This is a genomic window from Brevibacillus laterosporus, assembly GCF_030489605.1.
Classification (GTDB): domain Bacteria; phylum Bacillota; class Bacilli; order Brevibacillales; family Brevibacillaceae; genus Brevibacillus_B; species Brevibacillus_B laterosporus_E.
Window position 1 is genome coordinate 1 of sequence record NZ_JAUKFY010000023.1, and the last position, 57,671, is coordinate 57,671.

The following is a 57,671-nucleotide window of genomic DNA, read 5'->3' on the forward strand; positions in this document are numbered from 1 at the left end:
TTCTTATTCAGAGCATGGCAAGTATGTTTGGCTCGGTAGCTCAGTCGGTAGAGCAGAGGACTGAAAATCCTCGTGTCGGCGGTTCGATTCCGTCCCGAGCCACCTTTATTATGTAGGGGCATAGTTTAATGGTAGAACAAAAGTCTCCAAAACTTTTGGCGTGGGTTCGATTCCTACTGCCCCTGCCACTATAATGTTAGTATGGCGGTCGTGGCGAAGTGGTTAACGCATCGGATTGTGGCTCCGACACTCGTGGGTTCGATTCCCATCGATCGCCCCATTTTTTATGCGGACGTAGCTCAATTGGTAGAGCGTCGCCTTGCCAAGGCGAAGGTCGCGGGTTCGAGACCCGTCGTCCGCTCCATATGTGGAGGTATAGCCAAGTGGTAAGGCACGGGTCTGCAAAACCCTCATCCCCGGTTCAAATCCGGGTACCTCCTCCATTTCAAACAATTTGATATTTTTCTACAACCATTAATAATATGTTGATTTTTATAGAAAAATATGATAGATTCATAGAGTAATGATTTGAAATGGTTATTTGAAATTAAACATGCCGGTATGGCGGAATTGGCAGACGCGCGCGACTCAAAATCGTGAGGGAAACCGTGGGGGTTCAAGTCCCTCTACCGGCACCATACGTAAAGCAAATGCTTTCTTCAATAAAGAAGAAAGCATTTTTGTTTTTATTACTAAATTACTACTTACAGCACAGGTTATTTTGATTCAAAAATAAATTCAGAGTCATTTGATAGGAAGATGGTAAGGGGGAAGACGGTGTGAAGTACGGCTTAAATAGTACACCACCTTGGAAGGTAACAATACCGGCAGCTGTGCAGTGGTTTATTGTAACTCTTTCGTGTAGCATTGCAGTACCTATTGTCATTGGTGAAGCTTATGGTTTAAGCGAAGCCCAAACAGCTTTATTTATTCAACAGACTTTGTTTTATATTGGATTAGCCTCTCTTATTCAAGCTTGGATTGGTCATAGATATCCTATGATGGAGGCACCTGCAGGTTTATGGTGGAGTATTTTTCTTATGTTAGGCCAAATAGGGGTTACGATGGGATTAGCCCCAATGGAAATAGGACAATCCTTTCAGGTAGGGATGGTCATCTCGGGTTTGATCTTTTTCATTTTAGGCTTCACCAATTCTATAAGTAAATTGCAGAAGCTTTTTACCCCTGCTGTAACTGGAACATATATGATTTTACTTGCAATATCACTAGCTAGTAATTTTATTAAAGGGATGCTAGGAGTAGGCTATCATGGTTCAACTACCGTACTTCCCAGCATTTCCTTAGCCTCTATTGTTATTATTATGATTGTGTTACTATGTCAAAAAATAAAAGCTGTTGCTAGCTTTGCAGTATTAATCGGAATGTTGGCAGGTTGGGGAACCTATGCTTTAATGGGATGGACAGACCCTATTAGAGAATCATCGACTCTGGTAACTTTACCTCGTTTGTTTTTCTGGGGACCGTTTCATTGGGATCTAGGGATTGTAATAACATGTGTACTTACAACGCTAATTCTTTTAACTAATTTAATAACTAGCATTGCAGTAATTGGTGAAACAACGGAAGAAAAGGCGGAAAAGAGACATTTTGATAAAGGCGGAGTATTTACAGGTGTGTCCCATCTAATATCTGGCTTGACAGGAGTTGTGGGAATGATACCACTCACACTTGCTGCAGCGTTTATACAGACGACAAGGATTGCATCTAGGTTACCTTTTATTTTAGCTATGTCTTTGATGATGATTATTGGGCTTCTGCCTTCTATTTCTAATATACTAGCAACCTTGCCAACACCAGTTGCCTATGCAGCTATGTTCGTTGCGTATGCCCAAATCCTGGGATTTGGTTTACGAGATTTTAAAAGAGTTCCTTTTAATGAACGAACGATTATTGTGGTAGGATGTTCTTTATTGCTGGGATTAGGTATCATGTTTGTTGCTCCTGATGCGTGGAGAACTCTGCATCCTATGCTAAGTTTCTTATGTAGTAACGGACTCCTAGTGGGTGTGCTATTAGTTTTGTTATTAGAACATGTTATTTACCCTAATCGTGCGGTACAAACTGTAGATACAAAAAAAGACGAATCTGCTTCCTAGGCAATTCGTCTTTTTTGATTTACTTTGTTGAAATAATTGCGGATTGAACAATGTCACCGCCATTGATCTCGATCATCATTCTAGCTGAGGAACCAATAATTTTTTCCTGTTCGTTTGGCGAAACATTTGGTGGAATAAAGATGATCTGAACGAGCTCTGTACTGTCAGTTGTAACACTGGTTCGGAGAGAATCCACAATAGGGCTACCAAATGCTCCATTCTGATCAGCTAAAATTATTTTTCCGTTCATAGTAACGTCACGTCCATTTAGAGCTGAATAAACATCGTTTTCTGTACCTAATTGACAACGTATTGGAAGTTGTAGCTTGTGAACATCATATAAACCAAAAGGAAGAAAATGTGTAATTGATAAAAAGTTATTTACATCTACTGCGGAATTTACCCAATGAAAGGGATTTCCTTGCAGAATTCGGCGTAGTAACGCCTCAGAAGAAGGGCGGTATCGGCTAGGATCGATACCTAATGCTTTAAACCCTGCACGCCAGTAGCTTAGATTAGGGATATTCTTCATGCTTTCAAGAGAATGCTCTATACGCAGAGATTCAATAAAATAATTCATGCGACCCATCAGCATTTTGGGAGAGCTAGAGAGGGACATTCCCGAATAATGAATCATCCCCAAAGAAAAATCAGGAAGCTTCTCTAACAGATTGGAATCAATGGTTATGTACATGAAAAATGCTCCTTTCAAATACAAAATTATAAAATAGTATATCACTCTTTAGAAACATATAAAATTCCGTCAGCACTATAAGCTTTTTAGTACATGTTTAATTGACTACAACATATTTGATCGGTCATGGAAAAGCCAATAACAAACATGGGAATAAAGGGGAAATCATTTGTTTTTACGTAACAGATCACGTAACATGAGGAAAGAGATTTCAATGAAATATTTTTGTAGAGGGCTCTGTCCTTTTATACAATAGAAATAGAAACCAAGGAGGGAACGTAGGAACGATGAAGGAAGTAACAATTTATACAGACGGAGCATGCTCGGGGAATCCTGGTCCAGGTGGCTGGGGGGCGCTTCTGTTTTATGGTGAACATAAAAAAGAGATGTCAGGATCAGCTGAGCAAACGACAAATAATCGAATGGAATTACAGGCTGTTATCGAAGCTTTAAAGGTTCTTAAGGAGCCCTGCAAGGTTACGATATATAGCGATAGTGCCTATGTTGTAAACTGTTTTCAACAGCGTTGGCATGTGGGCTGGGTGCAGCGAGGATGGAAAAATAGCAAAAACCAACCTGTGGAGAATCAGGAGCTATGGAAAGAGCTTCTGTCACTCATGGAAATTCATCAGGTTAGCTATGTAAAAGTAAAGGGCCATGCTGACAATGAATGGAATAATCGTTGCGACGAATTGGCCACAGGAGCGATTAAACACCGGTGAAGCCATCTAAAGACACAGCATATTGGCAACAAATAAAAGAAACCATTCAATGCTATGCAGCAGAAATAGGCATTGATAAAATAGGATTTACCTCAGCAGATCCTTTTTTAGAATTAAAAGACAGACTGATCGAGCATCGTGAAAAAGGATATGAATCAGGTTTTGAAGAGAAGGACATTGATAAGCGTGTGTATCCTGAGCTTACTCTTGAGGGAGCACGTTCTATCATCGCTATTGCTATTGCCTATCCCTCCAAGATGACCAATTTTCCGAAATCAGAGCCTGAGGCGTATAGAGGGATTTTAGCCCGCTCTGCATGGGGATTAGATTATCATCACATTCTGCGTGATAAATTGAACCAACTTGCCGATTTTATTCAAACACTGGAACCAGAAGCACGTTTAGAATCTATGGTAGATACAGGTGTTCTGTCTGATCGAGCTGTAGCTGAAAGAGCGGGAATAGGATGGGTAGGAAAAAATTGCTCCATTATTACCCCAGAATTCGGTTCTTACGTCTATCTGGGCGAGATGATCACGAACCTGCCGTTACCATCCGATCAGCCAATAGAAGATCAGTGTGGAGACTGTACACTTTGTTTGGATACTTGCCCTACCCAGGCCTTAGTTCAAGGAGGGCAACTAAATTCACAGAGATGTGTAGCGTTTCTTACTCAAGTGAAGGACGAAATACCAGAGGAATTCCGGGAAAAAATGGGAAATAGATTATATGGCTGTGATACCTGTCAGACGGTATGCCCTAAAAATAAAGGGATGAACTTTACACATCACCCAGAAACTTTACCAGATCCAGAGCTTGTTAAACCTTTGCTAAGGCCCCTACTCACAATTGGAAATAAAGAATTTAAAGCGAGATTTGGAAAATCGGCAGCAGCTTGGCGCGGTAAAAAGCCTATACAAAGAAATGCCATTTTGGGTTTAGCACATTTTAGAGATAAGTCAGCAGTTCCAGATCTAATCGAGCTTTTGAATAAAGATTTACGCCCCGTTATTCGAGGAACCTCTGCATGGGCATTAGGACGGATTGGTGGAGAGTTAGCAGTGGAAGCATTGGAACTAGCCAATCTTAAGGAACAAGATGGGTCTGTTTTACAAGAAATACAAAAAGCATTAAAAAAGCTAGAAGGAAAAAACGTGACAGCGAACAATAATACCTAGAGGGTTGCTTCCGGAATATCTAGCACATAACAATGCTAAATATAAAGGAGAGAGTAAGGATGAATGTATTGCATTACTCTTATATGGATGCACCTATTGGGGGATTGATTTTAGTTACGAATCAAATTGGTGTTTGTTATATCCAATTTGGACAAGATGAGGAAAGCATGCATGCCGTCCAAAGCTGGGCAAAAAAATGGCAATATACATTAGCAGATCGTCCTACACCAGAAAAACATCATGAGCTCCACCGACAATTGCAGGATTATTTCCAAGGAAAACGTAAAACATTTACTTTCCCTATAGACTTGCATGGAACAGTGTTTCAGAAAAAGGTTTGGAATGCATTACTTACTATTCCTTATGGTGAGACACGCTCTTATAAAGAAATTGCTTGTATTATTGGTTCAGATAAGGCGGTAAGAGCGGTAGGAGGGGCTAATAACAAAAATCCAGTCTCGGTACTTGTTCCATGCCATCGAGTAATTGGAGCGAATGGATCATTGGTCGGCTATGGTGGAGGGTTATCCATTAAGGAACAATTACTTTCTTTAGAAGGAATATTACCACAGAAATAATGAAATAGGTTTACTAGCTGAATAGCTGTGTGGATTGCATGCTCATGGGTCAAGGCTCTTAGCCATATAATTAGCAATAGATACTAGTTGCCCGATCAAGAGTGCTATACGTTGAAAATTGATCGGAAGCGTACATCCCGAAATGGAAGGGAGCATACGTAATATGGTGGGAGAAGCTTGGAGAACTGAGGTAAACCAATACCTCGAAGAAATAGACAAGGCACTTTTAAGCCTGAATTTTTCTATTTCGCCCCAACAAATGAGACTTACGGAAGAAACAAGGAAAGCGATTAGGTATTGGCAGGAAGCTTGGCTTCAATGGAGGAATGTACAATACGATCCCGAAAACTGGTCATTGCATGCGGTTCATACAAAGCTAACACCTATTTATGAGGCCGTGTGCTCTTCAAATGTTATAGTATCAGGACTTCTTCATAGGAGAATTTATTACAGACCGACTCCATCTGCCCCTCTTGAGTTTTATGAAGTACAGACTAACGAACAGATAAAATTAATCTCTGATGACGAAAGCCTGTGGAAATTCGAACAGGTGTGGGGGATGCCAATGCCGTTATTTCATGGCAATGATTCTGATTTGGCAAATTCCAAAAACAATAACCAAGAGAAGGAGAGTTCCTCACATAATAATTTGCCTAATACTGTAGTGAACTCAAAAATCCATCCTGTTGTTCTATCCTATCGTTATAACCGGGAAGCTGCTGTTGCTTATGCAAATACGTATTGGGAAACTCCTAACCCGGCATATCCTTATTTTCAAGATGATTGTACCAACTTTATTTCTCAATGCTTGCATGCAGGTGGAATTCCTATGATATTTACTAATAGCAGGGCCAAAGGATGGTGGTATCGTCATCGAAAAGAGGGATGGAGTTTTAGTTGGTCCATTGCAAATAGTCTAGAATTATTGTTGGCAAAAGGAGGGGCTCCCTTTTATGCTCAACGAAGGGAAACTCCGCAGGAATTGGAACTCGGTGATATCATTTGTTATGATTTTACTGGGGATGGGAGATGGGATCATAATACAATTGTCGTAGCAAAAGATGAGCAGGGATTTCCGTTGGTGAATGCGCACACGTTTAATGCGCAGTATCGCTATTGGGAGTACTTAGATTCTACCGCTTATACACCTGCTATCAAGTATCGCTTCTTTCATGTGATGGCAATCGATAATTAAAACATTACTTTGTATGTTGTTACAGCAAAGGTTCAGATAAGAAAAACCTAAAAAAGTGCTTTTTTATCAAATGATTTGGTACTTGCAAAATCACTAGGGAATGGTCAAGAACCCTAAAGAGTAGTTTGCTTCTTTTGAATTGGGGGGAAGCTGTTCTTTAGGGTTTTCTTTCTAAAGCTTTTTTCAAGCATATCGGAATTAACTTTTTTACGATAAGATGATAATGAGTTTGTTAGAGGAGAGGTAACGTCTATGTCTTTACACATCGTACTACATGAACCATTAATTCCAGCCAATACAGGGAATATTGCTAGAACTTGCGCAGCTACTGGTGTTCATTTGCATCTCATACGTCCGCTTGGCTTTTCAACTGATGACAAAGCCCTTAAACGAGCAGGATTGGATTATTGGCATGCAGTAAATATCAGCTACTACGATAATTTTGATCATTTTGCCCAAGTTCATGAGCATAAAACAGACCGTTTTTTCTTTGTAGAGACAAATGGGACAAGATCTTATAGCGATATCGCTTTTCAACCTGGCGATTTTATTATCTTGGGTAAAGAAACTAGTGGCATTCCACAAGAAATTATGGACAGATACGATCCTAGTCAAATTGTTCGTATCCCTATGGGGGGCGCAACCAGATCAATGAATTTATCTAATTGTGCAGCCATTGTTACTTTTGAAGGGCTACGGCAGATCGGCTTTCCAGGACTGGATTAAACTAGCTTGTTGTTTTTCTGTAGATAAATATAAGGTAGGGTATTCAAAGGGAGGAACTTATGTCACAGGCAACCACAGTTTTTTTTGACCTAGATGGAACATTATTGGAAATGCATACAGATCAATTCGTGGAGAACTATTTAAAAGAGTTAGCTAAGTTCGTAGGAGATACCTTTGAATCAAAGCAATTGATTAGCTGGCTATGGGATTCAACAAAAGCAATGATTATTAATAAGGAAGCAGATAAAACCAACGAACAGATATTCATTGAGAGTTTCGTTACAAAGAGTGGCACGAAGAAAGAAGATGTATGGCCTATCTTTGAAAAATTTTATGTCGAGCTATTTCCAAATTTATCACACTACACGAATCCATCACCTTGGGGGAAAAAATTAGTGGAAGCAGCGAAAGAGGCAGGTTATCGTGTTGCTGTTACTACAAACCCTGTTTTTCCGAAAGAGGCTATATACGGGAGATTGGCGTGGCTTGAATTAACACCTGAAGATTTTGAATTGGTAACGGTATATGAGACATCTCATTTCACGAAACCAAATCTGGAGTATTACCGTGAAGTCTGTGAGCGCCTACAAGTAACACCGGAAGAGTGCATCATGGTAGGAAATCATATGCAGGAAGACATGGTAGCAAGTCAATTGGGTGTAAAAACATTTTTGGTGACCAATTACATGGAGGATCGTGGAGAGCCTACCTATCAGGTAGACCAACGAGGGACGATTGAGGAATTATATCAAGCAATTATAAATCGTCAGGGTGTTTTTGCTAAAGCTTAGCAATTATTGATAGAAGTTACGATTAAGAATGGGAATGAATAAGACAAAGAACCAAAAAAGGTAAAGCAGCAAAAAAATAAAGAACAGAGATTAACCGAAAAAAAAGCTGCCCAAAAAAGGCAGCTTTTTTATGAAAAGTTCTTTTAAAGCGGTAGAACCTCATTTGATCAATTTCTGTAATAATGACAACTCTTTCTTAGCGTAATAGGATGGATGTTACTTCTTGACAGAAACTGATTATAAATTTGACCGTCAGCATTTTTATGGCTTCCACAGGAAGGGCTGTTTTCTTGGAGAACGATATGAGCTGCCTAGCATTGTTTAGCAAGCTAGAGAGTTCCATAAGCTCCTCTAAATAGTTACTTACATCACATCAAGATTCTCCCCGACTTTTACTATGCCTCATCCGAAATCGTCCTCATTTCCCCGATAATTTTAGTTGATCCTCTTAGTGTAACAAAACCACCGAGTATCTTGGGGCAAACCATAAATGCTTGTTTGGATCGACTAATTCCTTTATTTTTTCCTTTAGCTGTAGTCACCGTTATAACAAAAATAAGTCCAAGTTAGAATGGAACTGACGAGGGGCATGTTCGATTCAGCTTTTCCTTTAGCTTACCTATTAAAAATAACCAGCTCAAGTTCACAAAGAACATGTGACTCGTCTGGTTATCAAAGCGTTAAAATATCTTGAAAAGTATAAGTGTTTAAAATCGTATTAATTCCTAAAAACAAATATAGCCACAGAATTGTACGAACTTCTACTTTACATATTCCAGGTCTTATCTTCGTTATATCCAGCCGTCAAGATGAAGAATAGAAAGACGACGAATACTCCACCAACAATAAACGTACCCATAGAGTAGAGCTCCTTTCTTTACTGTAGTACATCCATTATAACGTAGACAGACTTTTTTGCCTATTGTATGACTTGACAGAATTGTTTCATTTTTTATAAAAACTTCTAACTACTTTGAGTGAAACATGATGGGCACATCTGCATACTCATAGGAGAGAACCTTATTTTCACCTGATATTTGGAGGTCTCTCAAGAATGCTAAAAAATATCGGGACATATATTTGTAAAAATAATCTACAGTTGCGAGTTGAGAATTGGCTGGTTTAGGGAGGAGTGACTTGCATGGATATTTTACAAAGAATTGCAGAGCACCGGGCCCGTGAAGAAAAGTTAACGTGGAAAGGCACGTTTGCTGAATATCTTGAGCTTGTCCGCAAACATCCACAGATTGCTCAGACTGCTCATTCACGTGTCTACAACATGATTAAAAGCCATGGGATTGAAGAAAATGAAGATGGTAGCAGGAGTTACAAATTTTTCGGACGTGAAATCTATGGTTTAGATCGCAGTGTTGAGCGACTGGTGGAGGAATACTTCCATTCTGCAGCAAGAAGATTGGACGTAAGAAAAAGAATCCTGTTGCTAATGGGCCCAGTCAGCGGGGGGAAATCAACAATCGTAACGATGCTGAAGCGTGGTTTGGAGGAGTATTCCCGCACAGATGAAGGTGCAATTTATGCGCTAGAAGGATGCCCTATGCAAGAAGAGCCCCTCCACCTGGTTCCAAATGAACTGCGTCCTGAATTTGAGCAAGAATTTGGTGTAAAGATTGAAGGAGAACTAACTCCTTTCAACAGAATGCGATTGGAAACAGAGTATGGCGGCCGAATAGAAGATTTTCCCGTAACAAGGATTTTCTTTTCGGAGTCAAAAAGAGTGGGGATTGGTACCTTTAGCCCGTCTGATCCAAAATCACAGGATATTGCCGATTTAACGGGGACTATCGATTTTTCTACGATTACGAAGTATGGCTCTGAGTCTGATCCTCGTGCCTATCGGTTTGATGGTGAATTAAACAAAGCGAACCGTGGTATCATGGAATTCCAAGAGATGCTGAAATGCGATGAAAAATTCCTGTGGCATTTATTGTCGCTAACTCAAGAAGGAAATTTCAAAGCGGGTAGGTTTGCTCTGATTTCAGCAGATGAGCTGATAATTGCTCACACAAACGAAACGGAATACAAAAACTTTATCGGAAATAAAAAGAATGAAGCATTACAATCTCGAATGATTGTTATGCCAGTACCGTATAATCTTCGCGTGAAAGAAGAAGAGAAAATTTATGATAAATTAATTAAGCAATCTGATTTGGGTCATGTTCATATTGCTCCACATGCGTTATATACAGCGGCTATTTTTTCCATTTTAACTCGTTTAAAAGAATCCAAAAAACAAGGTGCCGATCTTTTAAAAAAATTGCGTTTGTATAATGGAGAATCCGTTGAAGGGTTCAAAGGTTCAGATATTGAGGAATTAAGGAATGAGTATGCGGATGAAGGGATGTTTGGGGTTGATCCTCGTTATGTCATTAATAGGATCTCCAGTGCACTCATACGCCGTGATACGGAATCTATAAACGCCTTGGATATTTTGCGGGCGTTAAAAGAAGGACTCGATCAGCATGCTTCTATAAGTAAAGAACAACGAGAGCGTTATTTAAATTTCATCTCAATTGCCCGTAAAGAGTATGATGAAATTGCAAAGAAAGAAGTCCAGAAGGCATTTGTATACAGCTATGAGGAATCAGCGAAAACGATGATGGATAATTACTTGGATAATGTTGAGGCGTATTGCAATTCTAACCGCTTGCGTGATCCAGTAACAGGTGAGGAATTGGAACCAGATGAGCGCCTAATGAGATCTATTGAAGAGCAAATCGGTATTTCTGAAAATGCTAAGCGTGCATTCCGTGAAGAGATTCTGATTCGGATATCGGCTTATGCGCGTAAAGGAAAGCGGTTTGACTACAACACGCATGATCGCCTACGTGAAGCGATTGAGAAAAAATTATTTGCAGATTTAAAAGATGTGGTCAAAATAACAACCTCTACAAAAACGCCAGATGAACACCAATTGAAAAAAATCAATGAGGTAACACGTCGCTTAGTAGAAGAACACGGATATACGCCAATTTCAGCAAATGAACTGCTGCGTTACGTAGGTAGTTTGCTGAATCGATAGGGGGGAGTTTGATGAACGATTCCTCGTTTATCGTCTCCAAAGAAGACTGGTCTCTGCATAGAAAAGGTCACCAGGACCAGAGCAGACATCAGGAAAAGGTAAAGGAGGCGATCAAGAGAAACCTGTCTGATTTAGTAAGCGAAGAAAATATCATAATGTCGAATGGTCGAGACATTATTAAAATACCAATCAGATCGCTGGATGAGTATCGCTTTCGTTACAATTTTAATAAAGGACAGCATACAGGCCAAGGTAAAGGTGACTCCAAGATAGGCGATGTTATAGCTAAAGACGGTGACACGGCTGATGCTAGTGCTGGTCAGGGGCCTGGTAATGATTATTATGAAGCTGAGATTACAGTTGAAGAATTGCAGGAGATGCTGTTTTCAGAGTTAGAGTTACCCAACCTTCAAACAAAAGACGAACAGAAAATTACCATAGAAGATATTCAATTTAATGATGTTCGGAAAAAAGGTTTGATGGGAAATATTGATAAAAAACGTACCTTACTGTCTGCCATTCGTCGGAATGCATTAGCTGGGTATACTGATCTGGAACTAGGAATCTCGATGGAAGATTTACGCTTTAAAACCTGGGAAGAGATTGTGAAGCCTCATTCCAATGCTGTAATTATAGCGATGATGGATACGAGTGGTAGTATGGGAGTTTTCGAAAAATATGTAGCTCGTAGCTTTTTCTTTTGGATGCTTCGCTTTTTGCGAACGAAGTATGAAAAGGTGGAGATTGCTTTTATTGCACATCATACGGAAGCGAAAGAAGTGACAGAGGATGCGTTCTTTTCTAAAGGAGAAAGCGGTGGAACTATCTGCTCGTCGGCCTATCGGAAAGCCTTGGAAATTATTGACGAACGATATCCTGTAAGCCAATATAATATCTATCCGTTTCACTTTTCAGATGGGGATAACCTCACGTCAGATAATGAACGTTGCGTGAAATTGGTAAAGGAATTAATGGAAAGATCGAATATGTTTGGGTATGGTGAGGTAAATCAGTATAACCGTCACAGTACTCTCATGTCCGCATATCGTCATATTAAAGATCCGAAATTCATGTACTCGATTATTCGGGAAAAAGGTGAGGTTTACAAGGCTCTGAAACAGTTTTTTGGTAAAAAAGAAATAGAGACTTACTAGAAAGAATAAAATTTTTAATAACATCCCCTGTGGTTAATTATGCTGTATATTCCTTATTGTAAAGGGAACAGAGATAATCCACCAGAAGGGGATTTTTTGTGATATATAATCACTGTTTACATTGCTTGAATGTAAACCTTTGGTCCATTTTAAAAAATTGACGGTTACTCTAACATAGTGGTAGTTGTTGCGGAGATCAAATAAGCATTCCTTTTGCTAGAGTTTATCACTATCATTTGGGACAAAAAAAGAGACTGTTCCGTCATAGAAGGAAGGTCTCTTTTTTCTTTACCTATTCTATGGAAAAGTTAGTTGTGGCTTCTATGAAAATACCATTGTGTGTACTACGATTGAGCATCTCTAAAGTATATTTTTTTCCCTTTTTTACATCCCATGTAGTTGAGGCAGTTCCATTTTTTTTCACATTGAATACCTTACCAACCTGATTTCCAGTATCATCCCAGAGGGTATATTTAATATGAGTTATAGAACCCTCGGATGACTGATCTATGGTAAGAGTCAAGGTATTACTGGTAGCTCTAAAAGTAGATGTCTCATATTTCTCCTCTGGTTCTAAAGTTCGGCTTTTACTAATAATAGAAGCTACTGCTACAGCGGTATTTTCAGATTGAATTTCCTTTGCGATTGCGGGGGTAGCCGATACTAGTAAAGCTAGTACTGAAGCAATGCCAACTAATTTTTTTATTACCAGTTCACTCCTTGATATGTATTTTTTTACAATTGTATATTATAAAAATATTCTGAAATTGTCTACAATATTTTGGTTTTTTGGTAACTTTAGTGTCAGAGCATAATTACCCTAGCGCTATAAATAAACAATTGAACTGTTTTGCTGCTATAGTATTCCATTGTAAAATGATCTAAGTCTTGCAAGGATAATGTTGGTGGAGCGATAGACTAACAAAATATCCCCTAATAATGCCAGCCATATGAAACCTCCATAAATCTTTGTTCTAGTAATATTTTTACTGTTGATTCTTTTGGATCTTCCAGTGTGTTCGCTCTCTCTTTTAGAAAATAAAGAAGGGATCCTCCGTCAATTCTTTCGTTTCCTCTCTAAAACAAACCTAAGACTGGGTACTGTAAATCATGTTCATATCGGATCATCATAAACCACTATATACTAGGTATTCACCCCATTGTATTTGGACAATCAACTAAAATTTCTATAGTTAAATATAATATCAGGAAAAATGATGGACAACAGGAGGGATACACTTTGTATAATTCATTATCTGACAGTCCCGATGCGATAATCCATCTTCATTTTTCTATTCTTTTAAGAAGCTGGGGGCAGGGTGAATTGTCAATATGGACAACAAACTTCCCTTACTCTCCGCGTATGACATACCAGCCTGACAATAACAAGGAAGGAGTGATCGGCGATGGGGCTTCATTTCCGTAACAGGACTAACGTAGGCTTGCAGATTGTTTATGCCTACTCAAATCCCAACTGTGAAGGGAGCAACAAGTGGTCAAAGAAGGGCTGGTATCAGGTGGCTCCGGGGAACACAGTGCAGGTTTGGAGCGGGTGGGCCAACGGTAAAAAATTCTTTTACTACGCTGAGGATACAAGTGGTCTCGGACGTACGTGGTCGGGCGAATTTTTTACCCAAATCCCTTCTAGAGCTTTCGATTGGTGCTGGGACACAGGCAGTACCGACAGCAGAAACCTGGGGCTTAAGAAATTACAGGTCCCCAATCAATTTCCGCCCATTCTAGACTATACAATCAACCTGCAGTAAAAAGAGAAGGACTAAGCGCTATTTCTCGAATGAATGAGAAATAGCGTTTTTAACTTTTTAATAGATATAATGTCTTGTTATTAATAAATAAAGTGGGCATCTCTATAAATCACCATATTATTCCAGTTGTTATCCAGCTTGACAGTAGCAGACTTTGAACCTCGTGGGTAGCCAAACATTTGTATTAACAACTAGTATGGTAGGCTAACTTCCCTACTAATATTTTAGTACTAAATCAACTTTACTATCTTCGCGGTATTTTATATTGTGAATGTTTTTTCAAGGTGAAATGGGATGAACTGTATCTCCTTTGAGATATCTGGATATTTGTGAAACAAAGCGGTCTGAAGTAGGTATTCGTTGTGGGGCTGAAAAAATGATGATTATAATATGGCAATAAGACAGAGAGTTAGTTATATTTGTAATCTCATATGGTAATTCAGATAGAGCTTTTATCTAGTAAGTCATATTTTATCTTCTATATAATAAGTAGGATATTTTAAAACGGTTTTAGATGTGTACTATTATATGTACGTTTATTATAGTTTTACAGATGTCTATCTTCTCTTCCTAAAAGCATATTTTAGTGACCCTCCAAAGGATTGTCTCATAGAATGTAGCAGATTGGGGGGAAATAGTATGAATGATATGAATCGAGATGAGCAGCTTGATTTAGTCCGCGATTTAATATGTAGATTATTAGGATGCTGTTGTAAGACTGGCCCAACTGGAGCCACAGGAGCCACAGGAGCGATCGGAGCTACAGGAGAAACCGGAGCTACAGGAGAAACCGGAGCCACAGGAGAAACAGGTGCCACCGGCCCAACCGGCCCAACCGGAGCAAGTCTGCCTAGAATTTTTGCCAACGCAGTAAGAATTGCTCCTCAGTCAATTCCACCAGATGGAACAGTTATTTTTAACATTGCTGAGATTCAAGGAATTGATTATAATGATTTCGACACATTTACTATTTTAACGGATGGATTATATAATATTCAGTGGAATGTAGTTCCATCAGATACAAATTCAGTACCTATTACATTTACTTTAGAAGATAGTTCTTTCTCAATAGATTCTTCATCTAATATAGCAGGTGCCCCAATTTTTGGATCAACTTATAATCTTGGCGTGATTAACAATCCATCCCTGCCTTTCTCTCCGACCGTAGCACACCTCTCCATTACACGTATCACAGATTAATAAGGGAAATGTCGATGACCTAATAAAAATCAGTAGACCAAGTAAGGAAATCAATACAGCTCTCTTCTGGACACATCCAGAGAGAGCTTTTTTGCGTGCAACAGTTGTATGTAAGCGAAGAATCGCTCTGAATCTAAGTACCTACTCTTAGGTATTTTTATATGCTACACTTCCTGGATAGGGATATTATGTTTCCGTATCCCAAATGTTTTACTATCAAAGCAACACCATTAACTGAGGTGATGTAAATTGTTAGAGCGTTCAAAGGAAAATATCAGGGGATTAGAAGCAAGAAAGGGAGTGATTGAAAGGAGAGCGTAAGTTTTAATAGCTCTTCTTAACAAAAAAGGGAGACTATTCAGATGAACCAAATTAAAAGTATCAGCAGTGATGGATTTACATTAAATTATTGTATAAAAGGGTTTGGAAAGCCAGTGCTGGTGGTAGGGAGCAGCATATATTATCCACGTTTATTCTCAGAAAATTTATTTGAAACATTTCAATTTATTTTTTTGGACCATAGAGGATTTGTTAAGCCACCTCGTGCTTTAGAACCAGAAGATTATAAATTGGATAAAATTTTAGATGATATAGAGAGGGCAAGACAGGAACTCGAACTGCAGGATTTTATTATACTGGGACATTCAGGACATGCCTTTATGGCCTTAGCATATGCTCAGAAATATCCAGAATCTGTTCAGAAAGTTGTCCTACTTAATTCAGCACCTACAAATAGTAAAGAAAGACAGCAGCAAAGCATTGCATTTTTTTATAAAACTGCCAGCTTAAAGAGAAAGCGACAGTTTGAAGCAGATATTGCATTTTTAGAAAATGACATCCAAAAAGATCCTGAAAAACAATTTGTCCATATGTGCATTCGCATGGGAGCTCAGAGTTTTTACGATTATACATTTGATGCAGCTTATCTGTGGGAAAATGTATATACCAATATGCCAATTATGGACCATCTGTGGGGAGAAGAGTTTGGAAAACATAATTTAATACAATCGTTGGCTGATTTCAAAAAGCCAGTATTCATTGGTTTAGGAAGATATGATTATCTGGTTTCTCCCGTTTCACTATGGGACTCACTTGATGACACATATGAGAACGTGAAGAAAGTGATTTTTGAGCATAGTGGGCATAATCCTATGTTTGAAGAACCGCAGCTATTTGATAAAACCTTAATGGAATGGATGAATGAGGACAAGTAGGATCCTTGGTTCTTTTTTCACAAGGCCGTTTCTTTGCTTTCACGGAAACGGCCTTTTTTGATAACCTTACCTCAATCAATACAATCAAACTTATGTTTATTTCATACATTATAAAAATTACTTATTTTTTGAAAATATGCCGTGCATAGTTATATAGGAGGGCAGCTGCTTCTTGGCGAAGTAGAGGTTCCTTAGCCTTATAGTCAATCAAGCTTTTGGAGGAAATAACCTCTGGTCCGTATAGACCATGAAATACCACATATTGAACGGCCTGATTGGCCCAAGGATCGGTAGCGCCTTTAAGGTTAACATTAACAGGCTGAGCATTCAGTAATGATTTGGACACCTCAAATACAATAACGGCCGCTTCTTGCCTTGTAATAGGACGATTGGGTTCAAATTTATCGGTAGAGGTTCCTTTTAAGGCATCTGCTTCTACAAGAGCTTGAATTTCTTTTACGTATGGACTCTTTTTAGAGTCTGTAAATGTCACGGGATTAGTAGAGGCACGAACCCCAATAAGCCGCACTAAATCACCTGCAAATTCGGCTCTTGTAATAGGTGCTAAAGGATGGAAGGCATGATTCGAATCTCCTCGCAGCACGCCAAAGTCTTGAACGCCATTGATATATGCAGCATATGGGTGTGACTGAGGAACATCGGCAAAATGCTTAGAGGGAGAAATTTTTTGAGCCATACTGACCATATTACGATATTGCAAATAGCCTATGCTGCCATCAGCGGATTCTTTAAAGGCTAAAAAGATGCCTTTTTCGTCCTTGAACAGCAATGGATCAATCTGGCGAAGAATATTTTTCCCCATCGGATCTTCTGCTACTAGCTGTCCCTGTGAGGTTGCTGTAATTTTAGTGATCCAAGGGTTTATCCGCAAATCCCGGTAGGTACCCTCAAAGCGTTTCAATTGTTGGGGAGAGGATGTCATATAAGTCTGTTCTTTCTTAGGTATAGGGTAATAGCGATTCATGAAAGCTTTAAATAACTCCTCGCGAAACTCCTTATCTTTATTGAAAATAATAAACCCACCAACCTTATGCTCTGGCAACAGCCACATCCAAGAATGGAACCCGGGTATATCTCCACCTTTGCCTATCACAAATTGATTATTGTGACTGGAATGGTAGTATGTTTCAAACCCGTATGCCATATTTGGAACCTTAGGATGAACGGAATAGTGAATAGTATGCATATTTTGAGCTGTATCCTGTTTCAGGATTGTTCTACCCTCAAACGAACCTTTATTGAGATGAGCCATCATAAAATGGGCCATGTCATGTCCAGTTGAAACCATTCCTCCTTCAGGCTGTTCAATTGGATTGGACAGAAAAACAGGAAATGGTTGATTGCTAGAATTGTATCCAGTTGCTAAATTAGCTTTTAATTGAGGTGTAAGTAAGAAGCTGCTATTTTCCATTTTTAAAGGTTTAAAAATATTTTCGGTCATGTAACGGTTGAAGGATTTACCGGACAACTTCTCCAGAATGTATCCTTGAAGATTAAAGCCAAAGTTATCGTAGCGGAATGCTTCTCCTGGTTTACGGACAATGCTAGGCATATTCTCTTTCACGTATTTATCCAGCGAGATCGGCGGGATGCTACGGTGATGGATAGATTCCAGCTTATCTGTAAAATCAAAGCCTGCTGTGTTGGTTAATAGGTGCTTCATTGTTAGTTTGCCATTGGTTTTATTGTTTAGCGTTATGTCCCTAAGATAGGTCTGAATATCCTCATCTAAATCGAGCGTTCCTTGTTCTGCTAACTGCATAATTCCTGTAGATGTAAAAACTTTAGAAATAGAAGCTATCGGGAAAACGGTCTGGTTTGGATTGACAGCTATTTTTTTTTCTACATCAGAATAACCGTACCCTTTATTCAGCAATATCCTGCCATCTCGGACGATAACAAAAACAGCTCCCGCCAACTGATTTTTAATATGTGATTGATTAAAGAACTGATCTGCAAATTCTTCTACTTCTTTAGGGTCTGTTGGGCCCAGAGGAGGCTCTTTTACAGGTGAACCATAGGTATAAGGCGTAGGAAAAAGAATGGATACGGTCAAGATTACTATAAACATGAATATACTCCATTTCCTGCTGTGCTGCTTAACCATCATGCATCTCTCCGTTCGATCAATTTTGTTATATACATAGGAATTCAACCCGCCTAAAAGTGCGATCACTCTCAAGTATCGAATCATAATGGAAGTCTTGCCTGATTGGATCGTCCTTTTATATAAAAAACAGGGAATAATTAAAAATACGAACATTATTTACCAATAATATGTAAAAGAACTTTTTCGGTAGGAAGAGAAAAAGTCCTTTCACATAAATAATTATCGTTTTTTAAAAAATATTAGCTTGTTTCTAACACGGGCATAAATGGCTCGTCAAACATGGATAGCAACAATTCCCGAGTAGCTGTATGGCGTAATCCACACAGAATAATGCGAATTTCTTTAAGCATATTTTCTACAGACATAATTTCACCTGTGTGGTTTTTCGATAATTTATCCTTTGGGGAATACGTATTCAAATAATGAGCATTTCGTTTCGCAACGATCAGTAATCGACGTTGAATGTCTGGTATCGCATCTGTGAGGGGGGCTTCCATTTCGATATACCCGCGAATTTCAGCCAAACGAGCATATGCTTCTCGCCATCGCCATAGTTGTTTTTTCTGTTCTCGCTGGTGTGAATCTGGCTCTGGTAAAGATTCTTTGGATATCTGTGAGGCGCTATATGTGCTAGGATGCAGAGCTTTTTGTACTTTTGCAAAATCATTCAAATCTGGTGCCATTAATTCAATGACTTCTCGATAGGCTGAAATATGATTATATGCCCCATTTCGAATTGTCCATCGACAGTGCTGCTTGATATTTTCAATATGCGGCTGGCAAGGGGGTGCGAGAGAAAACGTTTTTTCTTCTGCAACCGGTTGACTAGCAACTATTAGTTGGTTAGCAGAGCTTGAGTTATTTGGTGTGTAACTATTTTCTGTTCCTACTTGCATGTAAGCCTTGGTGAACCATTTTAGAGAGCTGGCGGATATCGAGGAAATATCTCCATGTATTACACTAGGGCTATATTCTCTGAATTCGGGGGAACTGGAACCATTAAATCCATCATGAATCACATGTAGGTTATCTCTGACAGCAACCAATTCGGAAAGAACCATTTTTTCAAGAGTAACAATCCCCTCTTCCACGTAGGAAAGATAGTTATTTTTTTCATTTTCGTCAGCTAGGACGTGCGCGTACAGGTTATAACAAAACAGAATGTGAGCCATTTCATGAAAATAGCTTTGATAAGGAAAATTGACGTAGTTCGTTCGGATAAAATATTGATGATTCTGATAAATCAATCCATTCTCAGGCCGGAAAAGAGAGAGATGGGAGTTGGCTTTGTCTGCAATGTACAGAGTAAGTCCTTCGTTGTAACTTGTAATCCACATTGCCTGATAAGTAGGGCTTAGCAGCAATGCAATCGAATGATTGGTAATACGACCAGAAAGATTAAAAAAATCACTCTGATAATGAGGATAGAAAGACAGCCAGGTCATCCCCAAAGCGAGTGCTTTGTATAATTCAAATTCACTTTCTTTAGCGCAATCAACAGTGAATTGGTGTAGGGAAGTTAAACATCGAATAAAAGAATGTGAATCGTATGTATAATTTTCAACAAATTGTTTAAAGGTAGACTCAAAATCAGCAGGCTCTATCGTCAAAAAAACTTCCAAGCCATCAATCCACAGGTCTCCACCAATTGAGGAATTCATCCATGCTTCATAATCTTGAGTAAGAGAACGAATCTCTTGATATTTTTCGAATAGTTGGCAGTATTGCACGAAATGACCTCCTTTTTATTTTTCGATAGATTAAAAATCAATTCCATAAAGAAGAGCACTCTAAGAAGGTGTCCCTGTCTAACAGTGTACGATTTCTTACAAACCATTTTAGATGATAGATCAATAAAGGATAGTGACAGCTTCTAGTTCTTACATAGCAGGATAAAATGTTACTTTTACTCCTTTTTTTTGTGAGTAATTCTCCTTTCTTAGAGAATATATAACAAACATTACAAATATACAGTAAATTAGTGTTTGTTTATGTAGTATATGGTAATATTTGGGTATAGTCAATAGATCATATACAAAAATTCATTGCTATTTTTTGAACGAATCTCGTCCTTCCTCCGCCGATAGGAAGGGTATTTCGCATGTCATAATTTGAAAACAATATATTATGTTTTTAGATGTTCTGCTAAACTTGTAGTAGTGTATTTTGGTAATTTTTATGAAAAAACTTTGGAAGTGTCTCCCTCGTTTTTAGGCTCGACTGCGCTTTTTCCCATCTATTCATTAGGAAATAGTTGCTGGAAAAACGTTTGTCACAGTATTTTTGCAAGGAAAGGTGATTTTAGATGTCCAATCGAGAAGAAGATTCTATCCAAAGAAATGAACCGAACAAGCAGAATACAGAAGAATTTGTAGTAGTAGGGATTGGTGCATCTGCTGGGGGACTAGAGGCGTTACAAGAATTCTTTGATCATTTACCAGAGACATCAAACATGGCATATGTTATTGTCCAACATTTATCACCACATTATAAAAGCTTTATGGCTGAATTGTTGGAAAAACACACATCTCTTCGGATAAAGCAAGTGACCGATGGTATGAAAATCGAGCCCAACTTCATCTATTTAAATCCACCTAATAACTATATTCAACTTATCAATGGTCATTTCTCTTTAACAACGTATCCTGAAATATCTGGGATTCATTTACCTATAGATGCCTTTTTGGCATCCTTGGCTGCTGAGAAAAAACAACATGCTATCGCCATCATTCTTTCGGGAACCGGGACAGATGGTTCCAATGGAATAAAGGCTATCCAGGAATATGGAGGAATGGTTATGGTACAGGATAGCGAATCGGCCAAGTTTGATGGTATGCCAAGAAGTGCGCTCTCTACTGGAGTAGTAGATTTTATCTGTGCTCCTTTTCAATTAGGAGAGTATCTAGTACAGTATGTAAAACGCTATGTCCTTGGTGAAGTGGAAGAGGAGAAAACGATTGCAAAGGATCGGGTGAAAGACGTACTCACCCTTCTTACAAGGGATAACGGAGTTGACTTTACTGGATATAAACGTGATGGTATCATCCGGCGAATTGAACGACGAATGAAAATAAATAACAAGCAATCCTTAGAAGAGTACCTTCAGTATTTAGAAGAAACACAAGAGGAGCAGGGAGCCTTACAAAAAGACATGCTGATTAATGTCACTCATTTCTTTCGAGATCAAGAAGCGTTTAACATCGTAAAAGCAAATGTAATCCCCAAAATAATCGAAAACAAACAAGCAAATGGTGAGCAGCATGTGCGTATTTGGGTAGCGGGATGCTCCACGGGAGAAGAGGCCTATTCCCTTGCTATGCTGTTTGATGAATATTTATGTAAAAAGGAAATCACACTAGACGTTCGAATCTTTGCTACCGATTTAGACAAAGAAGCAATAAACTACGCTGCTCAGGGTATTTACCCCGCCTCTATTGAGAAGGATATTTCGAAAGAGTTGTTAGATCGGTATTTCGAGAAACAGGGTGATGCCTATCACATTATTAAAAATATCCGGAGAATGATCGTTTTTGCCCCACATAATATTATAAAAGACCCTCCTTTTGTCAATATGGATTTTATCACGTGCCGAAACATGATGATTTATTTTCAACCAGATCTGCAGAAAAGGGTACTGAGCTTGTTTCATTTTTCTTTGCATCCTAAGGGATATTTATTTTTAGGACCAAGTGAAAGTATCGGAAAGCTGGCCAATTTATATGCTCCTCTCAATCGTAAATGGAATATTTTCACCATTCGGAAATCGGATCAAAACACTCACAGCCATACTATCCGCATTGATAAAGAAAGCGGACGTCCAGTTCTACAGACCCGCCCGGTGAAAATAGGGGAAAGAGAAATGATTTCGAAAACAAATAAGCTGGACGATATATATGCTACGATCATAGAGGAATATTTGCCGGCATGTGTGATTGTTGATAGAAACTATGATATCGTTCATACTTCAGGTCCTGTTAATAAGTATCTAACCTTACCGCGCGGCAAAATTACACTCAATATTTTTAAGCTAGTTTCGCCATCCTTATCAGTAGCAATTGGCTCAGCTATTCATAAAGTCAGGAAGGAAAATAAAGAGATTACCTTTACCAATGTAAAAGTAAAAGAGGAGGCTGACGTTTCTGAATTCATAACACTTAGCATTAATAATTTTGCTCCCCATAAATATAACGGGCAATATATGATGATTACCTTTAAAGACGAAGCAAAACCTGATAAATATCCGGAAGATGCGCAACAGAGCTTTCATGTTCAAAGTACGACCACACAACGAATTCGCGAGCTGGAGCTGGAATTACAATATGCGCAGGAAAGTCTACAGGCAACTATCGAAGAACTAGAAACCTCGAATGAAGAGCTACAATCTACCAATGAAGAATTAATTGCTGCAAATGAGGAACTCCAATCCACTAATGAAGAACTCCAATCGATTAACGAAGAATTAATTACCGTTAACGCTGAACATCAAGCCAAAATACAAGAATTACTTGATTTAAATAATGACATAGATAATTTTCTGCTAAGCACGAAAATCGGGACGATATTTTTGGACAGAGATATGTGCGTACGCCGATTTACCCCAGCAGTAACCACCCTTATTAATCTAATGGACATGGATATTAATCGTCCGATTAGTCATATAACGCACCAATTGAAGTATAACAATTTGGTAGAAGATGCTGAGCACGTCTTACATAGCGTAATGCCGTTGGAAAAAGAAATTCAAAGCGTAAATGGCCAATGGTATAGCATGGAGATTTTGCCCTATCGGACACAGGATAATGATATTAAGGGTGTAGTCATTACGTTTGTAGATATTACGGAATTGAAAATGGCAAACAAAGAGCTACAGAAGCTCTCCTATGCGATTCATCAAATACCCAATAGCATTATTATTACAGGCCTTGACGGTGAAATTCAGTATATTAATCCATCTTTTACCGAAAAGACAGGCTACACAGGAGAAGAAGTGATCGGTCAAAAGCTTAATCTTATTGAAAATCATGAGGAGTATGAGGAAAACATTCAAGAGGAAATAATCCAGACCCTAACCAAGGGGAGAAATTGGTATGGTGAATTGCAAAGCAAACGAAAGAATGATGAGGCTTTTTGGGAACGAACAGCATTCTTGCCCATTAAAAATGAAGAAGGGGAAATCATTCATTTCCTTAAAATTAGTGAGGATATTACCCAACAGAAAAAAGCGGAAGAGTTGTTACGTAAATCCGAAATGCTATCTGCCGTTGGTCAACTGGCTGCCGGGATTGCTCATGAGATTCGCAATCCATTAACAGCGCTAAAGGGATTCATACAGTTAATGATGGCAGATGGGCAGGGGAACGAGAAGTATTTCCAGATTATGATGGGCGAGTTTGATCGCATTGAGTTAATTATTACGGAATTGCTATTATTATCGAAGCCACATGCCCTTAGCTTCCAGACAGAGGATATTGGAATCATTCTCAATGATGTATTAATGCTAATCGAAACACATGCATTGATGAACCAAGTAAATATTATCCCAGTAATTCCAACGCCTTTACCGAAGATTCATTGTGTGGAAAATCAGCTAAAGCAGGTATTAATTAACGTGTTAAAAAACGCCATTGAGTCTATGCCGACTGGTGGAAGTGTTGACGTGCATGTTCGCAAAAAGGCATCAGGGAAAATTGCTATAGAGATTACAGATCAAGGAAAGGGAATTCCTCAGGATAAGCTAGCAAGAGTTGGCGAGCCATTCTTTACCACCAAGGAAAAAGGAACTGGACTAGGCTTAATGGTTAGCTACAAAATTATTGAAAACCATAATGGCGAAATACAGATTGAAAGCGAACTAGGTAAGGGAACGACAGTCCGAATTATTTTGCCAACCGTTTCGATATAACAATAAAGCTCAGTGCATAGCCCCCCTTCATTCGCCATAATCTCCGAAAAAAGGGGGGATTTACATTCATCATTCATTGCATCTGCTTCATTATTCGTGAGTAGAAAGTGACTAACTGAAATAAATGTGGAAAATGTTGGTTGAAAAATCCAGAACTTAAATGTAGGATAATAAATTGTGATATAAAGTAAAATAATGGTATAAATGAAAAAGAATAAGTTTTTTTAAAAATAATAACGAAAGGAGACAAAAGAATGCAGAAAAGAGGAAAATGCATATGGGTTTTGTTGCTTGCAGGCTATTTACTGCCGGCAAGTGTCAGCCTTGGAGGAATTACTGCAGAAGCAAGCGGACTTCAGTCAAGCACATTTGCAAACAAAGAAACAATACAATCCTCAAAAAAGCAAATAGCTGATCAACAGACATCTGATGCAGTTCCTACCAGAGTGTCTGCGCAAACCTTTCCTTTTTATGCTGCCTTGCAAAATGAAAATACGGTCTTGTTGTGGGATGCATCCAAGCAGGGGAGCCAGCCGATCCCTATAGCGACAGATGGCAAGGTGCAGATTGCCGATTGGTCAGCTAATAATGAGTGGATTGCATATTTACAAAGTCCCGATCCAAAGAGCTATTCAGGTCCGTGGTATTTATGGGTTTCGAAGGCAGATGGCAGCAAGAAATATCAGGTAGACCAAAGAGAAATTACAGGTACTCCTAAATGGTCGCCTACGGAAAATATGCTGGTTTATCAAGCAAAAGAGAATACAAATGAAGAAGGAATAGTTGCTCGTATTACTTCAAAGGGTATAGAGAGGGTACAGACTATTTTTAAACAAAATGAGGTAAATGAGGTATCTGATTACTCCTGGTATCCAGATGGAAAAAGTCTTGCAGTATCTTTCCCACAAACTAAAACTGAAAATCTACATATTAACCAGGTTTTCTTAGATGGTACTTCACGAACACTATACCGACAAATGACTTCTACGATTGCTGAAGGAATTTATGCCCGTGACGCCACTGGATTAGTGTGGTCGCCGAATGGTGCCTTTCTTGCCTATTTTGAAAAACCTAATTCTCCGTCGTTATCAGCAGATGGAGTCCCCATTAAAGTGTTACAAATTCACTCACAAAAAACCTTTCAAATAGGTGTGGGTTTAGCCTATCCAGAGTGGCTGACCTGGTCCAAAGATAGCACTCGGCTTGCCTTTATAAATGGAGTAGATCGTATGGCTACCTATGGGAAAAATTTGAGAGTATGGGAGACGCTAAATAAACAGGTGTATAACAAAGGTCAAACGGATAAAGTGGATTCCTTGCCCGCGTTTGGTTCAAAAGCAGATGCTCCGCTTCTATTTTTACGTGGACAGGAAGCCCCGTGGCCAACCCAAATGGAGAATCGTCCCTTAGTACCAGGTCAACGCATCTGGCAACTAGATCAGGCAGATAAGGCCAAAGCTATTACTGCTGGCTCATCAGCAACAGCGGACAGTTCCTATTCTTTGGCACCAACAGGTCGTCAGGTAGCATATGTTCGCTTGCAAACTCCCGCTAACGGTTCGTTATTTGTAAAAGATCTCAGTACGGGAAAAGAACATGAGCTTCTTAAAGGCGTAACACTTTCCAGTGGCTATTACGGAAGCTACCTACCAAGCTGGATACAGATTGCTTGGAAAAGGGATGCTTAGAAAAGCAGATGATCTTGACAACCTGAGGCATTGCTTCAGGCTTTTTTATGCTTAAACCATAGGGAACGGTACTAGTAACAAAGAAGGGGAAAAGCCTAGTAACATTTTTAAATCATAGTCACTCCGACCCTTTTATATTGAGAGAAGATGGGGTATTGTGGAAAGCAGGATGGATGGAGAAAAAATGAAGGTTACGACAGAAGGAGAAGTTGCAATGAACGACGTTTCAGAAATGATGAATTCGCTCATCCTCTCTTTTTTTGTCGGGATGGGGGTAACCCTGCTTATTGTAGGGACCGTCGGACTGTTACGCAAACAGGGGAATTTAGACATCGAGAAAAGAACGATTTGGAAAAAAGCGAATCGTAGCCAAATGTTTTGGGAAACAAATAGTGATGCTTGCCTGCTTCTTAACACGAATAGAGAGATTTTAGAAGTAAATCCTGCCTGGAGAAAATTGATCGGTGAAGATTCTACAGGAGCTGGATGTTCAAGCAGAACATTTATGGACTATGTAGGCCAAGAAGAAATACCCGCTTTACGAAAGTATTTACACCGATTGTTCCAAGGTGAAACCCTGAATGCTAATGTTACTTTAGTTGAAAATACCCATCGTTCCTTACATGTGAATATAACATTCCTGCCGTTGATCAGGAGAAAACGTGTCCTAGGAGGCATTCTCATGATACGTGATTATACTGATCGAAAAAAGGGGGAGGAACAGCTTTACCATATGGCGTATTACGACGTCCTAACCGACTTACCTAATCGACGTTTGCTAGAAATTAGATTTCAAGAAGCGCTGCAAACGACGAAAAGTCCAAAACCACTTGAAAAACTAGCTGTACTGTTTTTAGATATAAATAGCCTTCAAGGAATTAATCATTCTTTAGGTCATCAATTTGGCGATTTAGCACTGATTACGGTGGCGAACCGTTTAAAATCCTGTGTACGTGAGTGTGATACAGTATCGCGGTTAGACGGAGATGAATTTATTTTATTATTACCTGGCATTATGCAGGATGAGCTTTTCCTTATCTCAGATAAAATTATTCAAGCCATTGAACAGCCTTGCTTGATTAAAGGTTATGAAGTGCATCTAACAGCGAGTATGGGGATTGCTCATTTTCCAGATGATGGTCAAGATTTACAAGCTCTTATTAAACAAGCAGATACTGCAATGTTCCACGCAAAAAGCCGAAATGGCAGCCATTATAAACTTTTTTCTCCCATAATGAATGATATAGATTTTGAACGATTACATGTAGCCAGCGAATTACAACGGGCGATGGAAAATCATGAGCTGCGGTTATATTATCAGCCAAAGGCTTCCATACAGACACAACGCATTGTAGCGATGGAAGCTTTGATACGGTGGGAACATCCGATGAAAGGCTTGATTGTGCCTGATGAATTTCTACCGTTAGCAGAACAGACAGGACTGATTATCCCTATCGGTGAATGGGTATTACGTACTGCTTGTAAACAGGCAGTAGAATGGCAACAGCAGGGATATCCTCCAGTACGAATTTCGATTAATCTGGCGAATAGTCAAATTTGGAAGCATGACTTTATTGATACGATTGCTGCCATTATAAAAGAAACAGGATTGCAGGCAGAATATGTAGAGCTTGAGCTGACTGTGAGTATGCTATTACATAACAATCGAGGATATGAGCTTGTACATCAGTTAAAGGAGCTGGGTGTACAAGTATGCCTTGAGCAATTTGGCAGTGATTTGCATAGTTTGCATCAGTTGATTCATTTGCCAATTGACCGAATTAATATCGATCGCCGCTTTATCTATGAGTTGCCGTATGAGGATAAAAATCAGGCCGTGGTTTTATCTGTGATTGCATTAGCTCAAAACCTTAATTGGACGGTATTGGCAAAAGGAGTCGAAACTCAGGAAGAACTAGATTATTTAAGCAAGCACCGCTGTGATGAATATCAGGGCTATTTGTTTCAAGAGCCTGTTTCTTCTGACAAAGTGAAAGCCTTACTACGTCAAAATCTCGTGCTATTAAATAGAATGAATGAAAGATAACCCTCCTTGATTTTCAAAATAGCTTTAAAAAGGACAAAGACTGGGCAATAGGCTACTTGCTCGGTCTTTTTCTTTTATGCAAAGCAAAGAAATGTACCCTATTCTCTCAACTTTTTCTTAAAACTATGAATACTCTCTCCCCTGAATTCATATAGTAGTAGAGAGGCAGTACAGCTTTTGAGTGGAACGAAACCATTTTACCTAGCTTAACGATTAGGCGAACGATGATTTCTGAACAAGGGGGAGTGTAATATGGTACATTATGATCGACTGCGCAAACGAATGATCGTCTTACCTATCATTGCAATATTATTGACCGGTTGCGGTAATGGTGTTCAAGCTACTCCTGACTCTGAAAAATCAGGCCAAATAGTCAATTCAGGTGAGACAGCTACTGTTTTGGAAGAAAACAAAGATCATATTAAACAGATACCTCAACCAAACAATCCAGCTAGTAGTAAGGGCCAACCGCCAGCTCAAACCAAGGAATTGACTTACACAATAGAAGGTAAAAAAGTGAGTGAGCAGGCGCAGCTTTTTGAGAGTCACTTAGGGTATTTCCTATATTATTTACCTGACTTTAAAGCTACTGGCGAAGAGCCGGGGAAGGATATGCTCTTCTATGAGAAGAATGACCGGTATGCTGTCCGGATTGAACAAATACCGGATAAGGTAGATCTAGCTGCTCAAAAGAAGCTAATGGAAGTTGAATTAAGTGATTTAGGAAATGTACAGAATCTGAAAAAAGAGCAGGAAACAGATCCTTTTTTGCAAAAAACAGCTCTTCATCTTGGGGTGGATACGAAAAACGATCATAAAGAAATTATCGTTGCAAAAATAGATAACAGATGGTTCAAGTTTACGGTATTTGCTCCTAACGAAACAGAAAATGCTGTTATTTTTCCGAAAATCTGGGCTATGTTGAAAACAATTATGGTAAAGGAATAATCGCAATAAACCCATAGCCGGAACTAAGTCTCAAAACGCCAACCGATATGAAGAAAGAACAAAAGATTGGATATATGACCAATACAATTGAGACCTGTGGATTTCGATCGTATTGGTTTTTTGTTGCATGAAAATACCTCTATCCTTCATAATATAGGAACGTATGATCTTATTTAATGATAGGTGATAATAAATGGAAATTCAAGAACAAATTTTTACTTATGTGATTTGGAAAGAGGCAGGAAAGTATTTAAAACGGGATACAGAGCTACTAATCAATTCTTCTTTAAAACTTGGGATGGCGTATGGGCATTTGCTCACCTTCTTTTGCGAAGTAGCCTATGGGATGGAAAAGGCCGTTGCGAAAGATCTACGAAAAATAGATGTAAGAATGCTTGCCATAGAAGAGGATCGCGGGGAGACATTTGTACTATGGAAGCATAGGGGAAAAAATCGTTTAATGAGAATTCCCTTCGCACGAATAAAAAGACAGATTCAAGAAAAAATGGAAGATATGATTGAGTCTTTACATAAACGTACGGAAAAACACTGAAATATTCGCTTACATTACCAATTTTGCGACAAAAAGATAGGGGGAAGCAAAAAAACTTGGTATAATAGCTACGACATAATATTTATTTTTGGGAGGAGACTCAATACATGAAAAAGAGTATTACTGGATATTCCCTCTTAACAGGCTTACTAGCTACTTCTTTATTCGCAACAAGCGCTTTTGCAACACCTCTTCAACCAGTTACACATGCAAACTGGATGAAGGAACAAAAGATTATCTCTGATTTGTCCTTGGACAGAAATATTACATTGGCGGAAGTAGCAGTAACCATGACAAAAGTAAAAGGTGTTACCTTGGGAGCGGCGCAAGGTAAAGCACATTGGGCTACTCCTGCTTTGCAATGGTTGGAAAAGCAAGGTGCATTAACAGCAGCAGAAGTAAAAACACCGGCAGTAAATGTTTCTTCTGACAAAGCGATCGCAATTGCCAAAAAACTAGGCTATGACTTGAAAGTAGACAAAAAAGCTACGCTTAATCGCGGGGATTTCCTACAAGCATTAGGTGATGCCATTACAACTCATGTAACGATTGCTCATACAAATGACGTACATGGTCACATCGACGAAAATGAAAGCGGAAAAGAGTTTGGTTATGCCAAAATGTCTAATCTAATTAAGGAATGGCGCGAAGAAAATAAAAACTTCTTATTGCTGGATGCCGGTGATACATTCCAAGGAACAATATTTGTAAACCAGTTTAAGGGTGAGTCTGTTCTTCCGATCCTTAATTACTTAAATTATAATACGATGGCAGCAGGTAACCATGAATTTGACTTTGGTTATAAGCAACTGTTGAAATTGCGCGATCAATTGAAATACCCAGTCATTAATGCCAATGTAGTCAAAGAGGATGGCACTAATCTTTTAGTTCCGGTATACAAAACGGAAATTAATGGCAAAAAATTTGCTTTCCTTGGCTTTGTAGCTGAAGATACGCCAATCCTGACTCACCCTGACAATGTAAAGGGATTAACTTTCAAATCACCAGTAGAAGTTGCCAAGAAAATGGTGCCTGAGTTGAAGAAGGAAGTAGACCATATTGTTGTTGTTTCTCACATTGGTATTGATGTCGACCGTGAAGTAGCAAAAGCAGTTGATGGTATTGATCTTATCGTAGGTGGCCATTCTCATACACCATTACGACAACCTGAAAAAGTAAATGGCACCTACATCGTTCAGGACTGGGAATACGGTAAATCATTAGGGCGTGCTGATCTGTTCTACTACAAGAACAAGCTCGTAGGCTTCAGCGGCGGCTTAGTTGAATATGATAAAAATGTAAAACCCGATCCAGAAGTAGAGAAACTGGTAAAAGACGTCGTAAATAAAGTAGATAATGCTATGAAAGAGGTAATTGCAAAAGCTGAAGTACCTCTTGACGGTGATCGTGAATTGGTACGCAAACAAGAAACAAACATCGGTAACTTAATTGCGGATGTTATGCGTGAAAAAACACAGTCCATCAAAGGACATGAAGCGGATATCGCCATTACAAATGGCGGAGGAATCCGTACCCAATTGCCAGCAGGTGATATCACCAAGAAAGATTTGTACACATTGCTACCGTTCCCGAACACACTCGTAATTATCGAGGCAACGGGGGATGAGATCGTTAAAGCAATGGAAGTCGGTGTAAGTGAAGTAGAGAAAGGTGCAGGTCGTTTCCCACACATCAGCGGCATGTCCTTCTCCTATAATCCGACAAAACCTGCAGGTCAACGCCTTGTGGAAGTTAAGGTAGCAGGTAAACCAATCGACCTGAAGAAAACATATCGTATCGCAACAAATGATTTCATCGCAACTGGCGGCGACGGATACTCAACACTGAAAAAACCAGCATTTGATACAGGGTTCACTCTTTACAGCATCATGGAGGATGCATTCAAAGAGCGCAAGGTGATTGCACCTAAAGTTGAAGGTCGCATCGTTGAAGTAAAATAGTAAAGCGAAAAAATGTGAAAAGGGGCAACTTTCCGGTCATCAGACTGGAGAGTTGCTTTTTTTGATGTTCATTAAATCCAGTAATAGTTATTTTTATCCAATGTGACTAGGTTTGTCTATTTTTGAATTATTCATCACATTTATAGATTAATATTCATACTGTTACTTTATGTTTGTATATAAAGAACAAAATAAAAAAATGATGAAAAATGTAAAAAATAAGTTGACAATATTTTCGAAATACTTAAAAATGAGGATGTACTCAAAATCTTATTGGGAATGGAGGAATTATTTTGAAAAAACATCAGGTCTCATCTAGTATTATTGCTACTATTTTGTTAGGGTCAAGCTTATTGGGAGGCGGACTTCCAGCATTCGCAAAAAGTAATGTTATGTATAATAGCGACTGGGAAACGCCTTCTTACATGAGTGAGAAATGGAAAGCACCTAAGAAAGCCAAAAAACAGGAGATTGTTTGGAAATATTTATCCGACAAGAGTGATGTACTTAAAGTACAAGGCGAGGTAGAGAATCAGTTTGAATTGCTAAACGAAATAGAGGATGAAGAAACTGACACAACTCATTACCGTCTACGTGAGGTATATAAAGGGGTTCCAGTGTACGGTTCAGATCAGACTGTGCATTTGAATGAGGACGGGGATGTAACCTCCTTCTTTGGACAAGTAGTTCCTACAGAGTCTCTGAAAAAAGTAAAAACAAAGCCTAAATTAAAAGAAAAAGATGCGATTAAAGCTATCAAAAAAGATTTGAAGAAGGAGGTAGGGGAAGTATCAGAATTTAGCGTTGACCCAGAGGCAGATTTATATATCTATCCTCAGGAGAACAAGGTTTCTTTGGCTTATATAACAGAAGTTGCCTTCCTTGAACCAGAACCAGGCCGTTGGTTCTATGCAATCGATGCTCATAATGGAAAAGTCTTAGACAAATATAACATTATGGAGCATGTGACAAAGGCGCATAAGTCTAATATCAAAGTTGGAGAAGCAGTAGATTCAACTGCTGACGTTCAATCCTTGGATGGACAAGCAGATGAAGCTGGTTCAGCTGATCCAAAAGAATTAGGCACAGGTAAAGGGGTTTTAGGTGATACGAAAACATTCCCAACCACATATGCTAATGGGACCTATTCTTTGAAGGATACAACTCGCGGTAAAGGGGTCGAAACGTATACGGCGCGTAATGGCACCACTTATATGTACCCAGTAACAAGTACAAATAACAAATTCGACGATCCAGCCGCAGTCGATGCTCATGCTTATGCGGGAAAAGTGTACGACTACTATAAAAACACGTTTAATCGTGATAGCTTTGATAATGCTGGCGCCAAGCTAAATTCTATCGTTCATTACTCTACGAACTATAACAATGCCTTCTGGGATGGATCTGAGATGGTGTATGGCGATGGAGACGGCACAAAATTCATCAGTTTGTCTGGCGGTCTTGATGTAATTGCTCATGAATTAACTCATGCTGTAACAGAAAGAACAGCGGGCTTGATTTATAGAAATGAGTCAGGTGCATTAAATGAATCTATTTCAGACATTTTTGGTGCAATGGTAGATCGTGATGATTGGGAAATCGGTGAAGATATTTACACTCCTGATATTCCTGGGGATGCACTGCGCTCGCTATCTGATCCAGCTAAATATAATCACCCTGACCATATGAGCAAAAAATATACAGGCACTAAAGATAACGGTGGCGTTCACATCAATAGCGGTATCAATAACAAAGCAGCCTACCTGATTTCTGAAGGTGGCACTCATTATGGAGTAACGGTTGAAGGAGTAGGACGCGAAGCAACTGAAAAAATTTACTATCGTGCATTAACTGTTTATCTAACGTCAACCTCTAACTTTGCTCAAATGCGTCAAGCAGCAATCAATGCAGCAACGGATCTATACGGTGCTGATTCCGCTGAAGTACAAGCAGTAAAAGATGCTTACAAAGCGGTTGGTATCAACTAAGCCATTATTTCCTTTCTATGAAACGACAGATTCAAAAAACCTCGACCGAGAATATCTGGTCGAGGTTTTTTGAATGTGACGAGCCAGATGAAAAGTTTTGGAGGGAATAAAGCTGTCCTTCTTCTTAACTCTTTAAACATGACATACAAATGAATGATATAACAAAAGGGGAGGGGACGGTATGGCTTGCATAGAGGTAGAAGAGGGTGTGCATATTTACGCAGAGGATTTGTACCCAGAGGGCGACAAAACAGTGGTATTTATTCATGGATGGCCAGTTAACCATCAGATGTATGAGTATCAGACCACCTGGCTACCAAACTATGGATACCGTTGTGTAGGGATAGATTTGCGCGGGTTTGGCGACTCGGATCGTCCTTGGCAAGGATACTGTTATGATCGACTAGCAGATGATATTCGCGTCATAATGGATGCGCTTTGTTTGGAAAATGTTACGTTGGTTGGACATTCGATGGGAGGAGCAATTTCCATTCGCTATATGGCTCGACATAAAGGATATCGGGTGGGAAAGCTGGCTTTGTTAGCAGCAGCAGCACCATCTTTTGTACAACGAAAAAATTATCCCTATGGAATGACAAAACGGCAAGTAGACGAATTAATTTATAACACGTACACAGATCGGCCGGCTATGATGCGTGATTTTGGAAACATATTTTTCTACCAACCAGTCAGTGACGAGCTTCGTTTATGGTTTTGGGGGCTTGGAATGGCAGCTTCTAACCATGCTACAGCCATGACAGCTATGTCGTTACGAGATGAGGATTTACGTTCTGACTTAGCCAAGGTACATGTACCTACGGGAATTTTTCATGGAAAGCATGATCAGGTATGCCCGTATGAATTTGCTTTGGTGATGCATCAAGGGATATACGGATCGCAATTGTTTCCATTTGAGCAGAGCGGGCACGGGATATTTTATGAGGAATTAGCTCTTTTTCAACAAAGATTTTTGTCTTTTTTAGAGTCCTAACATTTTTTATAGGTTGAGTAGCGTGAGCGAATGTATTAAGATGTATATCGTTGAATAATTATTTGTTTGTATGCAATATGACAAACTTTTGAGGAGAGCCATGCAGACAGTTAAAAAAGAAACTTATTTTCATATAACTACATCTAAGCAGCTTATGCGCTTTTTAATACCTTCCATCATCGGGGTGTTATTATTTATTACCCCGGTTTCTATTGATGGACAGGTTACGATTCCAATCGCATTATTGTCCCAATTATTACAGGAGCAATTTGCGTTTATTTTACCACAGCTAGTAACTATTTTTATTAGTATGACCGCGCTTTTGAGCTTATTGGCCAAGCTCTTTCGTCCAGCGGCTTTGACTACGAAAACCTCTTTTTGGACGACCTTATGCCGAGTTTCTCCATTTTGGCTCGTGATCCGAGTAGTTGGAATGCTTTTGGCTATTTGTACATTATTTCAAATAGGCCCAGAATGGATTTGGTCTGAAAGCACTGGTGGTATGCTTTTATATAAATTGTTGCCGTTACTAGCTACCGTGTTTTTATTCGCTGGCCTATTCATGCCTCTTTTAATGAATTTTGGGCTATTAGAATTTTGCGGTACGCTATGTTTAAAAGTAATGAGACCTTTATTCAAGCTGCCCGGACGGTCCTCTGTCAATTGCATTACTTCTTGGCTGGGGGACGGGACAATCGGAGTATTGCTGACTAGCAAGCAATATGAGCAGGGATTTTATACAAAACGTGAGGCTGCAGTTATTAGTACAACATTTTCAGCGGTATCGATTACGTTTTGCTTTGTTGTGTTATCTCAAGTAAATCTTGCGCATATGTTTGTACCGTTTTATCTGACCGTTACTTTTGCAGGACTGGTTGCGGCTATTATTATGCCTCGCATACCGCCATTGTCTCGTAAAGCCGATACGTATCATGAAGGGGTAGTTGCGCATAAAGAGGATGAGGAACAAGAACAATCGTTAGTACGAAAGGGATTGAGACTAGCTGTAACGCGAGCTGAACAAAATAACAGCTTTTTTGCTTTTTTAAGAGAAGGCTCACATAATGTATTGGATTTGTGGCTAGGTGTTACTCCAATCATTATGGCTGTCGGAACCATTGCGCTGATCATTGCGGATCAAACCCCTATTTTCGCATGGCTAGGTTTACCATTTACTCCTTTGCTCGAGTTATTGCAAATACCTGAAGCGCAAGCAGCTTCGCAGACATTAGTTGCTGGTTTTGCTGATATGTTCCTGCCAACGGTACTTGCCAGTGGTATTGAGAGTGAGCTGACTAGATTTGTTATTGCTTGCATTTCAGTCACTCAACTGATCTATATGTCTGAGGTAGGTGGTTTGTTACTAGGTTCCAGATTGCCTGTTACAATCAAAGATCTTCTCCTGATTTTTCTATTACGAACCTTAATTACACTACCGATTATTGCTGGTATAGCACATTTGTTGTTTTAAATTATGATAAGTTAGCGATGATTCCATAAGAATCATCGCTTTTTTACTGCTCCTTGTTGAGAATTTGATATAATACCAAATAGACTTGCTATTTAGATAGAAAGGATAAAGCATATGAACAATACGGCCAAAGGAGCCAATCATTTTATAAAGGCAGCAGCGATTCTGGCGATTGCAGGGTTGATTTCAAAGATTTTAGGTGCTGCCTATAAAATTCCTTATCAAAACATTACAGGAGACATCGGTATGCATGTGTACGGTACCGTGTATCCGCTCTACACCACTCTAATTGCATTGGCTACAGCGGGCTTCCCTCTAGCCATCTCCAAAATGATTGCAGATCGTTATGCAGTAGGAGATAGCAAGAGTGTGCAACAAATCTTTCGAATTTCATCAATTACTTTGGGGATTTTAGGGGTTATTTTCTTTTTACTAACCTTTATCACTGCGCCAATGATTGCGAGTTTGATCGGCGACCCTAATTTGACCAATCCGCTTCGAGCAATTTCAATTTCGTTGGTATTGGTGCCACTAATAGCTAACACACGCGGATATTTCCAAGGTCACCAAAACATGCTACCAACGGCTGTATCTCAGGTGACAGAGCAATTCTTCCGGGTCATTATTATCATTGTGGGGGCCTATATTGTGATGAAGCTCTATGATGACCCTTACTTTGCCGGTACAATTGCCGTGTTTGCAGCAACCCCAGGAGCCATTATTGCGCTGTTGGTATTAGGCTATTTTTATCGAAAACAAAAACGTGAAATACTGACTCTCCCAGATCAAGCAGGAGATCAGGCGGTAAGCTTATCAGATGGAGCGGTTTTTAAACGGATTATCATGTATGCGATCCCGATCTGTTTAGCTTCATTGGTATTACCGTTAATACCACTTGCTGATAGCTTTACAATCATTAATATGCTGGTGTACACCGGAATGGATAATGAGACGGCTATCTTATTAAAAGGTGCCTTTGATCGCTCTCAGCCCTTATTGCAGTTTGGAACATTCTTTGCTACGTCTCTATCACTTGCCATTGTTCCATCAATAAGTGAAGCCATTGTGAGGAAACAGGACGATCTTATCCACTATCGCACACAAACAGCAATTCGGCTGACCTTTCTCTTAGGAGCGGCTGCTACAATAGGCTTGGCTATCTTAGCAAAACCAATTAATATTATGCTGTTTGGCGATGAAAATGGAACGCTGGCGCTTGCCGTCAATGCGTTTGCTATTCTTTTCTCGACGCTTGGTATCGTTTCTTCAGGTATCCTGCAAGGGATGGGAAAGGTGAATTTGCCGCCTAAGTACTTATTAATTGGGGTCCTTGTAAAATTTGTAGCTAACTTGATTTTATTGCCTCTTCTTGGCATTGCAGGGGCAGCGATCGGCACGGTGCTTGCTTATTTAGTCTCAACGATTTTAAACCTGCGCGCTATTGGAAGATTAACACAGGTGACTCAGCAGGATAAGCAGAAATACGGTCGATCGGTGCTGGCTGTAGTCATGATGGGGATCATTGTTGCCGTTGTTGCCTTTGGACTTATGGTGGTATTGCCTGCCGCAATCGGTAAGGGACGTTTGCTGTATACGATCGTATCTCTTGCTTCTGTAGGATTAGGAGTTCTTGTCTATGGAATTTCACTGATCAAATTTGGCGGAATTACAAGAGATGATATTCAATTTTTACCTAAGTCGGGTAAGATTTTGGCGTTGTTGCAGAAGATGAGATTGCTAGAGAAATAAGTAGGAACTAGCAAAAAGCTAGATGAATAGAAAACCAGCAAAAGACCCCGTTCCTTGCTGGTTTTTTTGTGGGCACTTCGAGAGGAAGCTTCCCGCAGTCCTTAAAAAAGCGGAGATAGGAGTCGTATCCTATTTCCGCTTGCACGTTTTAGTAGATGTTATAGATAGGCCCCCCGCTATTTTGCTAATAGATCAGCAAATGCTTTGGCATAAGCAGGCAGGTCCGGCGGGCGACGAGACCCTACGATGTGTCCATCCACAACTACCTCTTCGTCAACCCAAATGGCTCCGGCATTTTCAATATCGTCCTTAATTCCTGGCGTAGAAGTCGTCTTTACACCCTTGAGAATTTTGGCTGAGATTAATACCCATCCTGCATGGCAAATGTGACCAATTGGCTTTTTGGCCTGATCCATTTGCTGAATGAAGGAAATGATCTCTGGATAACGACGCAATTTATCTGGCGCCCAGCCTCCTGGCACGAGTACAGCATCATAGTCTGATGCCTTCACTTCGGAGATTGATTTATCAGAGGTGCAAGGAACACCGTATTTACCTATATATTTTTTATTCGCTTCTGGTCCTACTAAATGAACGGTAGCACCTTCTTCACGTAATCGATAAACGGGATACCATAGTTCTAAGTCTTCAAATTCATCTTCCACATAACATACTACTTGTTTACCCTGTAAGCGCATGATTGCCCTCCTTGTATTTCCTTAATCATGTTCGTTTCCTATTGTAACCGTTTCTGGTCGCTGCGACTCGTTTTAATGTGCTCTAGCCTTTCTTCTTATCAAGAATAACTCGTTCTAATTTGATTAAACAAGTCGTATAAATCAGGAGAAGGAGAGCATTAGCTTGTGATAAAAGAAAGGATGACAAAATGCTTTACACGGAATTTATTGTGGATGTGGTTTTACTAGGATGTGTGATTTTTGCAGTTGGAGCCTTTTTTATCATAACAAGTGACCAGAGAAGGGAAGAACAGAAAAAGAAACATCCTGAGCAATAAATAAACATTTTAACTTTTTTGATGGATTTGTCTAGGATTAAAAATTAGCTATTAATTTAATGGATTCTTACAATCAAACAGCACATTTTCCTGACGTATTGCGAGGAAATGTGCTGTTTATGTTTGTGAATAACTGGACATAACATGGAGTTCGATGAAACTGTTTTCATAGAGGCTGTGTTTTTAGCCTTCAATTATATTAGATGGTTTTTCTGAAGGAGAGGGTTTTTGGCTTAACAGGAAAACCATGATGAGAACAGATAAGGTCCCTACAGATTGGAAGAATCCAAACGGCACATGTAAAAATAAAACGGATGTAATAATAGCTGCCAGCGGCTCTGTACATCCTAGTAAGCTTGTTTCTTTGGGAGTAATATATCTAATACTTTCAAGATAAAGATAAAAAGCAATTAATGTACCGAAAATAACAACAAATCCTATTAATAAAAAAGCTTCTAATGTTAAATTATCAATGCGTGTTAGTAATATCATTTTTTTCGTGGAGATAAAGTGTAATATGGTTAATCCAATTCCGCCGATAATCATACCCCAGCCAACTACGATAGAAGAAGCCCATTTTTGCAATAAGCCCTTTGAATAAAGTGTATAGAATGCCAAGGATAAACCAGATAAAACGCCCCAAATAATTGCTGGCATGGGAACTGTTAAATTATCGGTTGATCCATTGGTGAGCAATAAAAAGGTTCCTAATAAGGCTAAAAAAATAGAAACAGCATCAATTTTAGTTGGAATATTTTTACATTTTATAATAAGATAGAAAGTAATAAAGATAGGCGCTAAGTACTGTAATAAGGTTGCTACAGCCGCATTTCCCTCATTAATCGAGGCAAAATAGGTGTATTGAACTCCTAACATACCTAATATCCCGAACAAAAGTATTTTGATTGATTCACTTTTATCCTTCCATATACGAAATATTTGATATCTATTTGGACTACATGATGAAAGGAGCAACAGGATCATGCCTGAAATCAATAGCCGGACTGTAACGAGCCATTCTGTAGAAATGCTTAGTTGTTGGAAAAGCTGTTGAGCAACGGTGCCTGATACCCCCCATAAACCGGCACCTGTAATTACCATTATCATTCCTTTCATTCGATTCCCAGCTACTACTTTCAAAAAAATACCTCCTTTTTACAAAATATCCATAAACTGAAAATATATAATGAAATATATCATGAGTGATGTTAAAATGAAATGGGTTAAAAAGATTATAAATATTTTAAAATTTTTTCAGGTATATTTCGTATCAATAGGTAACTGATCATTCTCATTAGCTGTAAAGGAGGAAATAATGTGTTATCTGAGCTGCGAGTAGTACCCATTAATCAAGTATTTTTACATGAAGAATACGAAGTAGAGAGGCTAAAAAAACTTTGCAGCAAAATTAAAAATGAGCAAAAGGTAAAAAATCCTCCTATCGCTTTGCAACTTGAACATGACAAATATTTGATTCTTGATGGAGCTCACCGCACATTATCTTTACAAAGATTGAATTGCAAACGAATTGTGATACAAGTGGTGGATTTAGAGTATCTTTCCATAGATGCCTGGGCTCATCATCTTGTAGATGCTGAGAATCTTATCGAGGAATTGCTACAGAACCCCGATTTATTATGGCGGAAGGAGAAATATGCTTTAGACCCCATTGCGACGCTTTTCGTTGGGAATGAGAAACACTATGTATACACTGCCGCAGATTTTTACATGGATGTAAAAAAGAGAATTAAGATTTGGAAGGAGATTGTTAATTCTTATTCCAGTAAATATAAATTTGATCGTATAACAGCAGAGCAATTGCCTGTTGAACGAGGCATTGTATTTCAATATCCTGCTTTTCATATTGATCAGATTAAAAATATAGTTGATGAAGGCCTTCTTTTACCAGCAGGTGTAACAAAATTTACCCTTACTTGCGGACGAATTTTGAATTTGAATATCCCGCTTAGTTTTTTGATTCGAGAAGATTACGTAGAAGAGGATTGGCTTGAATTGCTGGCATTATGGAGGGCTTCTATTAGGCTTTATACTGATCCGGTTTTTTTGTGTGAAATTTAGGAGGGAAAAGGTAAAAAAGAGGAGGAGACTTTAGGTGGAGATGAAAAAGGCTAAAGCTCATCTATTACTGACAGAGGCAAGTTTTCACGCTGCATATTTAATCAGAGATTGGTATGAAAGCTTTAAAGATACAACTTCATTCAAGGGTATTGTTATCAGAGACGATCAGGGTAACAGTGAACAAAAGGTGCAATTCCACCGTGCATTCTCTGGTAAAAAGCAACTTACAGAGAATGAATACAGTGAGCTCCTTTTGCTATACGGAACAATCAGTGAAGCAGAAAAAAGTATGATTTCATTATACGGAATTCCCTCCTATCCTGCTGATGTCGCTGGGCATACCCATTATAGCGGACCCAATTTGAATCATCCTGACATGGAAGTGTTTATCAGTGATTTGACCAAGGAATATGATCTTACTGTATATATTTTCTTGGATCAGATTTTAAAACCCTGGTGGATCGAGTATACAGAGGGCAACATTATTAATGCTCATTCAGCAGTTCTTCCGTATGCGAGAGGAATGTATGCCATCGAAAATATGGCTGTAAAAGGTAACCAGAATGATTTTCAAAGAGCCGCTGGAGCATCCATACATTATGTTGATAACGGAATCGATACAGGGCCAATTATCAGAGCGGCAAGAATAAAGGACCCTTTTCGTTATGAATCCATATGGGAAGTGAAGGCTGCTTCCTATCGATTAGCTTTTGAGCTTTTAGTCAATCAGGCGAGGGCCGAATTTGAAAATCCTGATTTGCAATATGTAGGAGTTAAGAGCGATAAAAACGACTTAGGAGAAAATTTTTTAAGTAAAAATTTTGATGAGGATAAAAGGAAGGTAGCCCAAGAGCAATTTCTATCAATGAAAAAGTCTCAAATGTCATTTAAACAAGCATGGGAGGCGAGAACATGATTTATGAAAATGCTTTAGAATTAATAGGCAATACACCAGTGGTGAAGCTTAGGCATTTAGTTCGGAGTGAAAATAGCGAATTATTTGTAAAATTAGAAGGCTTTAATCCTGGGGGAAGCTCAAAAGATAGGGTTGCCAAGCGCATAATTGAGTTTGCTGAAAAAAACGGGCAACTAAAGCCAAATGGAACAATTGTTGAATCCTCATCAGGCAATCTGGCTATAGGATTAGCTATGGTAGCGAAGATGAAGGGCTATAAAATGATATGTGTGGTAGACCCTAAAATTAGCAAGGTTAATTTAAACCTGATTCAAGCATTTGGGGCACAGGTTCATATGGTAGAAAAGGCAGATGAACATGGAAACTATTTAAAAACACGGTTGGCCGCGGCTCAATTATTAGAAAAAACGATAGAGGGTGCTTATTGGCCCAATCAATACAACAATCCAGAGAATCCTAGAGCGTATGTGGAGTCATTAGCCCGTGAGATTCACAGTGATTTTCAGGATACACTAGATTGGATTGTTTGCCCGGTTGGCACAGCTGGATTAATAACAGGAGTGGCAACAGAAATGAAAAAATTAAGCCCTTCTGTGAAAATTTTAGCTGTAGACGCTGTAGGTTCGGTTATCTTTGGGGGGCAACCAGGCCCGCGAAGGTTGCTGGGGATTGGCAATGCTATTGTTCCTGGGAATTTAGATAAAAGCTTGTATGATGATGTAAGCTATGTGAATGACGCAGATGCGTTCTATATCACAAGGCAATTGGTACTACAGGAAGGATTACTTGTTGGAGGGTCATCAGGGGCAGCAGTTTGTGCAGCCCTGCGTTTACTTGACGATTTACCTGAAGGACAAAGAGTATTAGCCGTTTTGCCTGACAGAGGAGATAGATACTACAGCACCATTTTTTCAGATGAATGGATGAGCCAACATGACATTACACTGCCTACCTCCATTTATAAATCTGTTTCGATTAAATAAAGCGACAGCGATAAAGGAGTGGTTATGATGTTAGTGGAAACAAAGCCGGAATTAATTTATCTGAACAAGCAAGATATTATCAACGTAGGCGGCTATAAGTCAGAGATATACGTACAGGCTATAAAACAAGCTCTTACCCTGCATTCAGAAAAGAACTTCAGTCAGCCCCTAAAACCGTATCTCAAAACCAATAAAAAGGATGAGCATATCGCAGATAGAATCATAGCTATGCCGGCTTATCTGGGGGAGCCTTCCATCTCGGGCATCAAGTGGATCGGAAGTAAATTTTCCAATCCTACGAAAAAGAATCTGGAAAGAGCAAGCGCTTTGATTATTTTAAATGATCCTGAAACAAACTTCCCCATCGCGATTTTAGAGGGCAGTGTCATCAGTGCTATGAGAACTGCGGCAGTAACAGTAGTAGCCACTGAATACTTGGCGAAAAAAGCCTTCCAGCATTTATCCGTTATAGGTTGTGGATTAATTGCTAAGATGCAAATAAATTCTTTATTGGAGCAGTTTGACCATATTAAGAATGTTCACTTGTTTGATTTAGATTTACAAAAGGCTGAAATGTTTGGCAAGGAGTTGCAGCAGCGCTTTGGTCATGTTGTATTTCAGATTCATCACTCAGCTCAAAGTGCAGTAGAAAATGCCGAAGTTCTCGTCACGTGCACCGTCACAGACCAGCCTTATATTAAAGCAGACTGGATTCAGAAAGGAACATTTGTAAGTAACATTTCTATTATGGACTTAGAGAAGGAAGCTTTTTTACGGGCGGATAAAGTGGTGGTTGATGACTGGGATCAATCTAATCGTGAGAAAAAAATTATTAATCAGTTAGTATTAGAAGGCAAATTTTCAAAGGAAATGCTTCATGCAGAGCTAGGGGATATTATCACGAATAAAAAAGCCGGCCGAGAAACCGATGATGAGATTATTATTTTAAATCCGATGGGCATGGCTATAGAAGATATCTCGTGCGCTTATGAAATTTATAGAAAAGCACGACAAGAAGGAGTAGGTACAATGCTGAGCTTGTATTAAAGGCAAGTAAATACGCAAGCAGTAGGCTGTACGATAAAAAATGAATTTGCAGCGATAAAAAAGCACATGGTTTGGCACTAATAGTCAAACGAAGTGCTTTTTTTATTTATCTTATTTCTTTTCCACGTTTTACATATACATGAGGTAGAGGTGAAAAGGAGGGATTGTGGATGAACCAGGAGGAACAACGTCAGCTGGAATATGCAATTGATGAAATAACGGAAATTGCCAAAGGGTTTGGCTTAGATTTTTATCCTATGCGGTATGAGATATGTCCTGCGGAGATTATTTATACATTTGGGGCCTATGGCATGCCGACTAGATATTCGCATTGGTCGTTTGGTAAGAGAAGGAACCGGACGTATGAAACTTAATCAAAGACATTCCAATATACTGTTGGCTCTGCCTTTTTATTAAGAACCACTTTTTTGATTATTGATCTGATCATTGTTTTTTGTTCCTCAAAAGTAAGGTAGTCCCAAGCTTCCCCAATTTGTTTGATAAGGTCTTGAACTTCTCCTGCATCTTTATAATCTGGAGAGGTGTCCTTTAAATCTTCCAAATGAGCCAAGATGGCTTCTTGTTCTTCCTCAAGCGATCTAATACGTCCTCCAACAGCCGATGCTTTAATCGCCCCTGCTTGTATTGCATCATAAAGATTTTCTAATCCCTCATGTACCTTTATTAATTTATCCTTCAAGGATTTGATAGCTTCTTCATTTTCTAAATAATCCTCTTTGCCAATGGAAAAGTCTTCAAGCAAATTCGGATTTAGTGCAGTTGCTTTTATTTGTTCTATAACAAATCTCTCAACATTTTTTCTATGTTGATAGCCTAACGAGCACTTTTCTGTCAGTCTGCGGTCTCTAGCTCTGACGTGTTGATGTTTGCAAGCGTAGAACTCGTAAACAGCCTCTCTATTATCAAGTCTTTTTTTTCGTCGGACATGCACGATTGGACCACCGCATTGAGAGCACTCGAGCAATCCTGTTAAAAGATATTCCCCTGCAGGAGGTAGTCCACCTCTTCTTTTTGCATTTTCTCTGCGGGCAGCTTCCCAGGTTTCATCATCTATGATTGGTTCATGTTTTCCATCTATAACTACACCGGCATTTTGTAATTTCCCAGTATAAGTAATTCTAAATAATATGTTATTTATTTTGGTGTGATCGAAATATCTTGATTTGGTTCTAGTTGCAGCCCAATCAGAAATGGCAGATAGGGAATCACCACGTATGTACCTTTTGAAAATTTCTTTTACTACTAATGCTTCTTCAGGAATGATTTCAAGTCGTTTCTCCTCTTTGTTCCAACTATAGCCATATGGAATTCGTCCTCCAGACCAAAACCCCTGATTAAAACGCTGCCTTCTACCAAATGTTGTACGTTCAATGATCATATCTCGCTCCAGTTGGGCGAATACAGCCAATATGCCCAGCATTGCTTTCCCTAGAGGAGTAGAAGTATCAAATGGTTCAGTTGCCGATTTAAAAGATACTCCATTTTTTTCGAATACATCCTCAAGTAGATGTAAGACATCTAATTGTTTCCTTCCTAAGCGATCTAACTTATATACAAGCACAATATCGATCTTTTTTTCTTCTATGTTCCGTATCATTCTTTTCAAGGCAGGTCTTTCGATATTGGTTCCAGTAAATCCATCATCAATATACAGAGTGTATTCTTCCCAACCTTGGGATTTGCAAAAAGCGACTAAACGCTCTTTTTGACCATCTATAGAAAATCCATGCTGAGATTGTTCCTCTGTACTAACCCTGATATAAATACCAATTTTCATAGTAAACCTCCATTGGAGTAGGATGATTTTCCTTTAACTTAGAGGTATGAATGAACAGTAGAAATAATTAGACTACAGGAAAAATTTTTATGTTAATTTATCATTGCTTTAATTGGGCTATTTGTCAGAATGACAAAAAAGTAAGATCGCCATTGAGCCCGCAAAAGCTTGACGATCTTACTTCGTGACTGAGCCAGCCTCATTGAGAGGCAGCTTATTGTACAAACCGTAGGTGTTGGAGCACCTGCGGTCTTTTTTATTATATGCGTACGTGTACTCTTATAATACCATATTCTAGGTCTTTATATAAAGCATTCCAACAATATAAATTCTATTATTAAGAAATGTTCAATAAAATTAATTAAATTTGACTCTTTTTTACATTACGGTAATATCTAGTGGGGATGAAAATTACAAATATTAGAAGGTGATATGATGTTTGCAAAAAAAGGGATACATTACTTTTTTTTAGCTTGTTATATACTTGCATTTTCACTGATATTAATCTCATGTGACGATAAAAAAAATTCGGTAGTTCTTGATAGCAATAAATTTAACAACATGTATGAGAGTATTAAAAATAATTTTAAACCAGAAGGGTATGTTGAAATTACTGGTGATTGGAAAATTTCAACTATGGTTCCAACACTAGTGGGAGAATCTGAAAAGCAGCATGATGTATTTCAAGAAAATAATAAAACTTTAGTATATAAAAACGAAAAAGAAGGAATTATTGTTCAAATGGGTTTAACGCCTAGTAACACCGAAGCGTTTGAGTGGAAAAATGCAATTAGATATTCACCGAATTTTTATAACTCTCAAAAAAAAGATTATGGGATCTCAGATCATTATAGTGATGTGTATCCCAATACCGAGGTTAATACCTATATTTTCACAGGAAAAGGGCTGAATTTAAGCATAGTTTCTATTTCAGACAAAATTAAAGTACCAAATGGAACTGATCTTTCTGGTGATTTCCTCAATTCTTTCCTGGAGTTTTTAAGTAAACAACCTTAACTATGGTTTTATAGCAAAATTGGCTATGAAATATATAATTTATTTTTAGGAGGATTATTTTTATGAAGAAGATTAAGGTATTACCTTTATTGGCTTTAGGAGCGGCTTTACTATCAACTAATGTAACCTCTACTGTATTTGCAGAAGACATTACAACCTATGAAAAAGATAGTAATCATCCAGATAAATATCGTGAGGTGGGCTCTTACAGTGAACCAGAGTCTACTAGAGTGAAGAGAGATACTGGTATTACATATTATGCGGACGGGTATGTTGATGGTACAGCTAAAGCAAAATATTATAAAGATGATAAAAAATTTAAATTGATTCACAGAGAATATGTAACCTTTGTTAAAGGGGTTAAAATTAAGCATGAATATTCTTCGAATGTTAAAGCAGTTGTTGAAAGTGAACATAATTTTAAAGGCGGTGTAGAGTTTCCAATCAAAGTAGTAAAAGCGTATTTAGGATACGAGTATGTCTCCAAAACAACTCATATAATTGAAAAAGGGCAAAAAATGAATGCCGAGTTTGATGAACCTGGAGAATATGTTGTAAATATATATGCAGTAGGAAAAGTATACGATATTACTGCTGATTGGAAGGCGGTTAAATACCCTAATAATAAAACTACTGTTCGTGACAGACATATTGGTAGAATCACAGTTCCAACTGAGTTCCGTCATACTCAAGTTATTTTAGACAATTAAATGTAAAAGGGCTGGATTAACAATGATTTTCTCTAAAAAAAGAAAATGATCTCCTTTAGCTAACGAGCTAGGAGATCATCTTCAAGTAAATTTGACCCATTTTGAAACGTTGACCGTAGGTGTTGGTAGCACTTACGGTCTTTTTTATTATACCACGAACTAATTATTCCTGTTATACAATAGAATTTGGACTCTCCTAGCGCTCATAAATAAAGGTCACGGTACTAAAAGCAGAAGGTAATATTGTAATATCGCTCGAAAATAAATTAAGGAAAAAGCCGGCTGCTAAAGTTGCAGTCGGCTTTCTTTTTGAGGTTCTTTAGGTTTAAACAAAATTGTAATAAACGAAAACCAGCCTTTAACAAATACGAATCCTATCACACCACCTATTACATTAAGAATGATATCATCAATATCAAAAAAGCCAACTCGAATTGCTAATATCATTGAATTCATTAAAAGGCTAAGAGCTAGAGTAAACACAAAATTTCTTAACATGTTGTTAATCGAGCTAAATAACAATGGTATCAGAATTCCAATAGGAATATAAAGTAGAATCTTCCCCAGTAATTCAAAACGATTGTAGGATTCAAAGTGTGTAAAAAAAGATATGATAGTATTAAACGGAATCAAACTTATTTCAAAGTAACTACCATGTAAACGTATTGTTTTTAGAAGGATGTACAGTAGATAAAGGGGCAGGAAAAAGAAAATGTGTTATACAGGAGTGTATTCTTTTTAATCATCGTAATAGAACGCCTCCTTAACGTAATTAGTTAAAAAACAAATCTTACATATCAGGCAAAGTATACCAAAAAAACAAGTGCAATTCCAATTAGAGGTAATAGTTAATTTAATATTTTAGCCAGTGTCCCATAAAAAACGTTTTTTTGAAATTCTGGGAATCTACTTAGATTTTTTTGATTAAATGTTATAATTTTCTTATTACAATAGATCGGTGCTCCACGTTGGTGCTCGGCTCATCCCTAGAAAGAAAGGGGGGGCGAATGGTAATTACTCACGAAACTCTTTCTCTATTGTTCCAGTTTGGTTGCTTCATTGTGGTCTTGATGTTTTCAATATTGTTTGGTCATCTATCGGGAAAATTGGCTGATACAATGATGGCTTTATTTCTTTTATGATACTGAGAGCCTTTTTAGGAGGATATCATTTCAAATCGTTAGGTGGATGTGCTGTAGTTACAGTAGCTATCATGTCTTATTCCGCACATTCCTATGACTCCTGATGATCCCAAAGCTAAAAGAAATGATTGAGAAAAATAAAAAAAGCCGTTCGCTATTTATTAGTTGAACGGTTTTTTGCTTTTAAACCCTCAGCAAAAATTCTTGCTTTTGCATTTTTCTCTGGTGGAAGCTTCATAAGGTCATCCAGTAATTCTTTTAGTTCACCTGTTATGGTAAGGTCTTTAGTGTCGTATTCATCTTTGTGTTCGTATCGATCTTGAGATTTTCCAGAAATATAGTCTATAGAAGCAGAAAATAATGCACATTTGAGTCAGTGTCGCCAAATCAGGCTCGTTAATTTTATTTTCGTATTGAGAAATTATTGATTTTGCTTTGTTCAGTTTTTCCGATAGTTCCTTTTGTGTCATTTTGAGTTCTTTTCTTAATTGGCCAATACGTGCACCATACATAAAAGAATCACTCAACTTAGGGTATACATGAAAAATGAACAAGAGAAACGTTCATACACACTAGGTTCATGAAAAACGGAGTTGGCATTCATGAATCATGAACTTTGAATATTTTTTTGAATCAGGCCTTACGAAATGCTAGAGAAGAGAATGGATTTGCCCAACAATATATGGCCAAAAAATTAGGGTATAAGTCAACATGGGTATGCCATGATTGAAACTGGCCGGAATAACGTGCGAGTAAGTACTGCTATTAGGATTGCACATTTAGTTGGTAAGACAGTAGAGGAACTTTTTGATGGTAAAAAAGTTCATGAAACGAGAACTTAATTGGTAAGTACTTTCGCTTATAGGACAAACTTCCCCTCTCATACACATAGATACAGGGAGGGATAGAGATGATCGTTAGAAATTTTCCGCCAGAGGTTAACAAACTTGTGCACCAACTCTGCTGGAACGCCATCCAAAGGGCTAAACGAAATGGTACATATAAGCCCCCTGTAAAAGAAGAAAGCAGAGAAGTTCAACAGGAAGTGACTGAAAATAACGCAGTTATTGCTTAACGCCCGGTATGGGCGTGATGGACAAACTTTAAAAAGCCTCCAGATAAGCGTCTAGGGAGAGCATGATGAAAGATGAATACAATTTAATCATACATGACAAATATATCCAATAGGAATAAGAACGAATGGCGAACATAGGATACACCCGATAACAAATAGATATTTACCTTAAACATTATTGAATAAATAGCATGCAACCTAGTGTTAGGACTCAGGTTGCCATAAGCTATGTAACGCCAGAAGCAATGAAAATGACAATTCGCTTCTTAGAACAATTCAAACAGATGAGAGAAAAATTAAATCAAAACAAAGTGGTTCCTTTAAATGATCGACAAACCATTATTCAATCCCTCAAACTCACAGCAGAAATGGCTGAGGAAATGGAAGAGGTTAAAAGTCTTACAGAAACACACGGTCAAAAACTAACCGAACTAGAGTATAAGGTAGAAAGACAAATTACGTTGGATAGTGGTCAACAGCGTAATTTACAAAAAGCAATTGCACGAAAAGTGTACGAGCTGGAAATAGATCAAGAACGCAGAAGTGAATTATTTCGACAGCTGCATCGAGAGATAAAAGATCGTTGGGGAGTATCGAGTTACAAGGATGTGCGCCGTAAGGAGTTAGAGCAGGTTTTACGTTATGTTGATGCTTGGATGCCACGTAAGGTTTCTTAAAACTAACAATGGCGTAGACCTTTAGCAAACAAAAAAATCGGGGAGTGAGCCTTGATGGATACACGGGATAATCAAATAGTTAAAGAAATATTAAACAAATATTAAACAAATAGCAATTGGAGTGGCAGAAACTCGTCATTCGTGAGGAGTTGGAAACTAAATGAACTACGGCTTTACATGGATAAATATTGACGATGCTCAGGCGTTGCGAGTTGGGAGTAATGACAACCTAAGATACGACGAAAGAAGATGTAAACGTCAAGGTCACATTTTGTCATACATCGGACATTCCCTTTCGGTCAGTGGTAAAAGCCTAAACCGGGCGTAGTAGGAGATAGCATGAAACAAGAAACGAACTTACGGCCACGCTCCGGTTGGACAATATTAGGCTGTAACTATGACTCTTTGATTCTTTCGTCACCTCCCATAAACAATGTTTTCAGTGGGATCGAAAATCGAAATGTCTGCAGCGATGTCAAGCGGCTGTGGCCAATCAACTAACACATAAAAATTAACTTCACCGTCGGACGGTGTAATGTTCTGCACGGTAATACTTGCGCTCCCAAAAATTCGATTAAATGCCGCACCAAATATACCACCTAAAGGTCGTGCTTCGCTCACTGAAATGTGAATAACCGAGTTGCGAGTAATATCAGGATTTGCTAAACGAAGGTGGACGCGACCTCTTCTTTGAGGCACATGCAGGCGAACAGTATACTTATACATTTTCAATCTCTCCTTCTACTTGTGAATAACTGATATGTGTATACCATCATATGGAAGTCAGAAGGAGTATGATACTTGCCCATCTTAAGTTTGGGCGCGAGATTAACGAGGCTCAGGCGTTGCGAGAGCGGGCAGAGGGCAAGAATTACTCTCCAGACAGGGATAAAGCTTCACCAGTCTTTCCAAACACCAAATGTGCGACATGATACTGCCGCACAGGTAGATCAGGAAACACAAACCGGACGTAATCACTGTTTTGGATAGGTTCAATGTTAAAAGAGATGCTGTGTAGTCGAAACTTTCTAACTAACCTAGCAGATCGGCTACACGGCACTAGATAATAAAACGAGTTTTGCATGATATCAACTCCTTTTGATAGAGCATATCTCTATCATTTGGGACAAAAAGCTTAGATATTTGGATGGAAAAAGTAAGTTAACACATTGTGTAATTAGTCAAAAACAAGGTAATCATCAAAACTTTCTCCATCCAGTTTAAAGAATAGCTTATACCACCCAAGTTTCTTGTCATTAAAGACGATTGGGATGTAGGAGACAACATAATCAAATCCATATGAGATAGCCTCATAGGTTGCATTCTCGTCCCATTTATCTATGAACAGGGCTACTTCCTTCAGTGCCACAGTTAAATTTTCTGATTTATAGTTATCGCCAAATAAAGATTTGAATCCTATGACATCTTCACTTTGGAAGTTACGAAAACATCTCCAAAATCCATTTATTGATCTGGTTTCGACATCATGCTCCAGGCACCATTGTTTCAAAAATCCACTATTCATTAGATCACAACCTTAAATTGTTTACCCTTAATTTACCACAATAGTTAGGGGGCCTTGAATAAGGAGGAAGCACAATGACCGAACAACAGATCATTGTAACACTGGCAACTGAGGTAATGGGACGGAAACGGTATCAAGAAACAGACTTTTGGCTTGGTTGACAATGGTAATTTGTTTAATTCTAGTCTTTGGAACCCACTTGAAAACATAGCCGATGCAGAAGTGCTGATAGAGAAGTTGAGGAAAAGAGAGGGATACATTCGAACCAGCGTTACTTACTCTTCAAGACATGTTAAGGCTTGCATCATTATATGGGGGTTCTCTTTTAAGGATGAGGCTGACACGGCATCTGAATCGATCAGTAACGCTGCAATACAGCTCTTAACACATCTGTAATTGTGGTGCAACGGGAGAGTGAAAATGAAAAGTGCCTCAATTCGAGGCACTCTAGTTCGGCTAATGATATCCTAGTACAATATCGAACAAACATTTGGGGCAGCTCCACAACTTGTAGGCTCAGCAGCTAAAGCGCCACTAGCTGACATGATCATCATGAGTGCAAAAGTAACAGCAAACAACTTTTTCATAAGCTCACCTCCAGATAAAATATTTTAAAGAATGTTCTGATAAAAGTATATCATACTTGGTAATACTTTGAAATCTATAAAAACAAAAAAGCCCCCTAATTAAGATAGGAGCTTTACGCAATACACCCACTTAAATTATACCATGAGCGCTGATGAGGGGGAATGGAAGATGAACACAATGCAAGAACTTTTAAAAGAGTATAGAGAGACAAGAAAAAAATTGAAAAAAGCATACGCTGATCTAAGAGCAACAGAGACAGTCCTTGATGATTCAGAAAGACGCTACCTCTCTGAAATGATTAGCGATGTAGAGTATGTAATTGAATGGCTGGAGACGGGACGTAGACCAGAAAGTAAACACGGGATTGAGAGAAGAGCAGCCTATCAAAGAGAAAAATTAGTAGATCCTATCAGAATGCAGGCTTTTGTTTTTAGAGGAACAGCAGGCAGTCCCTGCAATCTTACAAAAGTGGGAAAAAGAACAGCTTGAGGACGCGTTATGCAGCCTGTCACCAAGAGAAAAAGAGTGCTATATCCTAACCCATGGTGAAGGGTTTTCATTTGAGGAAACGGCTAGATTTTTGTGTATTTCGAGAAGTAGTGTTCAAACACTGGTAACGCGGGCACAAAATAAAATTGCAAATCGTGTAGTTTCAAGCCTATTCCTTGTCGGATAGGCTTTTTTTGATCATAAAAGAATCGTATATTTTTTATTTTTTGAATAAATAGACGATAAATTTCAAAAAATGATTCAAAATATTTTTAATTTATTATAATATAATACATATATTACAAAAAATAACAGGAGTTGAATGTAGTGAAACTATTCAAATCTACAGCAGTAGCTATGGCTCTAGTAGCTGGATTATCGACTTTTTCTGTTGGCGTGTCAGCAAGTGAAAATCAGCAGGTTAAACCTAAGAGCGCTAGTCTTCAAACTGCATCAACACAAGAATTAAGAATGAGTTATGAGTTGAACCGTCTTATGAGGGAAACAAAAACAAAAGAATTCTGGGTGGGTTCAACAACTGATGTTACTTTTACACTTCTTCAATGGAGGGGGGATGGCAAGAGAGATGGGTACCCCAAGGTAACATACAAGCTTATGAATCCTAACGGAGAAGTATCCGTTAAGGAGGTATATGGTCAAATTACAATTGAAGGAGATTTCAAGATAACATTTCCCAATCTTCCTCCTGGGAGCTACTATATCCATATTATAAACAACTCTGATTTTCCGATTCACGGTTTTGGATATGTTGAATATTAAGAAAGCCATTTAAAAAACGTATGGCTGAATTTTTCCTTTAAAATGTTTCATAAAAAAAAGTCACTCTTGATAAGTGGCTTTTTTTTGTCATGCAAAAGCCACCTATAAGTAAGAGACAAATAAATCTTTTGTTATTGACATATGTTGAGAAGGATACTTCATGTCTTTTTGTAAACAAAAAAATTACTGTTGATAAAAAATGGATGAAGTACCAATATAAAAAGCTAATATTTTTTTGAAGAGTTCTTATATGGCTAGAGAATAATATTGTTTGAATCTAATATTATAAAAAAATAGTAAAATTATCATAATAATGTTATAATAAAATTGTAATATAATTATAAAAATGGTGATGCATGGAAATGAAAAGGATGTTACTATCCGGCATAATCGCTTTATCTACAATTTTTGGATCAGCTAATGTATATGCTTCAGAAAAGGTTAGTCATCAGGACTTACTAAAAAACATTACTATTGAGCCTCATCAAGATCAAATTATCCTTAAATGGGGAGATATACCCAATACAGCTCAATATAAGGTTTATCACGGGGACACTGAGTTATACAGTGGCTTAGAAAACTCCTTTATACATAATAATTTAAAATCAGGAAAAAGCTATAAGTATAAGTTAGTAGCTCTTGATTCTGACGATTCTGAGATTATAAGCACAAAATTAAATACTGAGACTTTGGAATCAGAAATAAAAAATGCAGGTCTAATTTCGCTATCTGCTAATGATAACGAAATAAATGATACTGTTGTTTCAACGATTTCCGATGGGAAAAATATAAAATTTGACTGGGATGATAACGGACAGGTAGAAGAGTATCAAATTAAGAAAAACGGAAAAATAATTGATACTATCCAGACAAGTGAATATAGTGATGAATTGGACGGAGGAGAAGAGAAGGTTATCTATGAGTTTCTTGGTAAAATTCCACTAGATAAAGACGAAAAGGAAAAGAGAAAATACAGCATCTTTTGAAAAGTGGAGAAGCTAATGATTCCGAAATGGTTTCAAAAGGCGAAGAACTCCTCTATAATTATGTTTCAATTATTAAAATTGTAGAGAAAGAAAAAGTATCTCCGTTAGGGATTTCTTCAATTAATGATGTAGATAACGTAAAGTTAAGATATACAACTTTTATAGGTGACGAAATAGTGAGAAATCCAGTACCGAATTGGTTAAGATTAACTGGAGACAAATGGGAGAGAGACGTTGAATATTTTGGTGGAGATAATAGAGATTTTGCAGTTTCCCATTCTCGTTTTAGAACCCAGATAAATATTGAATCGGATTTTACAGATGAAGATACAACTTTATCCAAAAAAGTGAATAACTCAACTTTTTATGACTCTAATCAAAAATTACTTAAAACCAAAAAGGCAGGTAGTAGTGGAATTAGATTAAATGAAAAAATTGTAAATATGGATAATATCAAATTTGATATTGAACATTCAGTTGGAATTCCATATTTAGAAGGATCTTTAAAATTTACTCCGCTAGGAATTGATTACGCTTTTACTGCAAGTCTTTATAGAGAAGACGGTGATTATAAAATTAAGGGTTGGCATGATGGGGCACCAAGTCATGAGTTCTACATATCTTTTGATGATGGTCCATACGAAGAATTATTTCAACACGATCTTTATGATTTCTTTTATTTATTCGAACTGACTCCAAAACATTATTTTAATATCTCTAATTAAACTGGAAGACTGGGAGCCCTTAAGCTTCCGGTTTTTTCACCTTAGTGAAATTAATGTATGTGAACTATTAACTAGACTAGTAATAAAGGGGGAAGGCAATGTTACACAGAATCTTTGTTGGGGTCGTTACCGCAATACTTTTTTGCTTAGTTCTTGCAGTGTCAGAATATACACCAATGACAGCACGTCAGCCAAATATTTATTATTTTCCTTTTATAACACTAATGATAATCTATCTAATATACTCCATCCCGATATTTTTGTTTATTGGAATTCCCTGCACTATCTTAATCGATTTTATTACTAATAGAATGGAAATATCGACTAAAAGTAAGCTTTATTTTTTAAATTTAGGATTATATTCTTTAGCGGGTATTTCTATAGCTTGGGTTTTCTTCGGATTAACTAAAGGGGATATTCTACAAAAAATATTTAACTATAAAGCTTATATTATATATATAGTTGGATCGCTACTTTTTTATCATATATCTCTTGTCACAATGATTATTTTAAAAAAAATGACTAAGGACACAAACTGAGGTTCTGAGTATTAATTAGATCAGCACCTACAAGGGTGCTTTTTTCTTTTGCAAAACAAACTCAGTGGAGGGATTATCTTGAATCAACAAATCGAAAATACCTTTATGTATCATTCACCGAAAGAAGGGCAGCCAGAGAAATATACAGCGTTACGTGAGAAAGCAAAAAAGTTGGCATATTTGATTGAAGAACTATGTCCTAATAGTCGTGAGAAATCACTTACCATGACTAATTTAGAGCAATCTATCATGTGGACAAATGCTTCTATAGCAAGAAATGATGTTTGTACAAGCAAAAAGGAAACCGTAACAGTATCACCGGCTTTAAATGTAACTACTGCTCAATGTGTAGATGCTGTTTCGATCCATACGTTGGATCGGATAAATGATGAAATTACCAAGTCTTTTGAAGTATATGGCAGAAAATTAGGTGGATTAGAATAGAATAACTGATTCAAAACTATTTAACATTTATATAATTATTTTATTAAACAATAAATTATTGCTATTTAATTATGGTTATATTTACTGGAAAACTCTATTTACAAATGAAAGTATGAGGTGATTTTGAGTGAAAAAACTTTTAGTGTCATTATCTACTTTTGCAATTTTTACTGGAGCATTGGCTGTTCCTACCTTCGCAGCTACTGAGATTAATGCTGAGAAGGAAACAAATTTTTCAAAGGTTAGTCAGCAGCTAAATCCTATATTTAAAGTGACCAAAGGGGAAAGGGTGCCATTGTACAATAAGATAGAAGGGGTATATTATACAACAAATGATGAAGAGAATTTCTACCCTTACAAAAGTGGTGGTAATTGGTATTTACTTGTTAGTAACAATCCACCAAAACATGGTAAATTATTCGAAAATTATCCTGATGGAAGAAAAAGAACGTTTGTTATTGAAGTGACAAATTACTAGTTTTTATTTATAGAATCAAGAAACAAGCCCCTTTTTATACAATGGGGCTTGTTTTGTGTTATCAAGTATAGTACTCATGCAATGTTTTTCCAAAACAAACTCAATAGATGGTGATGATCATGAAATGGCAAGAGTAAGAAGTCCAAACCGCGATAAAGCCTTGGAGCTAAACGCCGTAGGCAATCGCGAAGGAGTTGCACCTAAGAGGAACAGCAACGCGGTAAGCCACGGCTTTTTTCGTAAATATTTTCCTGACGATGTAGCTGAGATTATGGAAGAGATTGAATCTAAGTCTCCTTTTGATAGGTTGTGGGAAAACATGATGATCCAGTACACTGCTATCATACGAGCACAAAGGATAATGTTCGTGCAGGACAAAAAAGAATGATCAAAGAGCTTAAAAAGAGAAAGTACGAGATTCATAATGCTGGTTCAAAAGAGAATCTGATTCTTGAGCAGATGGTGACAGAAGAAAAGTATGAATTTCAATTCTCTTGGGATCGCCATGCTACATTTCTAAATGCCCAATCACGGGCTATAGCAACTCTTCAAAGCTTAATCAAACGCTATGAGGATATGCTCAATAGTCATCTAGGTACTGAGGAATAACCGTTTACATATAGAGAAGCAAAAAGTAGAGGTTAAAGAGAAGTAGCGAACGAAATTATTAGCCATTTAAAAGGGAAATGGGCTTTCTATAAGCAAATGGGAATAAAGGATGAGGCTGTGAGGATCGGTCAATTGGCGGATGAGTTGAGGATTGCTAGTGGACAAGAGAAAGTGAATGAGTAATTAACCATAGCCGTTCAGAAGAAGAGGAATCCCCTTTCATTAAAACGTTGTTAAAAGCGTTC

Annotated in this window: 53 protein-coding genes, 6 tRNA genes and 1 pseudogene; 50 read left to right on the forward strand and 10 right to left on the reverse strand. The window is 38.2% G+C overall.

Annotation, left to right across the window (positions count from 1 at the left end; translation table 11 throughout):
• Positions 1 to 29 precede the first annotated feature (29 nt).
• From QZ995_RS19300 to QZ995_RS19330, 7 genes are all read left to right on the forward strand, one after another.
• A tRNA-Phe gene (locus QZ995_RS19300) sits at positions 30 to 102 on the forward strand.
• Positions 103 to 114: 12 nt separating this feature from the next.
• Positions 115 to 188, forward strand: a tRNA-Trp gene (locus QZ995_RS19305).
• Between the two features lie 16 nt (positions 189 to 204).
• A tRNA-His gene (locus tag QZ995_RS19310) sits at positions 205 to 280 on the forward strand.
• Between the two features lie 8 nt (positions 281 to 288).
• Positions 289 to 364, forward strand: a tRNA-Gly gene (locus QZ995_RS19315).
• Between the two features lie 5 nt (positions 365 to 369).
• A tRNA-Cys gene (locus QZ995_RS19320) sits at positions 370 to 443 on the forward strand.
• 112 nt (positions 444 to 555) lie between these two features.
• Positions 556 to 638 (forward strand) — tRNA-Leu (locus tag QZ995_RS19325).
• A gap of 141 nt (positions 639 to 779) precedes the next feature.
• Positions 780 to 2,117, forward strand: coding sequence for a purine/pyrimidine permease (locus QZ995_RS19330; RefSeq protein WP_301810142.1), 1,338 nt, complete (start codon positions 780 to 782; stop codon positions 2,115 to 2,117).
• A 19-nt stretch (positions 2,118 to 2,136) separates the two neighbouring features.
• Here QZ995_RS19330 and QZ995_RS19335 read toward each other — a convergent pair whose 3' ends face one another.
• Complete coding sequence (locus tag QZ995_RS19335; RefSeq protein ID WP_301810144.1) at positions 2,137 to 2,811, reverse strand: B3/B4 domain-containing protein; 675 nt, start codon at positions 2,809 to 2,811, stop codon at positions 2,137 to 2,139.
• A 287-nt stretch (positions 2,812 to 3,098) separates the two neighbouring features.
• Between QZ995_RS19335 and rnhA the strand changes: the two genes are divergently transcribed.
• From rnhA to QZ995_RS19390, 12 genes are all read left to right on the forward strand, one after another.
• Positions 3,099 to 3,533 (forward strand): ribonuclease HI, encoded by a 435-nt coding sequence (gene rnhA / locus QZ995_RS19340; RefSeq protein WP_301810146.1) that lies wholly within the window; start codon positions 3,099 to 3,101, stop codon positions 3,531 to 3,533.
• Positions 3,530 to 4,711: a tRNA epoxyqueuosine(34) reductase QueG gene (queG, locus tag QZ995_RS19345; protein WP_301810147.1), complete on the forward strand. Its 1,182-nt coding sequence runs from the start codon at positions 3,530 to 3,532 to the stop codon at positions 4,709 to 4,711. The genes rnhA and queG overlap by 4 nt, the downstream gene beginning before the upstream one ends.
• A gap of 59 nt (positions 4,712 to 4,770) precedes the next feature.
• The gene (locus tag QZ995_RS19350) at positions 4,771 to 5,289 is read left to right on the forward strand and encodes a methylated-DNA--[protein]-cysteine S-methyltransferase (protein ID WP_301810148.1); all 519 of its coding nucleotides are present in this window, start codon (positions 4,771 to 4,773) and stop codon (positions 5,287 to 5,289) included.
• A gap of 163 nt (positions 5,290 to 5,452) precedes the next feature.
• Complete coding sequence (locus tag QZ995_RS19355) at positions 5,453 to 6,484, forward strand: amidase domain-containing protein (protein ID WP_301810149.1); 1,032 nt, start codon at positions 5,453 to 5,455, stop codon at positions 6,482 to 6,484.
• A 252-nt stretch (positions 6,485 to 6,736) separates the two neighbouring features.
• The gene (locus QZ995_RS19360) at positions 6,737 to 7,210 is read left to right on the forward strand and encodes a tRNA (cytidine(34)-2'-O)-methyltransferase (protein ID WP_003335381.1); all 474 of its coding nucleotides are present in this window, start codon (positions 6,737 to 6,739) and stop codon (positions 7,208 to 7,210) included.
• 59 nt (positions 7,211 to 7,269) lie between these two features.
• Positions 7,270 to 8,001 carry an HAD family hydrolase gene (locus QZ995_RS19365; protein ID WP_301810155.1) on the forward strand — a complete coding sequence of 244 codons (732 nt, stop codon included), beginning with the start codon at positions 7,270 to 7,272 and terminating at the stop codon, positions 7,999 to 8,001.
• 1,141 nt (positions 8,002 to 9,142) lie between these two features.
• Complete coding sequence (locus tag QZ995_RS19370; RefSeq protein WP_301810157.1) at positions 9,143 to 11,041, forward strand: PrkA family serine protein kinase; 1,899 nt, start codon at positions 9,143 to 9,145, stop codon at positions 11,039 to 11,041.
• Between the two features lie 11 nt (positions 11,042 to 11,052).
• On the forward strand, positions 11,053 to 12,195 hold the full coding sequence (gene yhbH / locus QZ995_RS19375) for a sporulation protein YhbH (protein WP_301810158.1): 1,143 nt from the start codon (positions 11,053 to 11,055) through the stop codon (positions 12,193 to 12,195).
• Positions 12,196 to 13,435: 1,240 nt separating this feature from the next.
• Positions 13,436 to 13,621 carry a hypothetical protein gene (locus QZ995_RS19380; RefSeq protein WP_301810160.1) on the forward strand — a complete coding sequence of 62 codons (186 nt, stop codon included), beginning with the start codon at positions 13,436 to 13,438 and terminating at the stop codon, positions 13,619 to 13,621.
• Positions 13,602 to 13,961 carry a DUF1036 domain-containing protein gene (locus QZ995_RS23880; protein WP_301994291.1) on the forward strand — a complete coding sequence of 120 codons (360 nt, stop codon included), beginning with the start codon at positions 13,602 to 13,604 and terminating at the stop codon, positions 13,959 to 13,961. Before QZ995_RS19380 ends, QZ995_RS23880 begins: the two co-directional genes overlap by 20 nt.
• A 639-nt stretch (positions 13,962 to 14,600) precedes the next feature.
• Complete coding sequence (locus tag QZ995_RS19385) at positions 14,601 to 15,161, forward strand: collagen-like protein (RefSeq protein ID WP_301810161.1); 561 nt, start codon at positions 14,601 to 14,603, stop codon at positions 15,159 to 15,161.
• A 362-nt stretch (positions 15,162 to 15,523) separates the two neighbouring features.
• Positions 15,524 to 16,375 (forward strand): alpha/beta fold hydrolase, encoded by an 852-nt coding sequence (locus QZ995_RS19390; RefSeq protein WP_301810162.1) that lies wholly within the window; start codon positions 15,524 to 15,526, stop codon positions 16,373 to 16,375.
• Between the two features lie 121 nt (positions 16,376 to 16,496).
• On the opposite strand, the gene QZ995_RS19395 is transcribed toward QZ995_RS19390, so the two are convergent.
• Positions 16,497 to 18,467: a beta-lactamase family protein gene (locus QZ995_RS19395; RefSeq protein WP_301810163.1), complete on the reverse strand. Its 1,971-nt coding sequence runs from the start codon at positions 18,465 to 18,467 to the stop codon at positions 16,497 to 16,499.
• Positions 18,468 to 18,745: 278 nt separating this feature from the next.
• Entirely contained in the window at positions 18,746 to 20,236 is a 1,491-nt protein-coding gene (locus tag QZ995_RS19400; protein WP_301810164.1) for a hypothetical protein, read from the reverse strand.
• A gap of 575 nt (positions 20,237 to 20,811) precedes the next feature.
• Here QZ995_RS19400 and QZ995_RS19405 point away from each other — a divergent pair.
• The 10 genes from QZ995_RS19405 (at position 20,812) to QZ995_RS19450 (ending at position 37,804) form a co-directional block, all read left to right on the forward strand.
• Entirely contained in the window at positions 20,812 to 24,408 is a 3,597-nt protein-coding gene (locus QZ995_RS19405; protein ID WP_301810165.1) for a CheR family methyltransferase, read from the forward strand.
• A 254-nt stretch (positions 24,409 to 24,662) separates the two neighbouring features.
• Positions 24,663 to 26,096 carry a copper amine oxidase gene (locus QZ995_RS19410; protein ID WP_301810168.1) on the forward strand — a complete coding sequence of 478 codons (1,434 nt, stop codon included), beginning with the start codon at positions 24,663 to 24,665 and terminating at the stop codon, positions 26,094 to 26,096.
• A gap of 214 nt (positions 26,097 to 26,310) precedes the next feature.
• Complete coding sequence (locus QZ995_RS19415) at positions 26,311 to 28,143, forward strand: EAL domain-containing protein (protein ID WP_301810170.1); 1,833 nt, start codon at positions 26,311 to 26,313, stop codon at positions 28,141 to 28,143.
• A gap of 252 nt (positions 28,144 to 28,395) precedes the next feature.
• The gene (locus tag QZ995_RS19420; protein WP_301810172.1) at positions 28,396 to 29,091 is read left to right on the forward strand and encodes a hypothetical protein; all 696 of its coding nucleotides are present in this window, start codon (positions 28,396 to 28,398) and stop codon (positions 29,089 to 29,091) included.
• A 193-nt stretch (positions 29,092 to 29,284) separates the two neighbouring features.
• Positions 29,285 to 29,644, forward strand: coding sequence for a hypothetical protein (locus QZ995_RS19425; RefSeq protein WP_301810174.1), 360 nt, complete (start codon positions 29,285 to 29,287; stop codon positions 29,642 to 29,644).
• Between the two features lie 107 nt (positions 29,645 to 29,751).
• Entirely contained in the window at positions 29,752 to 31,605 is a 1,854-nt protein-coding gene (locus QZ995_RS19430; protein WP_301810175.1) for a bifunctional metallophosphatase/5'-nucleotidase, read from the forward strand.
• A gap of 293 nt (positions 31,606 to 31,898) precedes the next feature.
• Positions 31,899 to 33,593 (forward strand): M4 family metallopeptidase, encoded by a 1,695-nt coding sequence (locus tag QZ995_RS19435; RefSeq protein WP_301810176.1) that lies wholly within the window; start codon positions 31,899 to 31,901, stop codon positions 33,591 to 33,593.
• A gap of 181 nt (positions 33,594 to 33,774) precedes the next feature.
• Positions 33,775 to 34,584 (forward strand): alpha/beta fold hydrolase, encoded by an 810-nt coding sequence (locus QZ995_RS19440; protein ID WP_301810178.1) that lies wholly within the window; start codon positions 33,775 to 33,777, stop codon positions 34,582 to 34,584.
• A gap of 100 nt (positions 34,585 to 34,684) precedes the next feature.
• The gene (locus QZ995_RS19445; RefSeq protein WP_301810181.1) at positions 34,685 to 36,055 is read left to right on the forward strand and encodes a YjiH family protein; all 1,371 of its coding nucleotides are present in this window, start codon (positions 34,685 to 34,687) and stop codon (positions 36,053 to 36,055) included.
• A 114-nt stretch (positions 36,056 to 36,169) separates the two neighbouring features.
• Positions 36,170 to 37,804, forward strand: coding sequence for a putative polysaccharide biosynthesis protein (locus QZ995_RS19450; protein WP_301810182.1), 1,635 nt, complete (start codon positions 36,170 to 36,172; stop codon positions 37,802 to 37,804).
• Between the two features lie 176 nt (positions 37,805 to 37,980).
• On the opposite strand, the gene QZ995_RS19455 is transcribed toward QZ995_RS19450, so the two are convergent.
• Positions 37,981 to 38,502: a type 1 glutamine amidotransferase domain-containing protein gene (locus tag QZ995_RS19455; protein ID WP_301810184.1), complete on the reverse strand. Its 522-nt coding sequence runs from the start codon at positions 38,500 to 38,502 to the stop codon at positions 37,981 to 37,983.
• A 188-nt stretch (positions 38,503 to 38,690) separates the two neighbouring features.
• Here QZ995_RS19455 and QZ995_RS19460 point away from each other — a divergent pair, with 188 nt between their 5' ends.
• A complete protein-coding gene (locus QZ995_RS19460) occupies positions 38,691 to 38,819 on the forward strand; it encodes a hypothetical protein (protein WP_301810186.1) in 129 nt (42 codons plus the stop codon).
• A 183-nt stretch (positions 38,820 to 39,002) separates the two neighbouring features.
• On the opposite strand, the gene QZ995_RS19465 is transcribed toward QZ995_RS19460, so the two are convergent.
• Positions 39,003 to 39,935 (reverse strand): DMT family transporter, encoded by a 933-nt coding sequence (locus QZ995_RS19465; protein WP_301810259.1) that lies wholly within the window; start codon positions 39,933 to 39,935, stop codon positions 39,003 to 39,005.
• Between the two features lie 201 nt (positions 39,936 to 40,136).
• Here QZ995_RS19465 and QZ995_RS19470 point away from each other — a divergent pair, with 201 nt between their 5' ends.
• The 5 genes and pseudogenes from QZ995_RS19470 to QZ995_RS23975 form a co-directional block, all read left to right on the forward strand.
• Positions 40,137 to 40,898, forward strand: a complete 762-nt coding sequence (locus QZ995_RS19470; RefSeq protein ID WP_301810188.1) for a ParB N-terminal domain-containing protein — start codon at positions 40,137 to 40,139, stop codon at positions 40,896 to 40,898.
• 40 nt (positions 40,899 to 40,938) lie between these two features.
• A complete protein-coding gene (locus tag QZ995_RS19475) occupies positions 40,939 to 41,814 on the forward strand; it encodes a formyltransferase family protein (protein WP_301810262.1) in 876 nt (291 codons plus the stop codon).
• On the forward strand, positions 41,811 to 42,797 hold the full coding sequence (sbnA, locus tag QZ995_RS19480) for a 2,3-diaminopropionate biosynthesis protein SbnA (protein WP_301810189.1): 987 nt from the start codon (positions 41,811 to 41,813) through the stop codon (positions 42,795 to 42,797). Before QZ995_RS19475 ends, sbnA begins: the two co-directional genes overlap by 4 nt.
• 27 nt (positions 42,798 to 42,824) lie before the next feature.
• A complete protein-coding gene (gene sbnB / locus QZ995_RS19485) occupies positions 42,825 to 43,844 on the forward strand; it encodes a 2,3-diaminopropionate biosynthesis protein SbnB (protein ID WP_301810191.1) in 1,020 nt (339 codons plus the stop codon).
• A 170-nt stretch (positions 43,845 to 44,014) separates the two neighbouring features.
• A pseudogene (locus tag QZ995_RS23975) lies at positions 44,015 to 44,194 on the forward strand (SpoVR family protein); the annotation flags it as partial.
• A gap of 20 nt (positions 44,195 to 44,214) precedes the next feature.
• Here QZ995_RS23975 and QZ995_RS19495 read toward each other — a convergent pair.
• A complete protein-coding gene (locus QZ995_RS19495; RefSeq protein ID WP_437124756.1) occupies positions 44,215 to 45,642 on the reverse strand; it encodes a recombinase family protein in 1,428 nt (475 codons plus the stop codon).
• Between the two features lie 435 nt (positions 45,643 to 46,077).
• Here QZ995_RS19495 and QZ995_RS19500 point away from each other — a divergent pair, with 435 nt between their 5' ends.
• Together QZ995_RS19500 and QZ995_RS19505 are read left to right on the forward strand one after the other, a co-directional pair.
• Entirely contained in the window at positions 46,078 to 46,659 is a 582-nt protein-coding gene (locus QZ995_RS19500; RefSeq protein WP_301810193.1) for a hypothetical protein, read from the forward strand.
• 62 nt (positions 46,660 to 46,721) lie between these two features.
• Entirely contained in the window at positions 46,722 to 47,369 is a 648-nt protein-coding gene (locus tag QZ995_RS19505; protein WP_301810195.1) for a hypothetical protein, read from the forward strand.
• 285 nt (positions 47,370 to 47,654) lie between these two features.
• Here QZ995_RS19505 and QZ995_RS23885 read toward each other — a convergent pair whose 3' ends face one another.
• Positions 47,655 to 48,083: a VanZ family protein gene (locus QZ995_RS23885; RefSeq protein ID WP_366919715.1), complete on the reverse strand. Its 429-nt coding sequence runs from the start codon at positions 48,081 to 48,083 to the stop codon at positions 47,655 to 47,657.
• Between the two features lie 424 nt (positions 48,084 to 48,507).
• Between QZ995_RS23885 and QZ995_RS23890 the strand changes: the two genes are divergently transcribed.
• Positions 48,508 to 48,615, forward strand: coding sequence for an accessory gene regulator B family protein (locus QZ995_RS23890; RefSeq protein ID WP_366919713.1), 108 nt, complete (start codon positions 48,508 to 48,510; stop codon positions 48,613 to 48,615).
• Positions 48,616 to 48,807: 192 nt separating this feature from the next.
• Here the strand turns inward: QZ995_RS23890 and QZ995_RS23895 are convergent, their stop codons facing one another.
• Entirely contained in the window at positions 48,808 to 49,023 is a 216-nt protein-coding gene (locus QZ995_RS23895) for a helix-turn-helix domain-containing protein (RefSeq protein WP_366919714.1), read from the reverse strand.
• 398 nt (positions 49,024 to 49,421) lie between these two features.
• Between QZ995_RS23895 and QZ995_RS19510 the strand changes: the two genes are divergently transcribed.
• Together QZ995_RS19510 and QZ995_RS19515 are read left to right on the forward strand one after the other, a co-directional pair.
• A complete protein-coding gene (locus tag QZ995_RS19510; RefSeq protein ID WP_301810196.1) occupies positions 49,422 to 49,586 on the forward strand; it encodes a hypothetical protein in 165 nt (54 codons plus the stop codon).
• A gap of 251 nt (positions 49,587 to 49,837) precedes the next feature.
• Positions 49,838 to 50,263 carry an ORF6C domain-containing protein gene (locus tag QZ995_RS19515; RefSeq protein ID WP_301810197.1) on the forward strand — a complete coding sequence of 142 codons (426 nt, stop codon included), beginning with the start codon at positions 49,838 to 49,840 and terminating at the stop codon, positions 50,261 to 50,263.
• A 417-nt stretch (positions 50,264 to 50,680) separates the two neighbouring features.
• Here QZ995_RS19515 and QZ995_RS19520 read toward each other — a convergent pair whose 3' ends face one another.
• On the reverse strand, positions 50,681 to 50,989 hold the full coding sequence (locus QZ995_RS19520; protein WP_301810199.1) for a hypothetical protein: 309 nt from the start codon (positions 50,987 to 50,989) through the stop codon (positions 50,681 to 50,683).
• 451 nt (positions 50,990 to 51,440) lie between these two features.
• Positions 51,441 to 51,788 carry a hypothetical protein gene (locus tag QZ995_RS19525; protein ID WP_301810200.1) on the reverse strand — a complete coding sequence of 116 codons (348 nt, stop codon included), beginning with the start codon at positions 51,786 to 51,788 and terminating at the stop codon, positions 51,441 to 51,443.
• Between the two features lie 756 nt (positions 51,789 to 52,544).
• Here QZ995_RS19525 and QZ995_RS19530 point away from each other — a divergent pair.
• The 10 genes from QZ995_RS19530 to QZ995_RS19575 all read left to right on the forward strand — a co-directional run bounded on the left by QZ995_RS19530 (position 52,545) and on the right by QZ995_RS19575 (position 57,426).
• Entirely contained in the window at positions 52,545 to 52,865 is a 321-nt protein-coding gene (locus QZ995_RS19530; protein WP_301810202.1) for a hypothetical protein, read from the forward strand.
• The gene (locus QZ995_RS19535; RefSeq protein WP_301810204.1) at positions 52,801 to 53,052 is read left to right on the forward strand and encodes a sigma factor-like helix-turn-helix DNA-binding protein; all 252 of its coding nucleotides are present in this window, start codon (positions 52,801 to 52,803) and stop codon (positions 53,050 to 53,052) included. Before QZ995_RS19530 ends, QZ995_RS19535 begins: the two co-directional genes overlap by 65 nt.
• A gap of 140 nt (positions 53,053 to 53,192) precedes the next feature.
• The gene (locus tag QZ995_RS19540) at positions 53,193 to 53,645 is read left to right on the forward strand and encodes a hypothetical protein (protein WP_301810206.1); all 453 of its coding nucleotides are present in this window, start codon (positions 53,193 to 53,195) and stop codon (positions 53,643 to 53,645) included.
• 362 nt (positions 53,646 to 54,007) lie between these two features.
• On the forward strand, positions 54,008 to 54,631 hold the full coding sequence (locus QZ995_RS19545; RefSeq protein WP_301810207.1) for a hypothetical protein: 624 nt from the start codon (positions 54,008 to 54,010) through the stop codon (positions 54,629 to 54,631).
• A complete protein-coding gene (locus tag QZ995_RS19550; protein WP_301810209.1) occupies positions 54,628 to 55,356 on the forward strand; it encodes a DUF3238 domain-containing protein in 729 nt (242 codons plus the stop codon). The genes QZ995_RS19545 and QZ995_RS19550 overlap by 4 nt, the downstream gene beginning before the upstream one ends.
• 98 nt (positions 55,357 to 55,454) lie before the next feature.
• Positions 55,455 to 55,895, forward strand: coding sequence for a hypothetical protein (locus tag QZ995_RS19555; RefSeq protein WP_301810211.1), 441 nt, complete (start codon positions 55,455 to 55,457; stop codon positions 55,893 to 55,895).
• Positions 55,896 to 55,973: 78 nt separating this feature from the next.
• Positions 55,974 to 56,339, forward strand: coding sequence for an Acb2/Tad1 domain-containing protein (locus tag QZ995_RS19560; RefSeq protein ID WP_301810213.1), 366 nt, complete (start codon positions 55,974 to 55,976; stop codon positions 56,337 to 56,339).
• 127 nt (positions 56,340 to 56,466) lie between these two features.
• A complete protein-coding gene (locus QZ995_RS19565; RefSeq protein ID WP_301810217.1) occupies positions 56,467 to 56,817 on the forward strand; it encodes a hypothetical protein in 351 nt (116 codons plus the stop codon).
• A gap of 124 nt (positions 56,818 to 56,941) precedes the next feature.
• Positions 56,942 to 57,205 (forward strand): hypothetical protein, encoded by a 264-nt coding sequence (locus tag QZ995_RS19570; protein ID WP_301810220.1) that lies wholly within the window; start codon positions 56,942 to 56,944, stop codon positions 57,203 to 57,205.
• Entirely contained in the window at positions 57,202 to 57,426 is a 225-nt protein-coding gene (locus tag QZ995_RS19575; RefSeq protein WP_301810222.1) for a hypothetical protein, read from the forward strand. The genes QZ995_RS19570 and QZ995_RS19575 overlap by 4 nt, the downstream gene beginning before the upstream one ends.
• Positions 57,427 to 57,671 lie beyond the last annotated feature (245 nt).

What these genes read in the sequence shown, in the direction of transcription:
- QZ995_RS19335 (WP_301810144.1), bottom strand. Translation starts at nt 2,811, where the DNA reads ATGTACATAACCATTGATTCCAATCTGTTAGAGAAGCTTCCTGATTTT.
- rnhA (WP_301810146.1), top strand. Translation starts at nt 3,099, where the DNA reads ATGAAGGAAGTAACAATTTATACAGACGGAGCATGCTCGGGGAATCCT.
- QZ995_RS19350 (WP_301810148.1), top strand. Translation starts at nt 4,771, where the DNA reads ATGAATGTATTGCATTACTCTTATATGGATGCACCTATTGGGGGATTG.
- QZ995_RS19355 (WP_301810149.1), top strand. Translation starts at nt 5,453, where the DNA reads ATGGTGGGAGAAGCTTGGAGAACTGAGGTAAACCAATACCTCGAAGAA.
- QZ995_RS19360 (WP_003335381.1), top strand. Translation starts at nt 6,737, where the DNA reads ATGTCTTTACACATCGTACTACATGAACCATTAATTCCAGCCAATACA.
- QZ995_RS19365 (WP_301810155.1), top strand. Translation starts at nt 7,270, where the DNA reads ATGTCACAGGCAACCACAGTTTTTTTTGACCTAGATGGAACATTATTG.
- QZ995_RS19370 (WP_301810157.1), top strand. Translation starts at nt 9,143, where the DNA reads ATGGATATTTTACAAAGAATTGCAGAGCACCGGGCCCGTGAAGAAAAG.
- yhbH (WP_301810158.1), top strand. Translation starts at nt 11,053, where the DNA reads ATGAACGATTCCTCGTTTATCGTCTCCAAAGAAGACTGGTCTCTGCAT.
- QZ995_RS23880 (WP_301994291.1), top strand. Translation starts at nt 13,602, where the DNA reads ATGGGGCTTCATTTCCGTAACAGGACTAACGTAGGCTTGCAGATTGTT.
- QZ995_RS19385 (WP_301810161.1), top strand. Translation starts at nt 14,601, where the DNA reads ATGAATGATATGAATCGAGATGAGCAGCTTGATTTAGTCCGCGATTTA.
- QZ995_RS19390 (WP_301810162.1), top strand. Translation starts at nt 15,524, where the DNA reads ATGAACCAAATTAAAAGTATCAGCAGTGATGGATTTACATTAAATTAT.
- QZ995_RS19395 (WP_301810163.1), bottom strand. Translation starts at nt 18,467, where the DNA reads ATGTTTATAGTAATCTTGACCGTATCCATTCTTTTTCCTACGCCTTAT.
- QZ995_RS19405 (WP_301810165.1), top strand. Translation starts at nt 20,812, where the DNA reads ATGTCCAATCGAGAAGAAGATTCTATCCAAAGAAATGAACCGAACAAG.
- QZ995_RS19410 (WP_301810168.1), top strand. Translation starts at nt 24,663, where the DNA reads ATGCAGAAAAGAGGAAAATGCATATGGGTTTTGTTGCTTGCAGGCTAT.
- QZ995_RS19415 (WP_301810170.1), top strand. Translation starts at nt 26,311, where the DNA reads ATGAACGACGTTTCAGAAATGATGAATTCGCTCATCCTCTCTTTTTTT.
- QZ995_RS19420 (WP_301810172.1), top strand. Translation starts at nt 28,396, where the DNA reads ATGGTACATTATGATCGACTGCGCAAACGAATGATCGTCTTACCTATC.
- QZ995_RS19425 (WP_301810174.1), top strand. Translation starts at nt 29,285, where the DNA reads ATGGAAATTCAAGAACAAATTTTTACTTATGTGATTTGGAAAGAGGCA.
- QZ995_RS19430 (WP_301810175.1), top strand. Translation starts at nt 29,752, where the DNA reads ATGAAAAAGAGTATTACTGGATATTCCCTCTTAACAGGCTTACTAGCT.
- QZ995_RS19440 (WP_301810178.1), top strand. Translation starts at nt 33,775, where the DNA reads ATGGCTTGCATAGAGGTAGAAGAGGGTGTGCATATTTACGCAGAGGAT.
- QZ995_RS19445 (WP_301810181.1), top strand. Translation starts at nt 34,685, where the DNA reads ATGCAGACAGTTAAAAAAGAAACTTATTTTCATATAACTACATCTAAG.
- QZ995_RS19450 (WP_301810182.1), top strand. Translation starts at nt 36,170, where the DNA reads ATGAACAATACGGCCAAAGGAGCCAATCATTTTATAAAGGCAGCAGCG.
- QZ995_RS19455 (WP_301810184.1), bottom strand. Translation starts at nt 38,502, where the DNA reads ATGCGCTTACAGGGTAAACAAGTAGTATGTTATGTGGAAGATGAATTT.
- QZ995_RS19460 (WP_301810186.1), top strand. Translation starts at nt 38,691, where the DNA reads ATGCTTTACACGGAATTTATTGTGGATGTGGTTTTACTAGGATGTGTG.
- QZ995_RS19465 (WP_301810259.1), bottom strand. Translation starts at nt 39,935, where the DNA reads ATGAAAGGAATGATAATGGTAATTACAGGTGCCGGTTTATGGGGGGTA.
- QZ995_RS19475 (WP_301810262.1), top strand. Translation starts at nt 40,939, where the DNA reads ATGAAAAAGGCTAAAGCTCATCTATTACTGACAGAGGCAAGTTTTCAC.
- sbnA (WP_301810189.1), top strand. Translation starts at nt 41,811, where the DNA reads ATGATTTATGAAAATGCTTTAGAATTAATAGGCAATACACCAGTGGTG.
- sbnB (WP_301810191.1), top strand. Translation starts at nt 42,825, where the DNA reads ATGTTAGTGGAAACAAAGCCGGAATTAATTTATCTGAACAAGCAAGAT.
- QZ995_RS19495 (WP_437124756.1), bottom strand. Translation starts at nt 45,642, where the DNA reads ATGAAAATTGGTATTTATATCAGGGTTAGTACAGAGGAACAATCTCAG.
- QZ995_RS19500 (WP_301810193.1), top strand. Translation starts at nt 46,078, where the DNA reads ATGTTTGCAAAAAAAGGGATACATTACTTTTTTTTAGCTTGTTATATA.
- QZ995_RS19505 (WP_301810195.1), top strand. Translation starts at nt 46,722, where the DNA reads ATGAAGAAGATTAAGGTATTACCTTTATTGGCTTTAGGAGCGGCTTTA.
- QZ995_RS23890 (WP_366919713.1), top strand. Translation starts at nt 48,508, where the DNA reads ATGATACTGAGAGCCTTTTTAGGAGGATATCATTTCAAATCGTTAGGT.
- QZ995_RS23895 (WP_366919714.1), bottom strand. Translation starts at nt 49,023, where the DNA reads ATGTATGGTGCACGTATTGGCCAATTAAGAAAAGAACTCAAAATGACA.
- QZ995_RS19510 (WP_301810196.1), top strand. Translation starts at nt 49,422, where the DNA reads ATGATCGTTAGAAATTTTCCGCCAGAGGTTAACAAACTTGTGCACCAA.
- QZ995_RS19515 (WP_301810197.1), top strand. Translation starts at nt 49,838, where the DNA reads ATGACAATTCGCTTCTTAGAACAATTCAAACAGATGAGAGAAAAATTA.
- QZ995_RS19520 (WP_301810199.1), bottom strand. Translation starts at nt 50,989, where the DNA reads ATGTATAAGTATACTGTTCGCCTGCATGTGCCTCAAAGAAGAGGTCGC.
- QZ995_RS19525 (WP_301810200.1), bottom strand. Translation starts at nt 51,788, where the DNA reads ATGAATAGTGGATTTTTGAAACAATGGTGCCTGGAGCATGATGTCGAA.
- QZ995_RS19530 (WP_301810202.1), top strand. Translation starts at nt 52,545, where the DNA reads ATGAACACAATGCAAGAACTTTTAAAAGAGTATAGAGAGACAAGAAAA.
- QZ995_RS19545 (WP_301810207.1), top strand. Translation starts at nt 54,008, where the DNA reads ATGAAAAGGATGTTACTATCCGGCATAATCGCTTTATCTACAATTTTT.
- QZ995_RS19555 (WP_301810211.1), top strand. Translation starts at nt 55,455, where the DNA reads ATGTTACACAGAATCTTTGTTGGGGTCGTTACCGCAATACTTTTTTGC.
- QZ995_RS19570 (WP_301810220.1), top strand. Translation starts at nt 56,942, where the DNA reads ATGGCAAGAGTAAGAAGTCCAAACCGCGATAAAGCCTTGGAGCTAAAC.
- QZ995_RS19575 (WP_301810222.1), top strand. Translation starts at nt 57,202, where the DNA reads ATGATCAAAGAGCTTAAAAAGAGAAAGTACGAGATTCATAATGCTGGT.